We start from the raw sequence: 57003 nt of genomic DNA, 5'->3' as shown, positions 1-57003 counted from the left end.
GGTGAAGCGCGACGTGCGCATCACGCTGCTGGAAGGCGCGCCGCGCATCCTGGCGCCGCTGCCCGAACGGGTCTCGAACGCGGCCCTGAAACTGCTCGACGAGCGCGGTATCCGCGTCGTCAACAACTGCCGCGTCACGAAGATCGAAGCGGACCGGGTCACGGACGCCGACGGCAACGTCTACCCGGCCAGCCTGTGCGTGTGGGCGGCCGGTATCCGCGCGCCCGAATTCCTGGGCGCGCTCGGCCTGCCGGTCAACAAGGGCGGCCAGATCGAGGTCGACGGCAAGCTGCGCGTGAAAGGCGTGCCCGGCGTCTACGCGCTGGGCGACTGCGCCGCCTGCATCGACGCCTCCGGCAAGCCGGTTCCGCCGCGGGCCCAGGCCGCGCACCAGCAGGCCGATTACCTGCTCAAGGACTTCCTGCGCCGCGCCAAGGGCAAGCCGCATGACGACAGGCCCTACCAGTACCGCGACTACGGCTCGCTGGTCTCGCTCGGCAAGACCACCAGCGTCGGCAGTCTGATGGGTTCGCTGAGCGGCGCGAGCTGGTTCGTGGAGGGGATGATCGGGCGGGTGATGTACACCAGTTTGCACCTGATGCACCACCAGGCGGTGCTGGGGGCGATGCGGACTGGGGTGCTGGCGATTGCGCGGTTTTTGATTCGCAGGACGACGCCGCTCGTCAAATTGCACTGACCGCGCGGGCATGCCCGGTGAAGCCGTCATTGCGGCCATTGGCCGCAATGACCCCGTACGGTGCGCTGCTGCCTCGAGGCCAGCGCACCATACCGTATGCATCGTCCGCAGCAGTGGTGTAACGTAGGGCGGGCATGCCCGCGCGTTTACGTGCGGTCGAATGCCCGGCCTTCTGAAAAATCAGGCTCCTTGGCGCAGCCTCGGCAAAATCATGGTCAACGCAGTACCGCCCCCATCGAGCGCCGCCAGCGTCAAACTCCCACCCAGCGCCCGCGCCCGTTCGCGCAGCAGGCGCAAGCCGTGGCAGCGCAGCGACTCCGGCGCCGGCGGCTCCTGCAGCCCCACGCCATCGTCGCGCACGGTCAGCATCAGCTGCTCGCCATCGTCGTCGAGAATGACGTCCACCGCACTTGCGCGCGCGTGGTTCAAGGCATTGCGCAGCCCTTCCTCGGCGCAGCGCAGCAGCGCCACGCCCTGTTCGCGCGGATAGCCGTCGTCGTCGTCGGGCAGGCTGACGCGCGCCGTCATGGCGTGCTCCTGGCCGAACTCGGCCACCAGCTCGGTCAGCGCCGCCTTGATGCCCAAAAATTCCAGCTTGTCGTTCCAGAGCCCGAGCTGGACCTTGCGGTTGGTTTCGATGATGCCGTTCAGCAGGGTCTTCATCTGGCCCGCGCGTTCCTGTGCCTTGGGATCGCTCAGGCCCTTGGACAGCAGGCCCAGGTGCATCGTCAGCGCGGTCATCGACGAGCCCAGGCTGTCGTGGAGTTTGCGCGCAAGCAGGCGCCGCTCGTCGTCCCAGCAACTCATCAGGTGGGCGACCAGCTCGGTCAATGCGGCGGTGCGTTCTGCAACCAGCCGTTCCAGGTCCGGGTCGTGGTGTTGCGGGTCCGGTGCGGTCATCGTGGGCTCGGTTGAATGTTTCCCAAATCATACAACACCTCGCTCGGGGAAGTGCGCACACTGAGGTGTCTGCGTGCGCTGCCGTACAGTAAAAGGAGGCGTTTGCGACGATGCTGGAGTCCTGGAAGCCTTATGAAAACCATCACACCTTCAAGGAGTTCTCATGCCTGATACCAACAAGCCAATCGACGCCGTCGAACTGCTGACGCAGCAGCACCGTGAAGTCGAAGAGATGTTCGAGCGCTTCGAGAAGATGACCGACCGCGCCAAGGTCAGCAAGAAAAAGCTGGCCGACGAGATCTGCAAGGCCCTGATCATGCACACCACGATCGAGGAGGAGATCTTCTATCCGGCCACGCGCGAAGCGAGCGAGGACACCGAGGACATGGTCGACGAAGCCGTCGTCGAGCACGCATCGGCCAAGGACCTGATCGCCCAGATCATGGAAATGGACCCGGACGACGACCTGTACGACGCGAAGGTCAAGGTGCTGTCGGAAATGATCGACCACCACGTCGAGGAAGAAGAGAAGGAAATGTTCCCGAAGACGAAACAGCTGAAGCTCGACCTCAAGGCCCTGGGCCAGGAGATGCAGGCGCGCCAGCAAGAAATCGAAGCCTCGCAGTAAGCTTGCGAGCAAGAAAAAAAGCCGCACAGTCACTGTGCGGCTTTTTTATTTGGCGGTGTTCCCGATCAGCCGGCCGATGCCGGCAGCGGCGACGGTTCGCCCAGCGCGCCGAGCAGCTGGGCGATGTCGACCGGTTTTACGAGGTGCATGTCGAAACCGGCTTCCAGCACGCGGCGCTGGTCTTCCGCCAGGCCGTAGCCGGTAAGGGCGATCAGGCGCATGGCGCCGGTGGCCGGATTGGCGCGCAGGCGGCGCGCCACCTCGTAGCCGTCGATGCCAGGCAGGCCGATGTCGACCAGGGCCACGTTCGGCAGGTGGGCGGTGGCCAGGTCCACGCCGTCCAGGCCGTCGGCCGACTGCAGTACCGGGTAGCCGTACACGTCGAGCATGGTGGCCATCATTTCGCGGCCATCCTCGTTGTCTTCGATCAGCAGCACGGCCGGCTTGCCGGCCGTGGTGACAGGCTGGGCGGCCTGGGGCGCGGCCGCGGCTTGCGGCGCGTCCGCGCGCGGCAGGCGGATCGCGAAGGCGCTGCCTTCGCCGGCGCCGTCGCTGGTGGCGCTGACGCTGCCGCCGTGCAGTTCGACCAGGCGCCTTACCAGCGACAGGCCGATGCCCAGGCCCCCTTGCGCGCGGTCGAGGCTGATCGAGCCCTGCACGAAGACGTCGAACACGTGCGGCAGCAGGTCGGGGGCGATGCCGACGCCGGTATCGCGTACGCACAGGAGCACCTCGTCGCCCTCGGCGCCGATCGTGATGTCGATGGTGCCGCCGGCCGGCGTGTACTTGATCGCATTGTCGATCAGGTTGGTCGCGATCTGCTCGAGGCGGGTCGGGTCGCCGTCGACCCAGTTCGGCGCCAGGTCGACGTTGATGCGGTAGCCGCCGGTGCGGCCGGTGGCGCGGAAGGTGTCGAGGCAGGCGCCCACCAGGCTCGCCATGTCCACCGGCTTGCGGGCCAGCAGGATCTTGCCCGACATCGCACGCGACAGGTCGAGCAGGTCGTCGACGATGCGCGACAGGTGCTGGGTCTGGCGCTGGATGATCTGGCGCGCGCGCGAGCCCATTTCGGCGTGGGCGCCCGGCATGTCGATCAGGGCCGCGGCGCTGGAAATCGCCGACAGGGGATTACGCAGTTCGTGGCCCAGCATGGCAAGGAACTCGTCCTTCGCATGGCTCTTGCGTTCAGCCGCCTGGCGCTCCTCGATCTCGCTCATCAGGCGTTCGTTGGTCGCGGTCAGCTCGAGGGTGCGCTGCGACAGCTTCTCGGTCTGGCGCCGCAATTGCTCGTTCTTGTTGGCCAGGGCGACGAAGACCGAGACCTTGGCGTGCAGGATCTGCGGGATCACCGGCGTGAACAGGAAGTCGGCGGCGCCGCGCTGGTAGGCCTTCAGGCGGTCGATCTCGTCGGCCAGGAAGGCGGTCACGAAGATGATCGGGATGTCGGCGGAACGGGCGCGCTGGTGGATCGCCTCGGCCGTCTCGAAGCCGTCCATGCCGGGCATGTTGACGTCGAGGATGATCACGGCGAAATCGTGCAGCAGCACCTGGCGCAAGGCTTCCTGGCCGGAACGCGCGGCCAGCACGGTGTAGCCCGTCTCGGTTGCCCATTGGTCCAGCAGGCTGGTCAGGGCCAGCAGGCTGGCAGCATCGTCATTAACGACCAGAATCTTTGGTTTGTCGGTAGTTGGCACGTCGTTCCTGCTGCGTTGGTCGTAAAAGGCCAGAATTGTCGCGGTCTGAAAGGATAGCAGAGCGCACCGTGTTTTCCAAAGTAAAGACACAATTGGCGCGTGCGAATGATAGCACGGCAATTTCTCGTGTTTGGGGGCAATCGTGCGCTATTCCCTCACGATGTTGCATGTACGCCAGCGCACATACTCTTGCAAGCGTCCATGCGATAGTGGAAGCGACTCCCCCGCGACGCATCGACCCTGGGGGATAGGCTGCTTACTTGAAAGGACAAAAAATGAATATCGATTCGATTGTTACCGAGCAGTACCATGGCAAATCGCCACGCGAACTGGTGGATTGTCCGCTGACGGCCCTGAGCGGCATCGGCGAGCAGGAGGCGCAGGCGCTGCAGAATGCATTCAAGGTGAGCACCATCGGCGAACTGGCCCGGCACCAGGCCATCGCCAACGCCTTCGCCATCGAAATGATGGCCGCCCCCGGATCCCAGGGATCGCACTCGGCCAAGGAAACCCTGCTCGACGACGCCGTCGAAATGACCTTCCCGGCCAGCGATCCGATCTCGGTCGACGCCGGCATCACCCGCATCGAAGTCGCGCCGGACAAGGTCGAAGCCGCGCGCGACCACCAGAATGCATCGGCGATCGCCGCGCACAACGAGGAAGCGTGCGGACAGACGAATGTCGGCAGCCCGCAGACGCAGTCGAAGGATATCGGTTCGGCCTGATCAAACAGTCGATAGCGCCTCACGGGCGCTTTGATGAGGCGGCATATGCTTGCAGCAATGCGGGCATGTGCCGTTATCGTTTGCGAACCGTAAGGTGGGCAATTTTGCCCACGCGGTCGTGCTTGCGCACACCGTACGGTTTCCACGGTGACGCGGCAGTAGATAAGAAATCGGGGTATTGGCGGCTCAAGCGCCGTACCGCGTGGACACAGGTGCCCGGTGACCCGTCATCGTGGGCCATTGGCCACGATGACCCCGTACGGTGCGCATCGGCTTACCGGTGCGGCGCCAGCTCCGGCACGGCTTGCTTGCCGGGCGTCTTGATCGCCTGCTGCGGCTTGCTGCCCGTCGAGCAGTAGCGGTTCTTGCCCGCGCGCTTGGCCTCGTACAGGGCGTAGTCGGCAATGCTGATCAGGGCGTCGACCGATTCGGCGTCGTCCGGATAGATGCTGATGCCGATCGAGGTCGACAGGCGCAGCGTGAGATCGTTGATGAAGAAGGGCTCGCACAGGGCCTCGACCAGCTTGGCGGCCGGACCCTGGGCGTCGGCCAGGCTGTGGATGTCGCCCAGCACGACCATGAATTCGTCGCCACCGAGGCGCGCGACCGTGTCTTCCTTGCGCGACGAGGCCAGCAGGCGCTGCGAGACCATCTTCAGGATCTCGTCGCCGTAGGCGTGGCCATAGGTATCGTTGATCGCCTTGAAGCCGTCCAGGTCCAGGTACATGATCGCGGCCTTGGCATGGCTGCGGTTGGCGTGCTGGAGGGCCGTTTCGATGCGGTCTTCCAGCAGGCGGCGGTTCGGCAGGCCGGTGAGGGCGTCGTGCAAGGCCAGCTCCTGCTGGGCGCGGCTGTACTGGGCCAGCTCCTTATAAAGCAGGCGTACCTCGAGCATGTTGTGGATGCGCTTGTGCACTTCCAGCAAGTCGAAAGGCTTGCTGATGAAGTCGCGCGCGCCCGCTTCGAGCGCCGCGATCTTGAAACTGGGTTGCGCCGTGAGAGCCAGGACCGGCAGGTAGCCGCCTTTTTCGATTTCCTTCAGGCTTTTCATCACCTGGAAACCGTTCAGGCCCGGCATTTGCAGGTCGAGCAGGATCAGGTCGTAGTTGTGCTCGCGATGCAGCGGGCAGACCTGTTCGGGCTCCATGGTCGAGCTGACGTTGCTGTAGCCTTCCTCGCGCAATATCTCTTCCATCAATTCGATATTGTCTGGCGAGTCGTCCACGACCAGGATTTTGGCGTTCAAAATTTCTTGTCTGCTCGGCATGCTTCTTCTCGTCGAAATAGGTACTGGAAGGAAACTAATTTCACTTCAGAAATCCAACTTTCCCACTTCAAGTAGTCTAACAAAGGCCCAAGAATTTCTTGTAGGACAGCGCCGCGTCCGATAGTAGGAACATCAAGTGCGCTTTCTACTCATTGGCGGACGCACCAGCGACCCCACCGCATCGATCAATTCGCTCGGTTCGACCGGCTTCGAAATATGCGAGCTGAAGCCCGCTTCCAGGGCCCGCAGACGGTCTTCGGAACGGGCAAACGCGGTCAGGGCCACGGCCGGCAGCAGCCCGCCGCGGTCGCGCGGCAGAGCCCGTACCCACGACAATAACTCAAAACCATCGACTTCGGGCATGCCGAGGTCGCTGATCAGGAGATCCGGCAGCTCGGCCTGCAGGGCGGCAAAGGCCTCGCGCGCGCTGGCCGCGATGCGCACCTTGGCATGGCAGTCGGTCAGGATGCGCAAGATCAGTTCGCGCGCGTCGCGGTCGTCGTCGACCACCAGGATCGAGGCGCCGGTCAAGTCGCGCAGGGTGAGGTCGGGCGCCGCCGGCGGCGGGGTACTGCCGAGGATCATGCTGGCGCGGCGTTCGGCCTTGGTCTGGGCCTTGGCCTGCGGCAGTTCGAAGGAGAAGCTGGAACCGAGTCCTTCGCCCGGGCTCTCCACGCGCACGGTGCCGCCGTGCTGCTCGATCAGGTGCTTCACGATCGCCAGGCCGAGGCCGAGGCCGCCGTGGCGCCGCGTCATCGAGGCGTCGGCCTGGCGGAAGCGCTCGAAGACGTGGGTGATGAATTCCGGCTTGATGCCGGAACCGGTGTCGCGCACGGTGACGGCCACCGAACCGTCGCGCCGGCCGAGTTCGACCGTGACCAGGCCATCGCGCGGGGTGAACTTGATCGCGTTCGACAGCAGGTTCCACACCACCTGCTGCAGGCGCGCCGGGTCGCCCGCGACCATGCCGGGGTCCGGCTCGTAGCGCTTCTCGATGCGGATGTTCTTGGCGTCGGCCGCCGGGCGCACGGTTTCGATGGCGGCGTCGAGGAAGCCTTGCGGGTTCAGGGTCTGCATGTCGAGCAGCACCTTGCCCGAGGTGATCCGGCTCATGTCGAGCAAGTCCTCGATCAACTGGGCCTGGGCGCGCGCATTGCGCTCGATGGTTTGCAGGCCGCGCTGCAGGTCGTTTTCGTCCTTGCCGCCGCGGCGCAGCACCTGGGCCCAGCCGAGGATGGCCGAGAGCGGGGTGCGCAGCTCGTGCGAGAGGGTGGCCAGGAACTCGTCCTTCATCTGGCTCGAGCGTTCGGCTTCGGCGCGCGCCTCGCGTTCGCTTTCCAGCAGCACCTTGCGCTCCTCGGCCGCTTGCTGGGCCGCCTCGTACAGGCGCGTGTTGTCGAGGGCAACCGCGGCCTGGGCCGCGATGCCGCGCACGATGCGTTCGGTGCGCTCGGTGAACACGCCCGGCTCCGGATGGCCGAAGAACATGGTGCCCAGCACCTCGCCCGAGCCGGCCGTGACCGGCACCGACAGGTAGCTGCGCACGGTCGGCTGGCCGGACAGCAGGCTGAACTGCGTAGGGCTGGGGCCGTAGCGCGGGTCGTCGGTGATGTCGGCGGACCGGATCAGGCCGGCGCCGCGGAAGCTGGGCCCGAACAGGGCGCTGGCCTGCGGCTCGCCGAAGCTCTGGAATTCGTTGGCGACCCCGCCGGACAGGGTGTACAGCGAGAATTGGGGCAACAGTGCCGATCCGTCGCTTTCCTTGCCGTGATAGAAGAAGGCGCCGAAGCGGGCGCCGGCGATGCCGCTGGCGGCGTCGGTCGCCACCTGCAACAGCGAGCGCAGGTCGCGCGTGGAAGCCAGGGCGCCGCCGGTGCTGTTGAGCAGTTCGAGCACCTTGGATTCTTCGCGCAGGGCCTGCTCGACGCGCTTGACCTGGTCGACGTCGGTATTCGTGCCGAACCAGCGCACGACTTTACCGTTGCGGTCGCGCACGGCGTTCACGCGGGTCAGGTACCAGCGGTACTGGCCGTCGGCGCCGCGGATCGGGTATTCCATCTCGAAGGGGGCGCCGCTGCGGATCGAGGCGCGCCAGTGCTCGAGCATGGCGGGCAGGGCGTCGGGTTCGACCGTATCTTGCCAGCCCCAGCCCGTCGCATTGTCGGGCGTGGTGCCGGTGTACTCGTACCAGCGCTCGTTGAACCAGACGATGGCGCCGTCGGCCTGGGCCATCCAGGCCAGCTGCGGGATCGTGTTGGCCAGCGCGCGCAGCACCTCTTCGCTCTGGCGCAGGCTGTCTTCCGCGTTCTTGCGCGAGGAAATGTCCTGCATCACGCCGGTCATGCCGGTGACGCTGTCGCGCAGGGCCGGATTGGCATAGTCGGCGCGACCCACCAGGGCGATCCAGCGCGCCTGGCCGCCGTCGGGCAGCAGTCGGCATTCGATGTTCAGGTCGCTGTGCGAGGCAAAGGCATGCAGCACCTCGCGGCGCACGGTTTCGCGGTCGGGCTCGTCGAGGCGGGCGCGCAGCTCGGGCCAGGCCAGCGGCGTGTCGGGGGCCAGGCCGAGGATCTCGGCGGCGCGTTCGCCCAGGCTGACGCGGTCGCTCGCGGCATCCCAGCGCCAGTCGCCCAGGCGGCCGGCGGCCAGGGCTACCTGCAGGCGGCTGTTGCCGTCGATCAGGGCTTGCTGGTCGGCGCGGCGCCGCGTGACGTCGTGGAAATACAGGGTCAGCCCGTCCGGCGAGGGATACATGCGCGCCTCGATCCAGACGGCCAGGCGCGGGTAGAAGAATTCTCGGCTGCCGGTCTCGCGCGTGCGCATCGAGCGCTCGAGTTCGGTGGCCAGGTTGCTGCCGTTGAGCTCCTCGAACTCGTCCCACAGGCGTTTTCCCAGCAAGCCTTCGCGGGTCTTGTTCAGGGGCGCCAGGAGTTGCAGGGCGCGGCCGTTGACGTAGGTGATGCGCCAGTCGAAGTCGACGGCGCAGAAGGCGTCGGTCAGGCTCTCCAGCATGTTTTCCATGCGCGCGTTGGCCTGGCGCAGGGCCTCCTTGGCCGCCATCAGCTCGGCTTCGGCCTGGCGGCGCGCGGCCAGGACGTTGGTCGCGTTGCGCAGCGCCGCCGAGCGCATCAGTTCGATGTCGTCGCGGTTCTCGCTCACGCGGCGCCTCCGCGGCAGGGGAGAGACTTAACAGGAATCATGGAAAACGTCAGGCTGGGCAGGACGAGAACGAGGCGCACGGGCGCCCGCCGCCGCCCGGCACCTGGCCATTCTAGCCCGGCCGCATCGATCGCCCGCACACGGCTGGCAGCCACTCAGGCGCCCGCCCGCAGCTGGCTCGCGACTTTTCCGAGCGCGTCCTGCAGCTGATCCAGCTCGTAGGGCTTCTGCAGCGACTGGTAAGGGAAGTCGAGGTGGCGCAGCAGCATGTCGCCGTAGCCGGAGGCGAAGATGACTTTCAGGTGCGGATACTGCTCGCGCGCCTGGCGCGCCAGGTCGACCCCGGACATGCCGGGCAGGCTGACGTCGGTAAACAGCACGTGGTAGTGCTGCGCGGCCAGGCGCGCCAGCGCGTCGTCCGGATGGGCCACGCCGTCGGCCTCGTAGCCGAAGGCCTTGAGCATCTCGCACACCAGGTATTGCGAATCCATGTTGTCCTCGACCACCAGGATGGACAGCGTGCCCGGCTCTTCCGCGGCCTGCGGCAGCTCGAGCGCCGTTCCCAGCGCGCACAGCACGCCGCCGACGTCCGTGCCGGTGCCGATCGGCGTGAAATACAGGTCGAAACGTTCGCTGCCGGCGCCGAAATTCACCGTCGCGCCGGGCACGCAGCCCGCCTCGCCGCGCCGGGCATTCGCCAGTGCCTCGCGCGCCGCGGCAAAGGGCGGCGGCAGCACCGCCGGCACCGATCCGCCCGGCACCCGGCTGAAACCGGGACCGGCGAGGGCGCCGTAGGCTTCGTTGCACAGGACCAGCTGTTGGTCGCCCCAGGCAAGCAGCATCGGCAAGGGTGTATTGAACATCAGGTCGGCCGCCACGCGCAGCGGCTGCGGCCAGAGCCCGGGATCGCCGAGGCTGGTTGCGCTCCAGTCATAGGAAGAAGCAGTGCGGGAAGCGGTGCGTGCGGAATTACCGGAAGCGAGCATGGGAGACGGCCTGTTGTATATTCGAAAACATGGCGGAATCCTACACTAAATGGCTGGCGCCTGTCGGCACGCTGCGGCGCAGGCGATCGCGTCCTCCAGCCGGTCATTGCCCCAGAACATTTCATCACCGACGAAAAAAGTGGGTGCGCCGAAGATGCCGCGGCTGCCGGCCTGTTCGGTCTGGGCGCGCAGGCGCAACTTGTTGTTTGGTTCCAACGCGGCAGCGATGAGGGCATCCGGATCGGGCACCAAACCAGAGAGGGCCTCGCGCACGGCCTCAGGCGTGTCGATCTCGCGGTCCTCGACCCAGTTCTGGCGCATCACGCGGCGGCAGAACGCGCCCATCCATGCTTCTTCCGTACCCAGCACGGCGACGCGCATCGGCAACACGGCCGCGCGCGGAAAGGCGGACGGGCGGCGCCAGGCGAGGCCATACTTGGTGGCCTGGCGCTCCATGTCGCGGCACATGTAACGGCCCTTGGCGGCCTGCAGCACGAAGGGGGACGTGCTCCAGCCCAGTTCGCGGAAGACCGGGCCCAGCAGGAAAGGGCGCCACAGCAGGGGCACGCCGGCCGCCTCGGCCAGTTCCTCGATACGCATGAGGGAAAGGTAGCTGTAGTTGCTGCCGAATTCGAACCAGAATTCGATGGGCGTAGATGCTGATCGGGTCATCGCAAGCGCTCCTTCCGTCGGGTATTGCAATGATAGCAAGGCCGGGCTGTGCAAGCGCAAAAAAAAAGCCCGCTCAAGAGAGCGGGCTGAATCTATTTCCGAGGAGGAGAATAGAGGAGACAAGAAGGATTATGCTGCAAGGCAACATCTATTGCCAATTTAAATTACTGATGACAGTCATTAATGTTGCATATGGCGATGCGTGGTAGCGACACGGTATGCACTTGCTTGGTGCAATAGAGAAAATGTTTTACCATGATGTATGTCACGAAACAATTTAGGGCTTCGGCGTGCGGCAGTGTTCCGCCCGGCGTGCCGAGTCTGGCGAACCGGGTGTGCGTCAGGCATTCGAGCGCTTCCATACAAGGGCGCGACCTGCAGAATTAACCCCGGCCCATGATCCGACACCGCTTTGCCCGAACCCCGCAGCCGTCTCCTCCTTCGCCCCGGCGCCGGCAGGCGGTCGGCCGTCTGGCGGGCTGGTCGCTGGCCGCGGTCTGCGGGGGACTTGGCCTGGCGCCGGCCACGGCGCATGCGGAAGCCGGCGGCAGCCAGGCCCTGGAGCGCCGGGTCAAGGCCGCCTTTCTCTACAAGTTTCTCGGCTATGCCGATTTCCCGGCCTCGGCCTTCGCCGACAGCGCGGCCCCGGTGACGATCGGCGTGATCGGTTCCGACGAGATGGCGGCCGAGCTGGGGCGGGTCGTGGCCGGGCGCCAGGTGCGCGGCCGCCAGATCGTCGTGCGCACGCTGCGCGAAGGCGATCCGGCCCAGGTTCACCTGCTGTTCATTGCCGGCAGCGACAGTGCGCGCGCGGCGCGCATTTTGCGCAGCGCGTCCGGAGCCCTGTTGCCGGTCACCGAGTGCGAGCTCGGCCTGCAGAACGGCAGCGTCATCAATTTCAGGATTATCGAGGAGCGGGTGCGTTTCGACGTCTCGCTCGACTCCGCAGAGAGGAATAACGTGAAACTCAGTTCGCGCCTGCTTACGGTCGCCAACCGCGTAGTCAAGGGAAACAGCTGATGCAATCCCGCCAGCATCTCAACGACGGCGGTTCCGTCCGCAGCAAGCTGATCAAGATGGCCGTGTTCACGACGCTGGCAGCGCTGCTGTCGGCCTCGATCGCCATGCTGCTGCTCGACCTGCGCACCTTCCAGCGCTACTGGGTCGACGACCTGACCACGCAAGCCGATATCATGGCCAGCGTCACCGCCCCGGCCCTGGCCTTCAACGACGCCTCCACGGCAGGGCAGCAGCTGGCCGTGCTGCGCGCCCGCCCGCAGATCCTGGCCGGCGCCGTCTACGCGAATACTGGCGCGCGTTTCGCCACCTATACCAAGGCGGGCCTCGAGCAGTCGCTGCCGCCGCGCGCGCAGCCGGCCGGCTACCGCATCGACAATGGCGAACTCGAGGTCTGGCACAACGTCGTCGAGAACGGCGAGCTGGTAGGCACCGTCTTCCTGCGCTCGCGCTACGGACTGGTCGAGCGCCTGCTGAACTATGGCGCCATCCTCGGCGGCGTGATGCTGGGCGCGCTGGTGATCGCGGCCCTGGTCGCCTCGCGCCTGCAGGCCGCGATTACCCGTCCCCTGGAGGCGGTGACCAATGTGGCGCGCCAGGTGATGCAGCAGCGCGACTTCACCCTGCGCGTGCCGGGCAATAACAGCGGCGAGATCGGGGTGCTGGTCGAAGCCTTCAACGACATGCTGGCCGAGATCGGACGCCGCGCGGAAGCCCTGCAGGCGGCCAACCGCACCCTCGAACACGAGATGGACGTGCGCCAGAAGGCCGAGGGCGCCCTGATCGTGGCCGACCGCAGGAAAGACGAATTTCTCGCGACCCTGGCCCACGAGCTGCGCAATCCGCTGGCGCCGATCCGCACGGGCCTGGACATCCTGCGCATCCGCAGCGGCGATGCCCAGGCGACCCAGCGCGCCACCGACATCATGGAACGCCAGCTGCGCCAGATGGTGCGCCTGGTGGACGACCTGCTCGACGTGTCGCGCATCAATACCGGCAAGTTCGCGATCAAGATGGGGCGCGTGGAACTGAAGGCGGTCGTCAACGACGCGCTGGAAGTGGTCCGCTCCTACATCGAGCTGCATGGCCACGAACTGGCGATCGACTTGCCGGACCGCCCGGTCTTCCTGCATGGCGACGCCACGCGCCTGGCGCAGATCCTGTCGAACCTGCTGAACAACGCGGCCAAGTACACCAACCGCGGCGGCAAGGTTACGCTCGGCGCCCGTGTCGAGGACAAGACCCTGGTGCTGGAAGTGAGCGATACCGGCATCGGCCTGGCGCCGGAGATGCTCGACTCCGTGTTCGAGATGTTCGTGCAGGTCGATTCGACGCTGGAACGCACGAACGCGGGCCTGGGCGTGGGCCTGTCGCTGGCGCGCAAGCTGGTGGAACTGCATGGCGGGACGATCGCGGCTTCGAGCGAGGGCCTGGGGCGCGGCAGCCGCTTCACGGTGCGCCTGCCGATCGTGGTCGATCCGGAACCTTTGAGCAAACCGACCCCGGCCGCCTTCATCAGCACCGAGACCTACCGCATCCTGCTGGCCGACGACAACGTCGACTTCGTCAACAGCATCGGCGCCTTGCTGACCGCCATGGGCCACAGCGTGGTGATCACCCACAATGGCCCGGACGCGCTGGCGGCCGCGGCGCGCTTCTGCCCGGACTATGCCTTCCTCGACATCGGCCTGCCGCAGATGTCGGGCTACGACCTGGCGCGCGGCATCCGCAAACTGAGCTGCGGTCCGATGACGGTGCTGATCGCCGTGACCGGCTGGGGCCAGGAAAAGGACCGCCAGCTCGCCTTCGAGGCCGGCTTCGACCATCACATGGTGAAACCGGTGCGCTTCGAGCAGATCGAGGAAATCCTGGGCAACCGCAGCATCATCAAGAAGTTACGCACCTGAGTGCGTACCTAGGGAACAACGGAAGCGCTTGCGCGCTCCCGTTGTGCAGGCCAAGTGCTGTTATTTGGCCTTGCGGCGCCGCGCCAGGAAGCCCAGGATCCCCAGGCCGCCCAGCATCATGCCGTAGGTGCCGGGCTCGGGCACAGGCATGAGCATCATCGCCCCGCCGAAGGACGCGCCGTCGTCCGAGACCAGGTTGCCGTTCACGCGGATGTAGTAATCGCCCGCGCTCAGGTTGCCCCCGGCCACCGTCCATACATCGGTCGCCCCCGTCTGCAGGGACGAGCCCTGGCTCAGCAGGGTATCGTTGCCGTCGAATAGCCAGACGCCCGTGATGTCGAGCCCGACGTCGGTGCTACGGCTGACCGACGCGACGATGGCATCCAGGTTCTGGCCCACGGTGCCCGTCACGGTGAACGTGAAGCGGTCGGCGAAGGTATTCCCGCTATTGCCCGCCTCGAAGCTGTCGCCGAAAAAGGCCGAATTGTCCACCAGGTCGAGTGCCTGCGGCGAATTGCCGATCTGCGCCCACGCGCTCGGTGCCGCGAGCGAAGCGCTCGCCAGCACCGCTGCTGCAAGTAGTGATTTCTTCATAGCATCCTCTCGCAAAATCAGCCGCGTCCTGCGGCCGGGTTATGGCAATCGGGGACTTCATGCTAGCAAAGGGATACGCCGATTTGCGCCATTTGCAATGCTTGTGACGCTGCGGCGACATTCGATGATGTTTGGAATGTTTTCAGGATAGGCAGCCATTCGTCCCGCTCTTCATAGGAGGCCGCACGAAAGGCAATTGTTGAGCGGAAAAGCGGAACGAGTTGCTCAGATAACGTCGGCGCCGTCCTACAAAAACAGAGGAGACATTCCTGTGCTGAGCTAAGCCTCGTTTAAGACTCGTGTCGATACGGCCGTGCTGGCGGGAGTAAGGAAAGGAAAAAGCACGAGGGAAAAGAAAAATGGCCCAGAATCGCTTCTGAGCCATTTTCTTGAAACTGATGGTGCGGCTGGCAGGAATCGAACCCACGACCCCTTGGTTCGTAGCCAAGTACTCTATCCAGCTGAGCTACAGCCGCCCGAAGCACGCATTATAACAGGGTGTTGGCATTATTGGAAGGGCGGGTGGCTTCACCTTACATGATGATATTCGTTGGCGCGTGCGCCGCCCGCCGTGAACTTTGCTCAGCACGCTCCCCAGCCGAAGTAGGCGCCATACAATCCAAACGAAAAAGGCCAGATCTTGCGATCTGGCCTTCCTATTCGTTGGTGCGGCTGGCAGGAATCGAACCCACGACCCCTTGGTTCGTAGCCAAGTACTCTATCCAGCTGAGCTACAGCCGCCCGAGGCACGCATTATAACGAGGCATTCGCGAAATGGGAAGGATAAGATTGCGATCCCGAAACATTCGGCGAAACCGCCTGAGCAGAAACGAAAAAGGCCAGATCTCGCGATCTGGCCTTCCTATTCGTTGGTGCGGCTGGCAGGAATCGAACCCACGACCCCTTGGTTCGTAGCCAAGTACTCTATCCAGCTGAGCTACAGCCGCCCGAGGCACGCATTATAACGAGGTGTCGGCAAATTGGGAAGGGCGGGTGGCTATACCCTTTTGCTCATGTACCTCGACGCCTGCGCCGCCCGCCGTCAACGCCGTTCAGCCTGTGCCGGAGCCTTCGGCACGCAGACCCAAAACGAAAAAGGCCAGATCTCGCGATCTGGCCTTCGTATTGGTTGGTGCGGCTGGCAGGAATCGAACCCACGACCCCTTGGTTCGTAGCCAAGTACTCTATCCAGCTGAGCTACAGCCGCCCCGTGGAACGCATTATAGCAGCCGCTTCCGCATTGCGGAAGTCTTAATTTATTACAACTATCCGGGTTCCTCTGGTAGATTGGAGCTTCTGTATCCGATTCCGAGACACTATGTTGGGCACTACCTTGCGCGCGCGGCGCGGCGCGGCGTGCTGCTTGCTGGCGGCGATGCTGGGCATGCTGGCTCCAGGCGGCACCGCCGGCGCGGCCACGCCGCGCAACCTGCGTTTCGAGCACGTGTCGATCGAACACGGCCTGTCCCAGGAATCCGTCCTCACCATCCTGCAGGACCGCCAGGGCTTCATGTGGTTCGGCACCCAGGCGGGCCTGAACCGCTACGACGGCTACAAGATGACCGTCTACCGGACCGACCCGCAGGATCCAGACTCGCTGCCCGACAGTTTCATCAATGCTTCCTTCGAAGATGCCGAAGGGCGCCTGTGGTTCGGCACCAAGGGCGGCCTGGCGCGCTTCGACGCGGCGGCCGGCAAGTTCGTGCGCTATGCGCTGGCCGACGCCGGCACCCCGGGCGATGGCAACCGCAGCGTGAATGCGATCGTCGCCGACCGCGACGGCATTCTCTGGCTCGGCACCAACGATGGCCTGAAGCGCTTCGATCCTGCCAGCGGCGCCTTCACCACGATCCGCCATCCGGCCCATGACGGCGCGCCGGGCGGCGACAACGTCAGCTCGCTGTCCTTCGACGGCCACGGCACGCTGTGGGCCGGCACCGCGCGCGGGGTAGGGCGCCTGGCCCCCGGCGCAAACCGGCTCGAACATTTCGCCCCGCTCGACACCGATCCGCGCCGCGCGCGCGTCAACACGCTGTCGATGGGGCCGCGCGACACGCTCTGGGTCGGCACCGACGCCGGCCTGGAGGCCTGGAACCTGGCCCAGGGTACGCCCCGTCCGCGTGCGCTGCGTGCCGACGAGGGCATCGGCGAGGTGCGCGTGCTGGCGCTGTACCACGACGCCGGCGGCACGCTCTGGGTCGGCACCGACGGCGAGGGCGTGAAGTGGCGCGATCCGACGGATGGCCGTTTCGTCTCCTACGCCAACCGGCCGCTCGACGTCCACAGCCTGTCCGACAACCAGGTCGGCTCGATCCGCATCGACCGCAGCGGCACGCTCTGGGTCGGCACGCGCTTTCGCGGCGTCTCGCGCACCGATCTTGCCAGCGGCGGCTTTTCCAATTTCAGCTTCCGTCCCGACGGCGGCTACCGGATCGGCTTCGAAAAGGCGCGCGACGTCGCCGTGCGCCCCGACGGCAAGCTCTGGATCGGCACCACCGGCGGCGGCCTGGTGCTGCTCGATCCCGAGACCGGGCGCACGGAGCAGTTGCGCCACCAGGAGGGACGGGGCGGCACGATCCCGAACGACGTCGTGCACAGCCTCTCGATCGAAGGCGGACGCCTGTGGGTCGGTACGGCCGGCGCGCTGGCCTGGAGCGACGTGCTCGGCGGACCCTTCCACCCGGTCGCGCTGCCCGGCCTGGGAACGGCCACGGTGCAGCAGGTGCTGCGCACGCGTGACGGCGCACTGTGGGCCGCCACGCGGGCCGGCCTCTACCGACTGGATGCGGACCTGCGCGTGCGCGAGGTCTGGCGCCACGACCCGCAGCGCCTCGACAGCCTGGGCGACAACACCTTGTTCCAGGTGGTCGAAGACGCGCAAGGCGCGCTCTGGATCGGCACCGATAATGGCCTGGACCGTTTCGACCGGGCACGCGGCGTGTTCACCCATTACCGCCACGACCCGCGCGATCCCGCCAGCCTGCGCCACAACCGCATCTACGCCCTGACCCTGAGCAGCAGCGGCCAGCTCTGGGTCGGCACCGCCGGCGGCCTGCACCGGGCGGTCCCCCAGGCCGGCGGCAGGCTGGCCTTCGAGCTCGTGAAGCTGGTCGACGCGCGCGAGCCGCTGCCGATCGGCGCCGTCCTGGAAGATGCGCGCGGCCGCATCTGGGCCAGCATGACCGACGGGATCAGCCGCTACGATCCCGCTACCCGCCAGTACAAGCACTACACGGCCAAGGACGGCCTGATCGACGGCACCTTCTTCGTCGGTTCCAGCGCGCGCGGACCCGACGGGCAGCTGCATTTCGGCGGCGCCAACGGCCTGAGTTCCTTCATGCCCGACGCGATCCGCGACAATCCCTATCCGCCGCTGGTGCGGATCACCGATTTCCTCGTCTTTAACAAGCCGCAGCGGCTGTCCACGCCGATCGAACGTGCGCGCGAGCTCACGCTGTCCTGGCGCGAATCCGTGTTCTCGCTCGAATTCGCGGGCCTGCACTACGCGGCCCCCGCCAGCAACCGCTATTCGTACCGGCTCGAGGGCTTCGACCAGGGCTGGGTCGAGACCGATGCCGGCAAGCGCTTCGCGACCTATACGAACCTGGATCCGGGCAGCTATGTGTTCCGGGTCCGCGCCAGCAACAAGGACGGGGTCTGGAGCGAGGCGCCGGCGGCGCTGACCATCACGATCACGCCGCCCTGGTGGGGGAGCTGGTGGTTCCGCCTGTCCGCGCTGGCCCTGTTGGCCGCGGCAGCGGTGGGCGCGTACCGCCTGCGCATCCGCGCGCTGGTGCAGCAGAAGGGCATGCTCGAACGCCAGGTCAACGCGCGCACGGCCGAACTGGTGCTGCAGAAGGACGCGGCCGAGCGGAGGAAGCGCGAAGCCGAGGAGCAGGGCGAGGCGGCCGACAGTGCGCGCCGCAATATCGCGCTGCTGTCCGACATCGGGCGCCGCCTGACGGCCAACCTCGACACCGAGGCGATCATGACCACGCTGCACCAGCACGTGCAGGTGCTGATGGACGCGCCCGTGTTCGCGGTGGCGGTGGCGCGCGGCGGCGGTGGCGGCGTACTGTTCGACGTGCCCTTCGCCGTCATCGACGGCCGGCGCTGCACGGCGCCGGTGCGCGCGCTCGGCGATCCGCTGCATCTGGGCGCCTGGTGCGTCGAGCACGAACGCGAAGTCTTCATCAACGATCTGGCCGCCGACGTCCCGCGCTACCTGCCGGACGCCGACCCGCTGGCGGTCGCGGCGGCCGCGCTGCCTTGCGTGCCCGAGCAGCGACCGCTGTTCGGCCTGCCGCAGTCGCTGCTGTATGTGCCGGTGCTGGTCGGCCAGCGCGTGCTGGGCGCGCTGACGGTGCACAGCTTCGCGCCGCGCGCCTACCAGCGCGTGCACCTGGACATGCTGCGCACCCTGGCCGCCTACGTCGGCGTCGCGCTCGACAATGCCCAGGCCTACCGCCGCCTGAAGGACGTGCAGGGCCAGCTCGCGGCCCAGGAAAAACTGGCCTCGCTCGGCTCGCTGGTGGCCGGCGTGGCCCACGAACTGAACACCCCCATCGGCAACAGCCTCCTGATGGCCAGCACCCTGCACGACAAGACGCTCGACCTGTCTGCCGCGCTCGATACGGCGGCGCTGCGGCGCTCGGAACTCTCCAGCTACATCGGCTCGGCGCGCGAGGCCTCGGAGCTGATCATGCGCAGCCTGAACCAGGCGGCGGAACTGGTGAACAGCTTCCGCCAGGTCTCGGTCGACCAGGCCAGCGCCCAGCGCCGCCGCTTCGACCTGGCGCGCGCCTGCCAGGAAATCGTCGCCACCCTGATGAACAAGGTGCGCCTGGCCGGCCACGTGCTGGAGCTCGACGTGCCCGACGGGATCGTCATGGACAGCTATCCGGGGCCGCTGGGCCAGGTGCTGATCAACTTCGTCAACAACGCGCTGCTGCACGGCTTCGAGGGGCCGGGCGGCCACATGACGCTGTCGGCTCGCCCGATGGAGGGCGACTGGGTGCGCATCGCCTTCCGCGACGACGGGCGCGGCATCGCGCCGGCCCACCTGCCGCGCGTCTTCGATCCGTTTTTCACGACGCGCATGGGGCAGGGGGGCACCGGCCTGGGCCTGAACATCGCGCACACCATCGCCACGTCGCTGCTGGGAGGCGCGATCCGCGCCGAGAGCACCCCGGGCAAAGGCACCGTTTTCATCCTCGAGCTGCCGCTCAGAGCAGCCGAGGCGCGACATCCCACACCAACCGAGGAGAGGAAACTGCACGCATGAGCATCATCACGACGATCGAGGATCTGCGCGTCCTGGCAAAAAGGCGCGTGCCACGCATGTTCTACGACTACGCCGACGCCGGTTCCTGGACCGAATCGACCTACCGCGCCAACGAGGCCGATTTCGCCAGGATCAAGTTCCGCCAGCGCGTGGCCGTGAACCTGGAAAACCGCAGCCTGAAATCCACCATGATCGGGCAGGAAGTGGCGATGCCGGTGGCGCTGGCGCCGACCGGCCTGACCGGCATGCAGCACGCCGACGGCGAGATCCTGGCCGCGCGCGCGGCCGAGAAGCTCGGCGTGCCGTTTACGCTCTCGACGATGAGCATCTGCTCGATCGAGGACGTCGCAAGCCGGACCAGCAAGCCGTTCTGGTTCCAGCTCTACGTGATGAAGGACCGCGATTTCATCAATCGCCTGATCGACCGCGCCAAGGCCGCGCGCTGCTCGGCCCTGGTGCTGACGCTGGACCTGCAGGTGCTGGGCCAGCGCCACAAGGACCTGCGCAACGGCATGACGGCGCCGCCGAAGCTGACGATTCCGAACATGATCAACCTGGCGACCAAGCCGCGCTGGTGCTGGAACATCCTGCGCACCCCGCGCCGCCAGTTCGGCAACATCGTCGGCCATGCGTCCAGCGTCTCGGACATGAGCTCGCTCTCGTCCTGGACCTCGCAGCAGTTCGATCCCCGCCTGTCCTGGGACGACGTCGCCTGGATCAAGGACCGCTGGGGCGGCAAGCTGATCATCAAGGGCATCATGGACGCGGAAGACGCGCACCTGGCCGTGAAGAGCGGCGCCGACGCGCTGATCGTTTCGAACCACGGCGGGCGCCAGCTGGACGGCGCGCAGTCGAGCATCGGCGCGCTGCCGGGCATCGTCGACGAAGTCGGCAGCCGGATCGAGGTGCACATGGACGGGGGAGTGCGCTCCGGCCAGGACGTGATCCGCGCGCTGGCGCTGGGCGCGAAGGGCGTCTACATCGGCCGGCCCTTCCTGTATGGCCTGGGCGCGATGGGCGAGGCGGGCGTGGCGCGCTGCCTGGAGATCATTCGCAACGAGCTCGACCTGACGATGGCCTTCTGCGGGCTGCGCGACGTGCGCGACGTCGACCGTAACATCCTGCTGCCGGGAACCTGGTAAGCCGCCTTCCCAAGTTTGCTGTACGGAACGATGTGTTTGGTCAACCCTGTGATAGCATCGCCGGGTTACTTGCCTCTTCGGCATCTTTGCATCGATTACATGGCCACATCGTTCCGTTTCGCCCAGCCAGCCAGGAAAGCGCTCGCGCATGGCTGAGTTTTCGCCAGCCCAGCCCATGTTCGATTGGCGGGAAGCGCTGTTCGCCTGGCGCCAGTCTCCGCGCCTGAACACGGCCTTTGTCCTTTCTACCGCTTTCCACGTTTTGTTGCTGTGCCTGGCCGTGGGCGGCGAGGCGCTCGGCCTGCCGGGCTTCCATTTTCCGTGGGAAGAGCGGCGCATGGGGCCGAACGAATTGCGCATCCAGCTGGCGCCCGTACCTGCGCCTGCGCCGCCGGTGGCCACGCCACCCGTGCCGGTCGAGGTGCCCAAGCCGGTACCGGCAGCGGCGCCCTCCGCGCCCATCCCCAAGGCGGCACCGGTGCCTGCACCCCTGCCGGCGCCGAGCCGGCCGCAGCCAGTTGCTGCCGCGCCTGAATTGCCTGCACCCGCTCCCGCTCCCGCTCCGGTCGAGCCGGCCCCGGTGATCGCAGCACCTGTGCCGCCTGAACCGGCGCCGCCGGCAAAGGCTGCGCTCGCATTAGCGCCCACCCGGGAGGAGACGGCCCCTTCATCGGCACAAGCCGAGGCCGCCGCCAGGGAGAACGCCGAGGCCCAGGTGCGCGCGGAAGCACGTGCAAAGGAAGAGGCAGCCGAACAGCACCTGCGCCAGCTGGCCCTCGAGGCGGACGCCCGGCGCGAGGCGGCGCGCCTGATCGCCGAGCAGGAAGAGAACGCGCGCCAGGAGGCTGCACGCCGCCAGGCGCAACGCGAGGAAGCGGAGCGCCAGGCCCGGGCGGAAGCAATACGCCAGGAACAGCAGAAGGCGGCGGCCGCGCGTGAGGAAGCGGCGCGTCAGGAACTGGCCCGTCAGGAGGCGCAGCGCCAGGACGCCGTCCGCGAGGAAGCAGCGCGCCAGGAACAGGCAAGGCAGGCCCAGCTCGAAACGGCGCGCAGGGAAGCGGCACAACAGGAGCAGGCGCGCCTGGCGCAGCTTGAAACAGCGCGGCAGGAAGCGAGCCGGCAGGAGCAGCAGCGTCAGGAAGCAGCCCGTCAGGAGGCAGCCCGTCAGGAAGTGGTACGTCAGGAAGCTGCACGTCAGGAAGCAGCCCGTCAGGAGGCAGCCCGTCAGGAAGTGGTACGTCAGGAAGCTGCACGTCAGGAAGCAGCCCGTCAGGAAGCGGCACGTCAGGAAGCGGCCCGTCAGGAAGCGGCCCGTCAGGAAGCGGCCCGTCAGGAAGCGGCACGCGAGGAAGCGGCTCGTCAGGAAGCAGCCCGTCAGGAAGCGGCCCGTCAGGAGGCAGCCCGCCAGGAAGCAGCCCGTCAGGAGGCAGCACGCCAGGAAGCGGCCCGTCAGGAAGCCGGTCGTCAGGAAGCCGGTCGTCAGGACGCCGCCCGACAGGCGGCGGAACAACAGGCCCGGGCACAGCGTGAAAAAGCCGAACAGGAAGCCCAGCGCGAGGAACGCCTGCGCGCGATCGGCAAGCAGCTCGACGCGGAAAAGGCGCAGCGCGACGCCGCCGCCAAACTGCCGCCCACGGTGAGCAGCCTGCGCCGCGGCTGGCTGTTCGGCCGCGCCGACGCCAACGCCGACCTGGTCGCCTACGCGCAGGCCATGAGCCGCAAGATCGAGATGAACATGACCTTCGACACCGTGCGCGAGCTGGCGAAGGGGGCGCGCGTGCAGCCGGTGGTGACGGTGGCGGTGCGCGCCGACGGCTCGGTCGAGAAGGTCAGCTTCGAACTGTCGAGCGGCGTGCCCGCGCTGGACGAGGCCATCCGCAAGGTGATCGCCGGCCAGGCGCCCTACGGACGCTTCCCGCCGGCGCTGGCCCAGCAGTATGACGTGGTCGAGATTCGCCGCACCTGGATCTTCGACGTGGCGATCCGCCTGGAGTAGATTTGCTTGTAGGGGGGGAGCCATGCCATTGGCCTGGCTCCCCCTACATCATCCGACCAGGTTGGTCGCCCGTCCCGCTTCCCACGCCTCGATATTATCGACCAGCATATCCGCCAGCGTCTGCATCGCGCCGCCGCTGGCCCAGGCCACATGCGGCGTCAGGATGAAGTTCGGCAGGCGCAGGCCCAGCAGCGGGTTGTCCTGCGACGGCGGCTCCTGGCTCAGCACGTCGAAGCCGGCGCCGCCGATCGTGCGCCGCATCAGGGCTTCGGCCAGCGCGGCCTCGTCGACCAGGCCGCCGCGCGCGGTATTGATCAGCAGGGCGGTCGGCTTCATCAGGCCCAGCTCGCGCGCGCCGATCATGTGGCGCGTGGCCTCGGTCAGCGGCAGGTGCAGGCTGAGCACGTCGGACGTGGCGAGCAGCTCGTCCAGTCCCAGGTTCTCGACGCCCGGCTCGTTCACGGGCGAGCGAGAAGTCGTGGCGATCCGCATGCCGAAGGCCTGGCCGATCTGGGCCACGCGGCGGCCGAGCGCGCCATAGCCGACGATGCCGAGGCGGCTGCCGGCCAGGTCGCCGATCGGGTGGTCGAGCAGGCAGAAGCGGCTCGAATGCTCCCAGCGGCCCGCTTCCACATCGGCGACGTAGGCGCGCAGGTTGCGGCGCAAGGCCAGCATCAGGGTGAAGCAGTGCTCGGGCACCGAGACGCCGGAATAATTCCGGATGTTGGCGACCGGTATGCCGCGCGCGCGGCAGGCGGCCAGGTCGACGTTGTCGGTGCCGGTGGCGGCCACCGCGACCATGCGCAGTTCCGGCAGCTGCTCGATGACCTCGGCGCGCAGCGGCACCTTGTTGGTGACAGCGACCGTGGCCCCGCGCAGGCGTTCGAGCACCTGGTCGGGCGCGGTGGCGGGATAGTCCAGCCAGTCATGGGCGAAAGCGGGACGGCGTAGCTTGGCAAGCAGGCTGTCGCGGTCGAGGAAGACGATCTTGTGCATGGCGCGCTCCAGGGGAGGGGAGCGCATATTGTAGAGCATGCGCCCGGTTGGCGAAGGAAAGGCGCAGGGAAAACGCCAGGACGAAAAAAAGACAGGGCGAACCCTGTCTTTTTGGGGGGCTATGGTGGGGCCCGAGCGGCGCGTTTTGCGCTTCGTTATTTGGTGGTGGCGGTCGTGGTGGTGGTGTGCGTCGTGTGCGCAGTGGTATCCGCCTTGTGTTCGGCCTTTGCTTCCGCAGCGTCGGCCTTGGCTTCCGCTTTCTTCTTGCTGGCCTTTTTCTGGGCCTTGGCCTGGTCTTTCGCAGCGTCCGCTTTCGCTTCGGCGACGTCGGCCTTCGCTTCGGCCTTGGCCTTCTCTACCTTCGCGTCGGCTTTTGCGACTTCCTTGGCTTCCTTGGCCTCTGCCTTGGTGGCTGGCGTGGTCGCGTGGGTGGCGGTCTGGGCGAATGCCGAGGTGGCGAACAGGCCGGCGATCAGGGTAGCGACGATTTTGCTCATGGTCTTTCCTTCAGGATGGGGAAAAGAGAGGAACCTGGACTGCGTTCCGGTGCTGCTGTGCCGATAACGCGGCCCGCCGCGACGGCGTTGACGCGCTTTTACACCCTGTTACAACCTTGCCCCGGTTCCCGTGCAAGCGCGACGGTTAGCTGCCGTACAGTCCTTGCGCGCCTTCCCGCCTACACTGGGCCCAATGGAATAGAGCAGGAGTCCGCCATGCCCGACAAGCTCGCGCTATACAAATCGAAACGCGATTTTTCGATCACCTCCGAACCCGCCGAGGGAGGCACCCCGGGAAAGGATGCGCTGACCTTCGTGATCCAGAAGCACTGGGCCAGCCGCCTGCACTACGATTTCCGGATCGAGCTCGACGGCACCATGAAAAGCTGGGCCGTCCCGAAAGGCCCCAGCTACGACACCCATGACAAGCGCATGGCCGTGCACGTCGAGGACCACCCGATTTCCTACTCGGATTTCGAAGGGACCATTCCCGAGAAGCAGTATGGCGCCGGCAAGGTCATCGTCTGGGACAAGGGCACCTGGGAACCGGAAGGCAATCCGCACGAGGGCTACCGCAAGGGCAACCTGAAATTCCGGCTGCATGGGCACAAGATGCACGGTAACTGGGTGCTGGTGCGCATGAAGGGCCGCGGCGACGAGAAGCAGGAGCCCTGGCTCCTGATCAAGGAAAAGGACGATTACGCGCGCCCGGCCGAGGAATTCTCGGTGGTCGACGAAATGCCTGACAGCGTCAAGGCGCTGCCGATGCCGGGCACAAGCGAGAAGCCGCCGGCGAAAGTGAAGGAGAAGGCGCCTGCGAAGAAAGCAGCGGCCAAGGGCAAGCCTGCCGCCAAGACCGCACGCACTACTAAAGCCAAGGCCGATGCCGCCGCGGTGAAAGCGGCGGAGCAGGTGCGCGACGCCAGCCTGCCGGAGGGCGTGGTTGGCGCGCAGCTGCCGAAGGAGTTCGCCCCGGAACTGGCGACCCTCGTCGATGCGCCGCCGGCGAATCCCGAGGAATGGGTGTTCGAGGTCAAGTTCGACGGCTACCGCATGCTGACCCGCATCGAGAACGGCGAGGTGCGCCTGATCACCCGCAACAACAACAACTGGACGGATAAACTGCGGCCGCTGCAGAAGGAACTCGAAGCGATGGGCTTGCCGGATGGCTGGTATGACGGCGAAATCGTCGTCCACGACGCCAACGGCCGCCCCAACTTCGGCCTGCTGCAGCTGGCTTTCGACGGCAGCAACCGCGCCGAGATCATGTATTTCATCTTCGACGCGCCTTACCTCGGCGGCTACGACCTGCGCAAGGTGGCCCTGGTCGAGCGCCGCGCGCTCTTGGCGGCGGCGCTGGAGCAAGCGAAGAAATCGAAGCGCGTGCGTTTTTCGGACGAATTCGGCGACGACCCCGAAGGCCTGGTGGCGGCCGCCTGCAAGATCGGGCTGGAAGGCGTGATCGGCAAGCGGCGCGACTCGCATTACGTCTCGCGCCGCTCGCCCGACTGGATCAAGCTCAAATGCGGCCAGCGCCAGGAATTCGTGATCGTCGGCTATACCGACCCCAAGGGCTCGCGCAAGGGCGTCGGCTCGCTGCTGCTGGCCACCCATGACAAGGACGGCGTGCTGCGCTACGCCGGCAACGTCGGCAGCGGCTTCAATGCCGAGAGCCTGCGCGACGTCACGGCCAGGCTGAAGGCGCTCGATACCGACGCCAGTCCCTTCCCGCCACGCACGGTCCCGGGACGCAAACACCACTGGGTGAAGCCGGAACTGATCGCCGAAGTCAGCTTTTCCGAATGGACCGAGGCCGGCGCCGTGCGCCACCCGGTGTTCCAGGGCCTGCGCAGCGACAAACCGGCCGCCGGCATCACGCGCGAACTTCCTGTACACGTGAAGGATATCGAGATGAGCGACGAGGACGCACCCGGAACCGAAAGCGAGGCACCTGCCATGGTCGAGGGCACGCTGCCCGCGACCCTGAAGATCACCAACGGCGACCGCGTCGTCGACGAGAAGAGCGGCGCCACCAAGATGGACGTGATCCGCTACTACGCCCTGATCGGCAATCTGATGATGGAGCACCTGAAGAACCGCCCGGTCTCGCTGGTGCGCGCGCCGAGCGGCATCAAAGGCGACCTCGTCTTCCAGAAGCATGCCGACATCAAGAAGCTGCCCGGCATGAAGAACATGGACCAGGCGCTCGATCCCGACCACCCGCCGATGCTCGAAGTCGGCAACATCGCCGGCATCCTGTCGGCGGCGCAGTGGAATGCACTCGAATTCCACACCCAGAACGCAACAAGCAAGGCCTACGACAAGCCGGACTGCATGGTGTTCGACCTCGACCCGGGCGAGGGCGTGGAATGGCCGGCGATGCAGGAAGCGGGGCAGGTGATGCGCGCCTTCCTTGAGGAGCTCGGACTGACCCCCTTCCTGAAGACCAGCGGCGGCAAGGGCCTGCACGTGGTGGTGCCGGTCAAGGGCGGCAAGGACTGGGACACGGTCAAGGGTTTCTCGCAGGCGATCGTGAACCACCTGGCCAGGACCTTGCCGGATCGTTTTTCGGCCAAGAGCGGCGCCAAGAACCGGGTCGGCAAGATCTTCATCGACTACCTGCGCAACGGCCAGGGTGCGACCACGGTCTGCGCCTGGTCCGCGAGGGCGCGCCCCGGGCTGGGCATCTCGGTGCCGCTGGCCTGGGACGAACTGAAGACGCTTAAATCCAGCGACCAGTGGAACGTGCTGAATGCCCACACCCGGCTGGACGTGGGCAACGATCCCTGGGAGGGCTATGCGAAGGCGGCCAGGACCCTGACGGCGGCGATGAAGCAGCTGGGGTACAAACCCGATTGACAAGCGCGCCGAAGATGCGCATCCTTCGCGCCGGACAAACGAGGAGGAGAGCGCAATGCAGGTAGTCATCGTGCACGGATATACGGCCAGGCCGGCGGATCACTGGTTCCCATGGCTGCGGGAACGCCTGGCAGCCGATGGCATCGACGTCGCGGTCTTGCCGATGCCGGATCCCGACCAGCCGGTGGCGCAAGAATGGGATGCCTTCCTGGGCACCCATGCCGCATGCCGCGACGCCGAACCTTTCTTCGTCGCGCACAGCCTCGGTTGCATCGCTGTCGTGCGTCACCTGTTGAAGACAGGCGCTGCCTGCGGGGGCATGGTGCTGGTGGCCGGCTTCGCCGAGCCCGTGCCCGGTCTGGAAGAACTGGACGGCTTCGTTGCCGGCGTGGACGGCATCGAAGGCTTGCGGGAGAGGGTAGGCCAGCGCGTCGTCATCGCTGCGCGCGACGACGAGGCGGTGCCGTTTGAGGCGACCCGGCGGCTCGCCGAACGGCTTGATGCGCGCTTCATCGCGCTGGAGCGGGGCGGGCATTTCCTTGGACGCGAAGGGTTCACGGAATTCCCGCTCGTATACGACCAGCTGGCGGCGATGCTGAGATAAAAGCAGGGTGGACGGCTCCGCCGTCCACGCGTCACGCTGCCTCAACCGACCGTACGGCCCAAACGCTCCAGCGCCGCACGCACGCCGCGTCCATACGCCGGATCGGCCTTGTCGAACTGGCGCAGCTGGCGCTCCAGGATCTCGTCCGTCACCTGCGACAGCGGCCCCGCCAGGTTGTCGCACAGGTTCTGCTTTTCTTCGGCCGTCATCAGGCGGAACAAGTTGCCCGGCTGCGTATAGTCGTCTTCCTGGCCGCGGAAGTCGAAGCGGCCCGCATTCCCGGTCAAGGGCAGTTCCTGCTCGCCATGGCCCATCCCGGTCGCGCCTTTGCCCACCGCATCGACGGCCGCGTAGTTCGGCGCCGCGCCGCCGTTCGCGATCGCCATCGCGCCGTCGCGCTGCTGGTTGTGGAAGGGGCAGCGCGGCGCGTTCACCGGCAGGTGCTGATGGTTGGTACCGACGCGGTAGAGCTGGGCGTCGTGGTAGGCGAACAGGCGGCCCTGCAGCATCTTGTCGGGCGAGTAGCCCATGCCCGGCGGGACGTTGGCCGGCGAGAACGCGGCCTGTTCGACTTCGGCGTGGTAGTTCGCCGGATTGCGGTTCAGTTCCAGCACGCCCACCGGCAGCAGCGGGAAGTCGCCATGCGGCCACACCTTGGTCAGGTCGAACGGGTTCCAGCCGGTGCGCGCTTCCCACTCAAGCAGCTGCTGGGGCGTCGCCACCTGCACCTTGACGTCCCACTGCGGGAAGTCGCCGGCGGCGATGGCATTGAACAGGTCGCGCTGGGCGTGGTCCGGGTCCGAGCCGGCGATGCGGGTCGCATCAAGGGCGCTCAGGTTCTTGATGCCCTGGCGGGTCTTGAAGTGCCATTTCACGTAGACGCGCTCGCCCGCATCATCGATCAGGCTATACGTGTGGCTGCCGAAGCCGTCCATGTGGCGGTAGCCGTCCGGGGTGCCGCGGCTTGAAAACAGGATCGTCACCTGGTGCAGGCTTTCCGGGGCGCGGCTCCAGAAGTCGAACATCATGTTCGCCGATTTCAGGTTGCTGTCGGGGAGGCGCTTCTGGGTGTGGATGAAGTCGGGGAACTTGATCGGGTCCTTGATGAAGAACACCGGCGTGTTATTCCCAACCAGGTCCCAGTTGCCTTCTTCCGTATAGAAGCGCAGGGCGAAGCCGCGTGGATCGCGTTCGGTGTCGGCGCTGCCTTTTTCGCCGCCGACGGTCGAGAAGCGCAGGAAAGTCTCGGTCTGCTTGCCGACCTGGCTGAACAGTTTCGCGCTCGTGTAGCGGCTGATGTCGTGGGTGACGGTGAAGGTGCCGTAGGCGCCCGAACCCTTGGCGTGCACCACGCGCTCGGGAATGCGTTCGCGGTTGAAGTGCTGCAGTTTCTCGATCAGGTGGAAGTCCTGCAGCAGGAGCGGGCCGCGCGGGCCGGCGCTGAGGGAATTCTGGTTGTCGGCAACGGGGATGCCGGAAGCGGTGGTCAGGCGGCGGTCGGGTACATTCATGCGTTCTCCTCAGTGCAATTGATGAAATTGATGAGGAGATTCTACGTATGGCTGAGCGAAAGATAAATTTGATTGATTTGATTGAATCGATAGGCAATTCCTAATCGACCTTGCAAGGAAACGCCGCGGCCTTGCACCGCGGCGCTACCTGGCAAGGTCGAGGAACCGCGATCAATAGCGGCGCGGCGCGCTGGTCGTGCCGTTGTAGGTCTGCTTGTTCATCTTGGCCTGGATTTTCTTCCAGATGAAGCCGGCGATTGCCATCATGATCATCTTGCGCATAAAAATCTCCTTGTAGGGTGACGGCGTCCTGCCGTCGGTTGGATGTGTGCTGCTCCTGCTGGCCGCCGCGCTGTCAATCGACATCAGCCCGGCGACTCGTTCTTGAAAATGCCCCGGATGTTCATCGCCATCAGCGCCACCTGCAGCGAGATCAGGGCCCAGGCTTCGTCGTGCACGCCCCAGACGATCCATAACAGGTTACTGAGGATGAACATCCAGAAACCGAAGATGCGTTTTTTGGCGTTCTTCGATCCGATCATGAAGGCGGCATACAGGCTGACCGCCATGGCGGGCCATTGGAGGAAGTCGAGGAATTCATCCATCCTTTACGCCGCCTTCTTGCGGCGAGCGGGCGACTTTGCAGTCGCCCCCTTCGTAGCAGTCGATTTTGCCGCGGCCTTCGCAGCAGGCTCTTTGGCAGCGGTGCGCTTTGGCGCAGCCTTGGCGGCGACCGCTTCGCGGCTGGCTGCGGCGGTCTTGCGGCGTGGCGCCGGTTCCTCGTCCTCTTCTTCCTCCGACGGCTTCCTGGCGCGTTTCGGTGGTGGCGGTTCGTCGTCGTCCTCGTCCTCGTCGACCGCGGCTTTCTTGCCGGGCTTTTTGCCCAGGCTGGCCTGCAGCAGCGAGACCAGGTCGATGACGTTGGTGGCCTTGGCCGGCTTCTCGTCCGGGTCCGGCATGGTGATGGTCTTGGTCTGCTTGGCCTTGACCTTCTTCTCGATCATGGCCATCACGTCTTCGCGGTAGGTGTCGTGGTACTGCTCCGGCTCCCAGTCCTCGCTCATGCCTTCCACCAGCGCCATCGCCATTTTCAGTTCCTTGTCGCTGACGGTGGTTTTCGCGGTCTTGCCGGGGATCTTCAGTTCGGCCGAGTCGCGGATCTCGTCGGCATAGCGCAGGGTATTCATGACGATGGTGTTGCCGACGCAGTGCAGGGCGGCCAGGTGCTGCTTGACGCGGATCACGACATTCGCGATGCCGATCTTGCCGACCTTTTTCAGCGTATCGCGCAGCAGCGCATACACCTTGTCGCCGCCCTTGCCGGGAGCGAGGTAGTAGGGCTGGTCGTAGTAGATCAGCGGGACTTCCGAGGCGTCGACAAAGGCGAGGATGTCGATCGTCTGGGTCGCTTCCGGATTGGCGCGGCGCAGGTCCTCGTCCGACAGCACGACGTATTCGCCGTCCGTGTATTCGTAGCCCTTGATGATGTCGTCCCAGCCGACCTCCTTGCCCGTGTTCTTGTTGTAGCGCTTGAAGCCGATCGGGGAGAAGTCGCGCCGGTCCAGCATGTGCAGGTCGAGCCCATTGTTGCTGGTCGCCGGATACATATCGACCGGGATGTGCACCAGCCCGAAACTGATCGCGCCTTTCCACAAGCTACGTGCCATGGAAGTCTCCTTGTGCTTATTCGCCGACGCTGCCGGTCACCGGCAGCACGATGCCCGTGATGTAGCTCGAGCAGGCGTTAGAGGCCAGGAACACGTAGGCCGGCGACAGCTCTTCCGGCTGGGCCGCGCGGCCATAGGTCGTGCTCTCGCCGAAGTGGACGATCTTGTCCGGCGACTGGTCGGCCGGGTTCAGCGGCGTCCAGACCGGTCCCGGTGCCACGCAATTTACGCGGATGCCCTTGTCGAGCAGGTTCGCGGCCAGCGACATGGTGAAGGCGTGGATCGCGCCCTTGGTGCTCGAATAGTCGAGCAGGAGCTTCGAGCCCTTCAGGCCCGTCACCGAGCCGGTATTCACGATCGCGGCGCCGCGCTTCATGTGGGGCAGGGCGGCCTTGGCCATGTGGAAGTAGCCGTAGATGTTGGTGCGCATGGTCTCGTCGAAGCGCTCCTCGGTGATGTCGAGCAGCGAGTCGGCGTGTTCCTGGAAGGCGGCGTTATTCACCAGCACATCGAGGCGGCCCCACTGGGCGACGACGGTGTCGACGGCCTGCTGGCAGAAATCCATGTCCTTGACGTCGCCGGCGATGGTCACGCAGCGCCGGCCTTCGGCCTCGATGCAGCGCTGGGTCTCGGCGGCGTCTTCGTGTTCGTTCAGGTAGAGGACGGCGACGTCCGCGCCTTCGCGTGCGAACAGCACGGCGACCGCGCGTCCGATACCGGAATCGCCGCCGGTGACGATCGCCACCTGGCCCTCCAGCTTGCCGCTGCCCTTGTACTGTTCGGCCATGAAGCGCGGCTTGACGTCCATCTGCGCTTCCAGGCCCGGCTTGGCCAGGTGCTGCGCCGGCATCGGCGGTACCGGCTGCTCGGCGCCGATCTGGGCGGGCATCTGGCCCTCCTGCTTGTCACCGCTGGCGTCGTGCTGGTCCTGGCGGTTCTGGATCGCCTTCTGGTGGTTTGCTACATCGTCCTGGTTGGCCATCGCTTTTCCCTTTACGCGTACATGTTCATGTTCAAGCCAGTATCGGCCGCACGATTGGACGCGACGGTGCGCTGTCACACACAGGTCGCCTGTTCGGTGGCCCTCATTTATGTCAAAATTGGCATCGTTATGTAACAAATATGCATGTCGAGGAGAAAACCATGTCCCAGCAGGCCGCGCCGCAAGGCTCACGTACCGGGTTGTTCGTCAACCCGGCAGCCGCGCGCCGCGCCGAGTTCGATGCCGCATGCGGCAGTCTGTTCAGCGATTTGCAACTCGCCGACGGCGCCGACGCCGCGCTGGCACTACCCGGCTTCGAGCGCCTCGACCTGCTGGTGATCGACCTCGAACGCTTCGACCCGGAGCTCGACCATGCGGACCTGGCGCGCCTGGTGACGGCGCGCGCCGGCGCCCCGACCTTTGTCGTCTGCCCGTTCGCGAACGCGCGCTGGCTGCCGGCCCTGATGGCCTGCGGCCCGATCGAATACGCGATCGCGCCGCTGGAGGACGAGGACCTGGCCGACGCCGTGCGTGCGCGCCTGGCGAGCGGTCCGACACCGGCGGCCGTGCCCAGCCCGCGCGAACGCGAACTCGATGCCCTGCATACGCTGCGCACGCAGGTGCGGCTTGCCCTGGGCGGGGGCGAGGACCTGGCGGCGCTGTCCGAACGCCTGTGCCAGGCCCTGTGCAGCTGGCCCGGCGTCGCGCATGCGGCGCTGTTCTACCTGCAGCCGGGCGGCGACCTGCAGCTGCAGGCCCAGCATGGCGAACGCGGGCTGAACCTCGCCAAGGTGCTCGGACGCGGCGAACGCCTGCTGCAATCGCCCTTGCGGCATGCCTTTCCGGGCCTGCTGGCCGCGAGCGCGAACACCATCGCGCTCCTCGACGACCTCGATAAATCCGGCGAGCCGGCGCTGGCCGACAAGCTGCGCGAACACGGCGTCCACATGGTGCTGGCCTTGCCGATCCCCTCGAGCGGCCCGGGCGCGCCGCGTGGATCGCTGTGTTTGCTGTTTCGCGAGGCGCGCAGCTTCAGCCGCGACGAACTCGACACGCTGGCCGAACTGAGCGACCTGGCGGCCGTCGGCCTGCGCCTGGCGGACCTGAACCGCGAGAGCGAAGAGATGCTGGTGCGCGTGACCCACCTGTCCACGCTCGACGCCCTGACCGGCATCGCCAACCGGCGCCATGGCGAGACCCTGCTGGAACAGGAGATCAAGCGCGCGCGCCGCTACAAGCTGCCGCTGGCGCTGATCGCCTTCGATATCGACCGTTTTAAAGGGGTCAACGACCGCTACGGCCATCCGGTCGGCGACATGGTCCTGCGCACGCTCACCGACGCAGCCCGGAAGCTGGTGCGCGCCAGCGACGTCTTGGTGCGCGCGGGTGGCGAGGAGTTCCAGGTGATCGCACCGCACACCAGCGCGATCGACGGCCTGAAAATGGCGGAGAAGCTGCGCACGGCGATCGAGGGCACCGCGATGCCGGGTGTCGACCAGGTGACCATCAGCCTGGGCGTGGCCCAGCTCGGCGAGCACGAGAGCGCGGATTCGCTGACGGTGCGGGTGAATGCGGCCCTGGCGCGCGCGAAGCGGGCGGGGCGCAACTGCGTCGAGCTGGCGATGGGGTAGGGCTGGCGTCGGTTGGTGGGCACGGGGCGCCCACCCTACAGCGGCGCCGCCAGTAGGGTGGGCGCCCCGTGCCCACCAGATACCGAGCATTACCCCCAATTTCCGCCGTGCCCCGCCGGCCGTGCTACCCTTGCACCTTTGAAACAAAAGAACGATGCAATGCTGCACTGGTTGAGGCACTACCGGCGCGCCATGCTGCCTGGCGACATCAGCGCCGGGGTGGTGGTGGCGATGATGATGATCCCGCAAGGCATGGCCTACGCCCTGGTGGCGGGATTGCCGCCGGTGGTGGGCATCTACGCCAGCATCGTCCCGCCCGTGCTCTACGCCCTGTTCGGCACCAGCAGCACGCAGTCGGTGGGTCCGATGGCGATCATCTCGCTCATGACGGCCTCGACCCTGGCCCCGCTGGCGGCCGGCGGCACGCCTCTGTACACGACCCTGGCCGCGCAGCTGGCGCTGCTGTCCGGCCTGGTGCTGCTGGCCTGCGGCCTGCTCCGTATCGGTTTCATCGCCAACTTTTTCTCGCGCCCCGTGATGAGCGGTTTTACGATCGGCTCCTCGATCGTGATCGCCCTCGGCCAGCTGCCGGCGCTGCTCGGGGCGCGGCTGCCCGCGCTGCACCTGCCCAGCGCGCTCCTCGGCCTCGGCTCGCTGGCGCTGCTGCTGGCAGCCAAAAACTGGCTCGCGCCGCTCCTGCGCCGCCTGGGGATGAAGCCGGTCGTGGCCGACATCGGCGCCAAGCTGGCCCCGATGGTGCTGGTGCTGGGTGCGACCGCGCTGGTCCCGGCGCTCGGCCTCGAAGCGCTGGGCGTGCACACGACCGGCAAGGTGCCGGCCGGGCTGCCGATCTTCAGCATCGCGGCCTCGAACGAGCACTGGCAGGCCCTGCTGCAGCCGGCGCTGCTGATCGGCTTCATGGTCTTCCTGATCAGCATGTCCGGCGCCCAGACCCTGGCCCTGAAACGCGCCGAAAAGCTGCACAGCAACTATGAATTGATCGGCCTGGGCGCGGCCAACGTCGGCAGCGCCCTGAGCGGCGGCTTCCCCGTCACCGGCAGCATCTCGCGCTCGGCGGTGAACTTCGCGGCCGGCGCCAACACCCAGCTCGCCAGCCTGATCACGGCCAGCCTGCTGGCCCTGGCCCTGGTCGCGCCGACCGCCTGGCTGGCCTTGCTGCCGCTGCCGACCCTGGCCGCGACCATCATCGTCGCCGTGCTCGGCATGCTCGACACCACGACCCTGCGCACGGCCTGGCGCTACGACCGGGCCGATGCCGCCGCGCTGGTCGCCACCGCCGCGGGAGTGCTGGCGCTGGGCGTCGAGGCCGGCGTCGTGATCGGCGTCGCGCTGTCGATGGGCGCGCTGATCTGGCGCGCCAGCCGGCCGCACATCGCCGTGCTGGGCCGGATCGCGGGCACCGAGCACTTCCGCAACATCGAACGCTACAGCGCCGACACCGCCGCCGGCCTGCTCCTGCTGCGCGTGGATGCCCAACTGTTCTTCGGCAACGTCGAGGCCGTCAACGAGCGCATCGAGGACGAGCTGGCCACCTATCCGGCTACGCGCCACCTGGTGCTGGTGCTGTCGGCCGTGAACGCGATCGACACCTCGGCCCTGTTTGCGCTGAGCGAGCTGAACGCCATGCTGCGCGCGCGCGGAGTCGGCCTGCACTTTGCCGAGGTCAAGGGGCCGGTGATGGATCGCCTGAAGCAGAGCGCGCTGCTCGGCGAGCTGAACGGCAAGCTGTTCCTGAGCACTGCCATGGCCTGGGACGCGCTTTCGCGCCAGGACTAGCGCCGCAGTGGTGCACCCACGGCCGGGCTGCACCATCACAGTGCATTTTCGCGCCGAATACGCCGGAAAAGCAGGCACGAATCCTGCAGAGCTTCGCCTATAGCCAGAGGAGGACAGATCATGCAGGTCAGGATGTTGGACGCCGCCGGCGTGCGGCAGCATGCAGCCCAGTTGCGCGCGCTCTTGCTGGACGCGGTCGCGCATGGGGCGTCAGTCGGCTTCGTGATGCCTCTCGGAGAGGCGGCAGCGGATGCTTACTGGAGCGAGGTGGCTAACGCGGTCGAGGCCGGCTCCCGGATCGTCCTCGTCGGCTGGCGCGATCACGTGCTGGCGGGTACGGTGCAGCTCGACCTGTGCATGAAGCCGAACGGACTGAACCGCGCCGAAGTACAGAAGCTGCTGGTGCACAGCGGCGCGCGCCGCGGCGGCGTGGCCACGGCCCTGATGCAGGCGCTGGAAATGCAGGCGCTGGCCCTGCGGCGCGGCCTGCTGTTCCTCGATACCGAGGCCGGCTCGGGGGCCGAAGCGCTGTACGAGCGGCTCGGCTATCTGCGGGTAGGGGAATTGCCGGAATACTGCGCCACCCCAAGCGGGGCCTGGCGCCCCACCGCGATCTGGTACAAGACCCTGTTCCTGCGCGAACGCAAAGCCGTCCGCGCAAGCTAGGACGGGAGCGGGCTCAGGCCTTGCGGCGGTCCGGGCCGATGTGCGGCGGCGCCAGCTTGATCGGCGCCGCATCCTGCGGACGCAGGGCCTGACGGTCCTTGTAGACGGCGGCGATCTGCGCCATGTCGGCATCCTGGTCGCCGCTCAGGTTGACGATGTCGACCACGCCCAGTTCCTTCCTGCCGTAGTCGATATACACGAGCACGAGCGGCACCTTGGCGGCTATCGCCAGGTGGTAGAAGCCGCTCTTCCAGTGCGGACGGTAGCTGCGCGTGCCTTCCGGCGTGATGGCGACCCAGCACCATGGCTCGGCGTGCATGCGTTCGGCCAGCAGGCGCGTCGCGCCCATCGGCGCGCGCCGGTCGACGGCCACGCCGCCCCAGTAGCGCATGATCGCGCCCATCGGCCCGCGGAACAGCGAATCCTTGGCCAGCCAGCGGAACGGCAGTCCAAGCGCCCACTTGCCGAGCAGGCCGATCAGGAAGTCCCAGTTCGAGGTGTGCGGGTAGACGACGGCAATGCCGTGCGGGCCGGGCAGGGGCCGGTAGTGCAGCTTCCAGCCGATCATGTTCAGCAGGCGCAGGGAGGTGCGCTGGCCCCAGGTAGGCAGGGCGGCCGGTCGCATCAGGGTGTCGCTCATTATTTCTCCGCTTATTTCTTCGTCCAACCGCCGGGAGGCGGCCGTTTTATTTTCTTATGACTCCGGCAGGGCGCATAAAGCATTACCTTGCGGAAAACGAAGCGGAGGATTCTATAGCGCTACGGCAAGAGCGACAAGCAAAAAAACTGGTCTGTTGTAAGGACGGCCCGTATCATGGCGGCCTCTTTGTCAGAATGATCATCATGGACATCACGATTTACCACAATCCCCGATGCAGCAACTCGCGCAACGCGCTGGCAGCCATCCGCGAGGCCGGCCACGAGCCGCGCATCGTCGACTACCTCGCTACACCGCCTTCGCGCGAGGAGCTGGTACGCATGCTGGCGGCCAGCGGCTTGCGTGCACGCGACGCCGTCCGCAGCAAGGAAAGCCTGTACACGGAACTCGGACTCGGGGCCGAGGGCGTGAGCGAGGACGCCCTGATCGACGCGATGCTGGCGCATCCGGTGCTGCTGAACCGCCCCTTCGTGGTGACGCCGAAGGGCGTGCGCCTGTGCCGGCCGCCAGAAACGGTACACGAAATCATTTGATTCTGCGCTAGCCCCGGGCATTGCCCGGGCTAGCGCACCGCTTCGAAGCCCTGGCTGTCCATGCCCCCGTCCGGCAAGCGCTCGTGCTGGTAGGCCCCGATGTCGAAGCCGGTCGCCGGGCTGCGCTGCTTGCCGTCGAAGTCGGGCTCGGCCGCCTCGACCGGCATGCCGCGCCCGATCGCGGGCGACCTGGCGCTGAGCCGGAAATCCGGCGTACCGGTGCGGCTGTATTCGAGGAAGGCCGGCTCGGCCGCGACCGTCCCGACGTGCTGGCGCCCGGCGGCGAGGCGCCAGTCGGTCGCCCCGTTCTGGAACACCAGGTTATGCATGTAGCGGTTGTTGCGCCCGGTGGCACCCTGTTCGAGGATGCCTTGCCCGTTGTCGAAGACGATGTTGTTGGCCACGAAGGTATGGTCGTTCGGTCCCTGCGAGGTATAGAAGTCGCCGCCGCCGACCACGATGCCGGAGCCCGAGGAGGAGACGGTATTGCCGGTGATCTCCACGTGGTGGGCGTCGTTCCAGAGCTGGATGCCGGCGCCGGAAACGCGGTAGACCACGTTGCTGACGATGCGCGCCTGGGTGCCGACGTAGATGCCGCGGTGGTGCGGGCAGTCGACGGGGCCGATGTCGTGCACGTTGTTGCCGACGACGTCGGCCTGCTTGCCCTTGTAGTAGCTGTCCACCCGGATGCCGGCGCCGCCGGCCGGCTCGCAGGGAATGTCGAGCGAAACGTGGTGGACATGGTTGTGGCGGATGCTGTTGAAGGAGCCGCTGTTGTAGATACCGTTGAGCCACTTGGTGCCGCTCTGGTACTGGAAGCCGTCGATGTCGAAGCCGATGATGTCGACGTAGCTGCCGCGGTTGTCCCAGCCGCTGGTGCTGCCCGAGTCGAGCGGCGGGACGATCTTCGCGCCCCAGCGTTCCGACGAGACGAAGATGATGCGCGCCTCCGCGCTGCCGCTGACCCTGGTCTGGAAACCGCCCATGTACTGGCCCGGCGCGACGTAGACCGTGGTGCCCGGCGTAACGACCTGGGCCGCCCGCGCGATTGTGCGGAAGGGTTCGCTCTGGGTACCCGGATTGGCATCCGATCCGCCCGGCGCCACGAACAGGTTGGTGCGCACGACTTCCGGCACCACCATCTGCTCGGACGAGCCTTCGCGCAGGCGGCAGCCGCCGAGCACAAGCAGCAGCAGAAGCGGGAGCAGATGCGGGAGCAGAAGCGGGAGCGCGCACCACGGGACTGCGAACAGCCGACTGGCTCGCAGGGGAACTGGAGAGGCGGGCGGACCGGACATGGCAAGACCTCGTGGGGGCGGACACTACGCAGTGTCGCCCGGCGCGAACGTCGCCCGGCCCGGTTTGCTCAAGTTTGTCCTTGAGCGGGCGCAACGTGAATCACGCAAGCCCATGCATGGCCCGGCCCGGCTCGACGGAGTTCAGCCGGCGCTCACCACCTGTGGCATATAGGCCTCGATAAACTCCGGCGGCATGCGGCGCGGCCGGCCGCCGCTGATGTCGATGCACACCAGTTCCCAGCGTCCGCGCAATACGGTCGCCCCGTCGCGTGCCCGTACCAGCTGGAAGCGGCGTTCCATCGACAGCTTGCCGTCGCCACCGACGAGCCAGGTGGCAAGCAGGAGCTCTTCGCCGAGCAGGGTGGGCAGGATGTAGTCGTATTCGCCGCGCCGGATCGCCATCGCCCGGTCCAGGCGCCGGTAGTCCTCGATGCCGAGGCCGAGCGACTCGGAATGCGCCCAGCCGACTTGCTCGCACCAGCGCACGTAGACGGCATTGTTCGTGTGGTTCAGTCCATCGATGTCCTCCGGTCCGGGAGCCAGGGAAAGGGTGTACGGTTGCGGATAATCCCAGTTCATGCAGGTCCTTCGAAGCGCGGCCCGTAGCCGCCGGCACAGGCCGCCGGCGCAGGCAAAGCGCCATTCTAGCCGGAGCGCGCATTTGCCGCCGGGCCGGCCAAAGACGCCGCCCTCGGCCGCCCTTCAGGTGTCCTGCCCGAGGTCGAGTTCCAGCAGCAGGGGCTGGTGCGCCGAACCGGTATCCAGCGCGTCCACATGAACCCGCCGCAGGCGTGGGGCGAGCTCGGCGCTGACAAACGCATAGTCGAAGGTGAACGGCGGCCCGGCGTTCGGCGCAGCGTCATGCAAGCCTACCGTCGGCGCATGCGGCTGTGCGGCGCGCGTGCACGCCCAAGCGTCAAGCAGCCGGGGCGTGCCATCGTCGAAAGGCGCAAGCAGGCGCAGGTATTCGGGCGAACCGGGCAGCATGTTGAAATCGCCGAGCAGGAGGGCCGGCGCGGCGCGTGGCTGGGCGGTGAACGGGCCGCCGCCCGGCAGGCCCGGGTGCGGATGGCGCGCATGCGCCACCGCTTCGCGCTGCAGCGCGCGCAGGCCCTCGACCTGGGCCGTGCGTTGCGCCAGCGAGAAATACTCGAGGTGCGCCGACAGCACGCGCAGCAAGCCGCCCGGCGCATCGAGCGTGACTTCCAATGCGCCGCGCGGCAGCGAAGGCTGGTCGGCATCGAGCGGCCAGGGCAGGGAATGGCGCAGTACCTGCAGTACCGGATAGCGCGAACAGATGACGGTGCCGAGGCGCTGGCGCGTACCGTCGGGCCCGCTTCGATCGAGCGGCGCGAACGCGGCCAGGCGGTGCTCCGGCAAGAGCGCCGCTACGGCTGCGAAGGCGTCCTCGATCGGTTTGCCGTCCTGTGCGGGAAAGCCGGACGCGACTTCCTGCAGGCAGACCACGTGCGCATCGGCCAGGCGTGCCAGCGCGGCGGCACGCAGCGCGCGATCTGCGCCGCCGGTGGCGGCGGCCGCCTGCATGTTCCAGGTGACGAACGTAGGCATGGTACTCCTCTGTCTGATTTATCAAGACTAGGGAAGGACAGCACGCGGGGTCTGATCCAGGTCAGCCGTGCGCGCCGAACCGGTGGGGCGCAGGCAGCGTCCAACGGAACGATGCGGACCTGGAGCGCGGCGTGTTCACGATCATCCTGCTGTTGTACGTGCAGCTGCACCTCGAGGTGACGCTCGAGAGCAGCAGCCTGCGCGGCGTCTACATCACGCGCGCCGAATGCGAGGCCGCAGCCGTGCGCCTGCGCGGACCGCTGCCCACGCCGCAGGGCTATGCCGCCGCCTGGCACGACGCCGCCTGCCTGCCGATCAACCGCGACGTCAAGGTGAACGAGCTGGCGCCGCTCGACCTGCGCCATCTGTTCGAGCGGCCGCCCTCCGGATGCGCGGCCGAGGGCGCCTGGCGCCGGCTGGCGCAGATGTGCGTGCCGGGTTCAAGAGGCGATGCGGAGAAGGGAGGTGCGGAGAAAGGAGGTGCGGAGAAAGGAGGTGCGGAGAAAGGAGGTGCGGCGGCCAACTAGTGACGGGTCCAGCGCACGCCGCTCGGGCAGTTCGTCCTGCCGGCGCCCTGGCCGTCCTGCGGGCCGAAGCCGGTGACCAGGCCGCCGACGCTGCCGCTGCGGTAGCAGGCCACCTTGTCGCCCACGGTCTTGCGGTAGACGGTCACACCGTCCGGCGCCGTGTAGCTCTCCAGGGTGACGGTGCGTGGCGCGCTGGTGCGTGCGGCGGCAAAGGCATCGGCGAAGCGTTCCCACTTGCGGTCGGGCTCCGCCGTGATGGGACTGGCGCCCTTGCGCAGCTCGCTGTCGACCCGTCCCGCCATCGCTTTCGAGCTGGCGAGCAGATCGCCCGGCAAGGCCGTGGGCGCAGGGTCTTGCGGCAGGCTGGAGGCTTCGGGATCGGCATCCGGGTCGGCCGCTGCCTGCACGGTGATGGAAGGAGTGCCGAGAGCAGGCAGCGCAGGTGCGCTGATGGCGGGGCGGCGCACCGGCCTGGATGCGGGTGGTGGCGTGCCTGGCGCAGCTTGCGGCCGCACCGGGGGGGATACCGGAACGAAGACGGACACGCGCGGCGGCGGCTCGCGCCGCAGCTCGCCGTGCGTGCCGCCGAACCAGGCCAGCACCAGCAGCAGGTGCAGGCCCAGGGTCAGCGCGAGCGGCGTCCATGGGCGCGCAGCCGGGCCGGCTGCGTGCCAGGTCAGGACGTCGCCACGCGCCACGGTTTACTTTGGCGCCGTCATGGCCTGTTTGATGGTCACGCAGCGCTGGTCTTCCTGCTGGGCGTCGATCAGGGCGCGGCGGGTGCCGGCCGACAGGTCCTTCATGCTGTCCACGGCCTTGCTTAGGCGCTTGACGCTGGCCGGGGTGCAGCCGACCGGAATCATCGAGGTCGCATAGCTGCGCATGTAGACCGGGCCGGCGGCCTTGTCGATCGCCGGCAGCTGCGCCAGGCGACGGTCGGCGGTCTGCTCGGCCAGCGCGGTCTGCTCGGCCGGATACAGGCTGTACATCGCGGTGCGGATCTTCGAGAACGGCAACTCCGTCTTCAGGTTTTCGACGGTGCCGAGCCATTCGGCCTTGAGCTTCGGATCCGGACGGAGGATCGTGGCGGCCAGCGCCGCGGCCTGGCCGCTGTCCGAATTGTCGCGCTTGGCTTCCTGCTCGACCAGCGCAGGCGCGCCGGCGACGTTGTAGCGGTTCAGGCGGCCGATGATGTCCCAACGCAGGTCCTGGTTGATCGTCAAGCCTTCGACCGTCACCGTGCCCGCCAGGATGCCGTTCAGGCGCTCGAGGGCGGCCGGGGTGCTGGCCATGCCCAGGTAGGTGTTGAACCAGCGGCGCTGGAAGTTCTCGTTGCCCTTGTTGGCCAGGGTAGCGTTCCAGGCCATCTCCTCGAGCGCCGCACGGGTCTGTTGCGCCCAGGCCGTCTGCAGGCCCATGGCGTCGATGTAGCGCTTGGCCGCGGCGACCTTGCCCAGCACGTCGCCCAGCAAGGTGTAATCCTTTTCCTGGGGCGCGTTCGCCAGTGCGGTCTTGATGAACTCGTTCAGTGGCAGCTTGCCGTCACGCACGCCATCCCACAGGCTCTGCCACAGCATGGTGCGCAGCAGCGCGTCGTCCACGTTGGCCAGGCTGGTGCGCGCGGTCTCGAAGGAGCGCTTGTCGAGCTGCACCTTCACGAAGCCCCAGTCCTGGTAGTTCGGGTAGACCAGGTCCGGGCAGGCGGTTCCCGCCAGCGCAGGAACCTTGGTCGTGGCGCCGGCGTAGGTGACCGGCACGGTCTGCAGCGCCACCAGCTTGCCGCCCTCGCGCTTGAAGCTTGCCACCTGCACGCGCTGTTCGCGCAGTGTCGGCAGTTCCTTGCTCGGCGCCGTCTGCTGCAGCGTGAAGTTCTTCACTTTGCCGTTGGCGCATGTGAAATTCGCGGCGATCGTGTTCACGCCCGGCTCGTACAGCCACTGTTTGGTCCAGCCGGACAGGTCGCGGCCGGCCGCGGCACCCAGGCTGCCGATGAAGTCGTCGAGCTTCGCGTTCTGGAACGAGTACTTGACCAGGTAGTTGTGCACGCCCTTGCGGAAGACTTCCGCGCCCAGCAGGTGGCGCAGCTGCATCAGTGTCGAGGCGCCCTTCGAATAGGTGATCGCATCGATGTTGTCGAAGGCGTTCGCGGTCGACGGCACCGGCACCTCGATCGGGTGCGTGTTCGACTTCTGGTCCTGCACGTAGGCGGCCTGCTTGCCGGTCGAATAGAAGTGCTGCCAGGCGTCCTTGAACTCGGTCGCCTCGGCGGTGGCCAGCGTGCCCATGAAGGATGCGAAGCTTTCGTTCAGCCACAGGCCGTTCCACCACTGCATGGTGACCAGGTCGCCGAACCACTGGTGTGCCATCTCGTGCATGATCACCGACGCCAGCGACTGCCGCTGGGCGTCGGTCATCTTGGCCTTGTGCAGGAAGCCGCCTTCGGCGAAGGTGATCGCGCCGGCGTTTTCCATCGCGCCATAGAGGAAGTCGGGCACCAGCAGCTGGTCGTACTTCTCGAACTGGTAAGGGATGCCGAAGTAGTTGTCGAAGAAGGCCAGGCCATCCTTGGTGTAGCGGAACCAGTCTTCCGGCGTCACCTGGCTTGCGACCGACTGGCGTGCGAACAGGCGCATCGGGTACTTGCCGCTCTTGTCTTCCCACACCTTGTACGGGCCGGCGTGCAGCGAGAAGTTATACGGACTCAGTTTCTTCGTCTTCGGGAAGATCCAGCGCTTGTTGGCGCCGGCCTCTTCGATGCGGGTCTCGCGCGTGGTCGAGACGACTTGCCAGTCGGCCGGCGCGGTGGCCGTGACCTGGTAAGTAGCCTTCAGGTCGGGCTGGTCGAAGACGGCGAACATCTGGTGCGCGGCGGCCGGCTCGAAGTGGGAATAGGTGTAGACCCGCTTGTCGACCGGATCGACCATGCGGTGCAGGCCTTCGCCATTGGTGCTGTGCAGGCGCTCATAGGCGATGACGACGGTATTGCGGCCCTTGACCAGGTCGGCGGCGGCTATCGTCACGAACCAGTTGTTGTACTTGGCGTCCACCTTCTTGCCGTTGACGACCACCGATTGCACGGTCGCCTTGTCGAGGTCGATGGTCAGCGGAGTCGCATTGTCGTTCAGGTCGAAGCTGGCGGTGGTGACGCCACTGAAGCTCGGGTTGCCGGTCAGCGTGAATTCGAGCGCGTAGTCGACGTTGGACACGCGCGCCGAACGGGCGGCGGCATCCTGCTGCGACAGGAAAGCGTTCTCGGCACGCGGCGCGGGTGCGGCGTGGACGCTGGAGGCGGCAATGGCCGAAGCGGCGAAGACGGATGCGATGGCGAGTGCGATGGGCGATGCGGCGCGAGGTGCAAAGATGCTCAAGATGTGTCCCTGTTTCTGTGGTACGCCGCCAGCCGGCGCACCTTATGAATCGCGCAAGAATAGCATGGGTGACAGGGCAATCACAGGGGCAAATGACTGCATCGGCGAGACATGCATATGTCGTACATATCCCGTCAATACAGGCGCTATTCGTTTTGACGGCCAATAAAAAGGCCGGCGCAAAGGCCGGCCAGTATGCGGTCGTGCGGGCGCCTGTCAGGCCTGCAGGAAGCCGTAGTCCGTATAGCCTTCCGCGCCGCTGCCGTAGATCACCTCGGAACGCAGCGGGTTCAGCGGCGCACCCTGCTGCAGGCGCTGCGGCAGGTCCGGATTGGCGATGAACCAGAGGCCGAAGGCGATCGCGTCGGCGCTGCCTTCGGTGAGCAGGCGCTCGGCCGTCTCGACCGTCATCTTTTCGTTGGCGATGAAGGCGCCGCCGAATTCCTTCTTCAGCAGCGGGCCGAGGCTGTCTTCGCCCACGGCTTCGCGCGCGAAGATGAAGGCGATGCCGCGCTTGCCCAGTTCGCGCGCGACGTAGCCGAAGGTGTCGACTGGGGTCGAATCGCCCATGTCGTGCGCATCGCGGCGCGGCGCCAGGTGCATGCCGACGCGGTCGGCGCCCCAGACGGCGATGCAGGCGTCCGCCACTTCCAGCATCAGGCGCGCGCGGTTCTCGATCGAGCCGCCGTACTGATCGGTGCGCAGGTTGGTGCTGTCTTGCAAGAACTGGTCGAGCAGGTAGCCGTTGGCGCCGTGGATCTCGACGCCGTCGAAGCCCGCCTTCTTCGCATTCTCCGCGCCCTTGCGGTAGGCGGCGACGATGCCGGCGATTTCATCGAGTTCGAGCGCGCGCGGGGTCGCGTATTCGCGCTTCGGACGCACCAGGCTCACGGTGCCGGCCGGCTTGACGGCGCTCGGCGCGACCGGGGCGGCGCCCTCCAGGAAGACCGGATCGGAAATCCGGCCCACGTGCCACAGCTGCATCACGATGCGCCCGCCCGCCGCGTGCACGGCCTCGGTGACCTGCTTCCAGCCCGCCACCTGCTCGTCGGACCAGATGCCGGGCGTATCGGCATAGCCGACGCCCATCGGCGTGACCGAGGTCGCTTCCGACAGGATCAGGCCGGCGCTGGCGCGCTGGACATAGTATTCGGCCATCAGGGCATTCGGCACGCGGCCGGGACCGATGGCGCGGGCGCGGGTCAGCGGCGCCATGATGATGCGGTTCGGCAGCTCGAAGGCGCCGATCTTGATCGGGTCAAACAGGGTGGTCATCTCGATTCCTCATGCAGGGTGTCGGCGCATCTTACGGTATGCGCAAAATTCCTGCCGAGGCCGCCTCATTTTTGCCGGGTGCTATACTGCCGGCCACTTTTTTGTCAGCCGGGCAGGGCCCGCGGGAGTCGGAATGAGCTGGATTTATCTGGTGGTGGCGGGATTGCTGGAAGTGGCCTGGGCCGTGGGCCTGAAGTACACGGAAGGTTTTACACGCCCCGTCGCCTCCGTCCTCACCCTGCTGGCCATGGCGGCCAGCGTCGGCATGCTTGGCCTGGCCCTGCGTCACTTGCCGCTTGGCACGGCCTACGCGGTCTGGACCGGCATCGGCACCATCGGCACCGCCGTGTTCGGCATGCTCATCCTGAACGAACCGGCCGGCGCCCTGCGCATCGGCTCGATCGGCCTGATCGCGCTCGGCATCGCGGGCCTGAAGCTGCTCACGCCGGCCTGAGGACGAAAAAAAAGCAGGCCGGCGGCCTGCTTTCCCTTCAAACGCACACGATCAGAAACGGTAGCTGACGCCCACGCGAATCACCGGGTAGAGCTTGAAGTCCTTCACTTCCTCGGCCAGGTCCTTGTTCTCGGCCGCGACGTCGCTCGCCAGCTGCTGGCAGATGAGCGCAGGCGCGGTGCAGTTGTTCGATGCCAGCTGCGTCTTCGGCGAACCCTGGAACGTCACGCCCAGGTCGGCGCCGACGCTCCAGCCTTCCGTCTTGACCGCATTGCCCCAGCCGATGCCGAGGTAAGGAGCCGCCTTGCGGAAGTCGATCTTGCCGCTCAGGTCGCCCACAGCGGCTGCATCGTAGGCGCGGCCGTTGACGGTGTAGGTGCCGCCGTTCGGCTTGGCACGCGCGTCGATCTTGTTGCCGTTGTAGACCACGCCGCCGGTGATGCGGAACACGCCATCGAAGGGGTGATAGTCGAGTAGGGCGTCGACGGTCTTCAGCTTCAGCTTGAAGTCGTATTCCATGTCCGAGGTATTGCCGTCGTAGGAATAGTTGGCGACGTTCAGGCCGACGCGCGCGTTCAGCTTGGCGCTCAGCGGCGTGCTCAGGTGCAGGCCGAGGCCGGTGGTGCCGAGGTCCAGGCTCGTGGCGAGTTCGGCGGCATGGACGCTGCCGGCCGCGAACGCGGCGAGCAGGATCGAAACAATCTTCGTGGCTTTCATCTGTCTTCCAATAGGTCAGCGAGGCGATGCAATTGCCGTGCGGCAACTACAGGGCCGCAATGATATGGTCCTGGATCGGGCAGGGCAAGCGCTGGTGCGCAGTGGAGACGGATGTGTTGTGGGAGGACGACAGCAGGCGCGACGCGAGAAGCACCGCAACCCGGCGGCAGAAAACGTGGATGGACGACCCGGCCGCAGGCCAGGCCGACGAGTCGATCAGCGGTAGAACGCCTCGACCTTGCCCTTCAGCTTGATCAGCATCGGCTTGCCCTTGCGGTCCAGGGTCTTGCCGGCGGCGACTTTGATCCAGCCTTCGCTCAGGCAATACTCTTCGACGTCATGGCGGTCCTTGTCGTTAAAGCGGATGCCGACTTCGTGCTGGAACACGTCGCGGTTGTGGAAAGGGCTGCTCGGATCGATCGAGAGCCGGTCTGGGAGTGGGGGGAGGGTTGCGGTATCAGTCATGGTGGCGAATTATCCACTAGAACCGCGACGGGGACAACGGCGCACGCGTGCAGCCCTGTCCCCGACATGCCATCAGTTGCGTCCGAACTCCGGATTCGCCCGCGTCAGGTAATACCACTCCGAATTCGCCCCCGCCTTCGCATCCGGGAACAGGATGCGGCCGCTGAATTCGGCCAGCACCGGCGTGCCGTCGGCGCGCGTGCCGATCTGCTCGCCTTCCTGTACCGGGTCGAAACTGGCCCACGCGCGCGAGAAACTGTCGTTCGCATCGAGCTTGTCGTACACGGCCACCATGTGCAGCGCTTCCATTTCCTCGAAGGGGACCGGTTCCGGTTCCGGCGCCTCGATCAGCTTCAGGAAGGCCAGCGTGTTGACGATGGCGTCGTAGGCAACCTGCGGCGCTTTCGGGTCGACGTGCTGGCCGCATTCCAGGGTCAGCGCGTAGCCGCCCGTGGTGCGCATGTATTCGGTGGTGCCGACGCCGTAGCGCAGCACGGTTTCCAGCTCGGCCGCATTCCCGCGCGAGCGGCGCTGGACGCCGCCGCCGTAGGCCGCCATCCAGCCGGTGACGAAGCGGCGCACGCCCAGGCGGCGGGCCAGGGCGCGTTCCTGTTCGGCGTGCTTGAAGGCTTCGAGCGGGCCGTCGTTGTCGACCGGGCCGACCATCACGAAGGGCTCGCCGTGCGCGGCATTGAAGGAGTGCAGGTCGAGCAGGACGTCGTGTTGGGCCAGCAGCGGGCACAGCCAGTTGGCGATGCGGTCCTCGAAGTCCTGCGGATCGTCTTTCGGGAACAGGTTGCGGTTCAGGTTGCGGTCGCCGTTGCGCTCGTTCTTGAAGTAGGCGAGGGGATTCACGACCGGGACGAAGGTCACGCTGCCGGCCGCGATCTTGCGCTCGCCGCTGTCGAGTTCAAGCATGATGCGGCGGATCGCTTCGGTGCCGCAGGTTTCGTTACCGTGGGTCGCACCCATGATGATGACGCTCGGACCTTCTTCCAGGCCGGTATAGTTGACAAACTTGAACTGCAGATTCGGTGCGGAAGCCATGCAAGATGATCCAAAGAAATATCGGTGCCGACATTTTATCGGGAAAAGGTGGCATCCGCGAAAAGCCCATGGCATGATCCGGCACCTTTATCTTTTGCCAATCCGATGAGTTCTCCCCGCAGCGCCCGCCTGCACGGCCTCGATACCCTGCGCGCGCTCGCCGTCACGCTGGTCGTCCTGCACCATTACACCCTGTTCGTGTCGAACGACGACCATACTTTCGGCTGGGTCGGGCAGATCGGCTGGGCCGGGGTCGACCTGTTCTTCGCGCTCTCGGGCTACCTGATCGGCAACCAGATCTTCGCGGCCTTGAAGACGGAAGCGGGCCTGTCGCTGAAATCCTTCTACGCGCGGCGCCTGCTGCGCACACTGCCGAACTACCTGGCGGTGCTGGCGATCTATGTGATGTGGCCCGCCGTGGGCGAGGATGCGCCGCTGGCGCCGCTGTGGCGCTATCTGACGTTCACCCAGAACGTCGGCCTGGCGCCGGGCACCGCCTTCTCGCACAGCTGGTCGCTCGCGGTCGAGGAACAGTTCTATCTGCTGCTGCCGGCGATCGCTCTGCTCGGTGCCGCGTTGCGCCTGCGCGTCAAGTACGCATGGGCCTTCATCGCCTGCGTGATCGCAGGCGGCATGCTGCTGCGCTTCCAACTCTGGAGCGCCCACGTCGATGCGCACAAGTATGGGATTTACTTCTATTACAAGCTGATTTATTACTCAAGCTTATGCCGTCTCGACGAGCTGGTGGCCGGCGTCGGGCTGGCGCTGCTGCGCAGCCACCATCCCGGCCTGTGGACGCGCATCACGGCGCACGGCAACCGCACGCTGCTGGCGGGACTGGCCATCCTCGGCGCGACCTTCTGGCTCTTCCTCGACAACCACTACGGCGTGGCCGCGACCGTGTTCGGCTATCCGCTGCTCGGCGTCGGCTTCGGCCTGCTGATCCTGGCCGCGCTGTCGCAGCGCTCGCTGTTGCGCGATGGGCGGGTGCCGGGCGCCGGCGCGCTGGCCGTGTGGTCGTATGCGATCTACCTGACTCACCGCGCCGTGGGCGAGATCGCGGCGGGTCCCCTGCAGGACCTTGGCTACGGACCGCAGAGCGCTGTCGCGATTGCCGCCTTGCTGGCCTTGTCGGTGCTGGTGGGCTGGCTGCTGTACCGGCTGGTGGAAACGCCCTTCATGCTGCTGCGCGAACGCTATGTGCCGAGCAACCTGGCGCGGCCGATGTTCAGCGCGGCCTCTAGTTGAGGTCGATGACGTCGAAAGCCGCCGGCATCGCCCCGAGAAAGGCGAGCGTCGCGTGGATGCGCTCGCGCATGTCCCGCTCGCGCGTCGCCTCGATCGCCGCGCGCAGGCCGGGCCGCGCCTCGATCGTGTACGGGCTGCGATAGGCCTCGATCAGCAGCGCCACCAGGTCCAGCGGCGGCGCGCCCGGCGAACGGCGCAGGCGGGTGTCGATCACGCCCAGCAGGGTGCGCTGCATGGCCGGCGTCGGATTGGCGATGTGGGCGAAGACGGAAGGGGTGTTCGCGATCGAGGCGCACAGCGCGCGCTCGATGGCCTCGGGCTTCAGGTCGGAAGCGATGTCGAAATACGCGCGGTCCCAGTGGGTGCGCGCATACGCGTGATTCGGCGGGAAACGGTCGATCGTCTCGAAGCCGAGCGCATGGCTGGCTTTCGACAGCAGATCGAGGAAGACGGGTAGCAGGGGCATGCCCGGCAGTGTAACGCAAGCGCGCCCGGGTCATCGAATGATGGCCCGTGGCGCGCATTAACTTCACCTTCAAGCGGCGAACCGGCCCGCCCGGAAATCCTCCACAGCCTGGTGCAGCTCGGCCTGGGTATTCATCACGAAGGGACCGTACTGCGCGATCGGCTCCTTCAAGGGACGGCCCGCGATCAGCAGCAGGCGGGTCGGCGTCGCGGCTTTGACGACGACGCCGTCGGCGCCTTCGGCATTGTCCAGGATCGCCATCTTCGTCTGCGGTATGCCCTTGCCGGCAACCACCGCCTCGCCGCGGAACACGTAGAGGAAGGCATTGTGCCCACTTGGCAGCGGCTGCTCGAAGGTCGCGCCCGCAGGCAGCTCGATGTCGAGATACAGCGGCGCGGTGCCTTCGCGCTGCACCGCGCCCGCGACGCCATGCGAACTGCCGGCGATCACCTGCACCGTCGCGCCGGATTCAAGCGTGAAGCGCGGCACTTCGGCATTCGGGATGTCGCGGTACCAGGGCGCGCACAGCTTGTCCTTCGCCGGCAGGTTCAGCCAGAGCTGGAAGCCTTCCATCAGGCCTTCGTTCTGCTCGGGCATCTCGGAGTGGATCACCCCGCGTCCCGCCGTCATCCACTGCACGCCGCCGTCCGTGATCAGGCCCTCGTTGCCGCCGCTGTCGCGGTGGCGCATGCGTCCGGCCAGCATGTAGGTGATGGTCTCGAAACCGCGGTGCGGGTGCTCCGGGAAGCCGGCGATGTAGTCGCCGGCCTTGTCGCTCCCGAACGCATCGAGCATCAGGAAGGGATCGAGGCGGCGCTGCAAGGTGTTGGTGAGAACGCGGTTGATCTTGACGCCGGCGCCGTCCATGACGAACTGGCCGCTGATCACGCGTTCCACGCCGCGTGGCCGCGCCACGCGCTCTTCAAGTACTGCGTTCATTCTCATCTCCTTGGTTACGCCGCCTGGCGAATCAGGCCAGTGCGGCTTCGATGGTGGCGTCGGCTTCCGCACGGCCCTTGGCCGATGCCTCAGGACCCATGGACTGGGCTGCCGAGTGGATGAAGGTGTGATCCGTCATGCCGAGGAAGTTCAGCAGCATGCGCACGAAGGGCACTTGCGGATCGGCGTCCGCCGGGTAGATGCCGCCGCGCGCCGTGGCCACGTAGACTTTTTTACCCTTCAGCAGGCCTTCCGGACCGGTCTCGGTATAGCGGAAGGTCACGCCGGCACGGGCGATGGCGTCGAACCAGGCCTTCAGCTGCACCGGGATGCCGAAGTTGTACATCGGGGCGCCGATCACGACCACGTCGGCCGCCTGCACTTGCGCGATCAGGGCGTCGTCCAGGGCCACGCGGGCAGCCTGTTCGGCGCTACGCGATTCGGCCGGCGTGAACAGCGCGCCCAGAGCCGCTTCGTCCAGTTGCGGGTGCGGATCGCGGGCCAGGTCGCGGGTGACGACGGTGGCGCCGGGATTGGCGGCGACCAGTTTGGCCACGACGCTGTTGGTGACGCGGGTCGATTCGGATTCGGCGCCACGCAGGCTGGAAGTGATCTGGAGGATGTTCATGTTCGTGTCCCTTGTTTAAATGGTGTTTCGATGAGAGACACTTTAGCAGTTCCAAAATCAATCCAGAAGACGCTAGAATGGATAACATTATTCAGTCAGTGGAACAATCATGGAAGTCGAACCGAACGACCTGCTGCTCTTCGCCCGCATCGTCGAGGCCGGCAGTTTCAGCGCCGCGGCGACCCGCGTGAACCTGCCGAAATCGACGGTCTCGCGGCGCATCTCATTGCTCGAGGCGCGCCTGGGCGAACGCCTGCTGCAACGCACGACACGCAAGCTGATGGTGACCGAATTCGGCGCCAGCCTGCTGGAGCATGCGCGCAAGGTGGTCGAGGAATCGGAGGCGGCCGGCGCGCTGGCCCAGCACCGCCAGGCCGAACCCAGCGGACGCCTGCGCATTTCCCTGCCGGCCGATTTCGCCAACCTCGGCATGAGCGCCATGATCGGGCGCTTCCTCGAACGCTACCCGGCGGTGAGCGTGGAACTGGATTTGTCGCCGCGCCGGGTCGACCTGGTCGCGGAAAACTTCGACATCGCGATCCGCATGGGCGACCTGCCCGACGACGCCAGCTTGGCCGCGCGCCGCGTCACCCTCCAGCGCTTCGGCCTGTACGCGTCTCCCTGCTACACGGCCGTGCGCGGCCTGCCCGAGCACCCGGACGACCTGCTCGGCCATGATTTGCTGTGCCTGCTCAGCCGCGGTGGCGGACCCGTGACCTGGGTACTCTCGCGCGGCAAGGTGCGCTGGGACCGCGAACTGCCGGCGCGCCTGACGGCCAATTCGCCGGACCTGCTGGCGCGTATCGCCTGCAGCGGCGCGGGCATCGCCGCCAGCTCCGAACTGTTCGCGCTGCCGCTGGTGAAGAAGGGGGAGTTGGTGCGGGTGCTGCCGGAGTGGGATCTGCCGGCGGCGACCGGCTGGGCGGTGTTTCCGGGACGGCGGCTGATGCCGGCCAAGACCCGGGCCTTTCTCGACATGATGGATGCGGCCTTGTGTACGGAGGTCGAGCAGAGCATCCTGAAAGGCGGTGCCTGAGGCCGCACCGCGGACCGGTCAGGCCGGCCGGTTACCCATCATCTCGCCGAGCCGCACCTTGCGCTCCGGCGCCCACTCCGGATTGAAAGCGATGGTCTTCTCCTTGAACAGCATGACCACCGTCGAACCCAGCAGGAAGCGTCCCATTTCTTCGCCCTTTTTCAGCACGACCGGCGAAGTTTCATAAGTCCATTCCGAGATGCGGCCGTGGCGCTGCGGGTTGACCACGCCATGCCAGGGCGTGGCCATGCTGCCGACGATCGTGGCGCCGACCAGCACCATGACGAAGGTACCGAACTCCTCGGACTCGAATACGCAGACCACGCGCTCGTTGCGTGCGAACAGGCCGGGCACGCCGCGCGCCGTGGTCGGGTTCACCGAGAACAGGGCGCCCGGCACGTAGATCATGCGCGTCAGGCGGCCGTCGCAGGGCATGTGCAGGCGGTGGTAATCCTTCGGGCTCAGGTAGAGATTCGCAAAGGAGCCGTGCTGGAACAGGGCGCCCAGCTGGGAGTCGCCGCCGACCAGCTGGGTGGTGGTGAACTTGTGGCCCTTGGCTTGCAGGATGTGGTGGTCGTCGATCGCGCCGAACTGGCTGATCGCGCCGTCCACCGGGCAAACGAAGTCGGCCTGGGCCAGCGGACGCACGCCGTCCTTCAGCGGACGGGTGAAGAATTCGTTGAAGCTCGGGTAGCTGGCGATGTCGGAGTTGGCCGCTTCGTCCATGTTGACGCCGTACTTGGCCACGAACCAGCGGATCAGGCGGGTGGTGACCTTGCCGCCGCGGTGGCCGGCGACGCGTCCGGCAAACGAGGTCAGCGCCTGCTTCGGCAGGACATATTGCGGCAGTACTTTGAAACGGTCGGACACGGTGGCAGCCCTTTATTGCTTGTGGTGATGGCGAATTATAAATAAGGGGCGTGCTCGTGCATATCTTTGTTTGCGTGCTCATGCCCCGTGGCCAGTGTAGCGCATCGCCCGAAAACAGCCTTTTCCCTGGCTGTCGCGCACATGCATATCGAAAATATATTCCGCAGGGCATCTAAAAGTGCAGGAACTAATGGACAATACATTCTCATAAACTTGGCTTTCTGATATGTATATCCTCTCACCGATTCGCATGACCGTACTGGCCGCCGCGCTGGCATCCGTTTTCCCGGCCTCCGCCCAGCAGGGCACGACCAAGGCCGACCCCCAGCCCGCCGGCGACCAGAAGATGCAGAAGGTCGAGGTGCGCGGCACGGCCGACAGCTACGATGCGCGGCGCGACGACACGGCGACCAAGATCGTGGTCACCCAGGAAGAGATCGCCAAGTATGGCGACACCAGCGTGGTCGACGTGATGAAACGCGTGCCCGGCATTACGGTCAGCAGCCCGAACGGACGCGGCGGAGAAATCCGCATGCGCGGCCTGGGCGCGGGCTACACGCAAATCCTGATCAACGGCGAGCGCGCCCCTGCCGGCTTCAGCATCGACTCGCTCTCGCCCGACGTGATCGAGCGCATCGAGGTGCTGCGCGCGGCCAGCGCCGAGTTCTCGACCCAGTCGGTGGCCGGCACCGTCAACATCGTGCTGAAGAAGGTGGTGCGCGCGGGCCAGCGCGAATTCAAGATCGGCGCCCGTACCGGCAGCGGCTTCAACGGACCGACGGCCAGCCTGCAGCTGTCCGACAAGCTGGGCAAGATGTCGTATTCGGTCGCCGCCAGCGTGATGGCCGAACAGTTCAGCCGCGACGTCCTCAGCGACGAGAATGCCTTCGACGCGGCCGGCGTCCCGGTCCAGATGCGCGACATCGCCGGCGCCGAGGACGGCCGCCTCAAATTGTTCAACCTGGCGCCGCGCCTGAACTGGGCGCTGGACAACGGCGACAGCCTGACCTCGCAGAGCTTCGTGAACTCGGCGCGCTTCCGCCTGCACAACCGGCAGGTCACCACGACGACGCTGGGCGCGCCGGCCCCGTATCCGGTACTGGACAGTTCCGTCCGCAGCGACAACGACGTCGTGCGCACCGAAGTGAACTGGGTGCACAAGATGGCCGACGGCGCCAAGCTGGACGTCAAGGCCAGCCTGATCGGCGGCTGGAACACGACCGACAACCGGCGCTGGACGCCGGCAGGTAGCCCACGTGCGGTCGACAACCTGGTGCACCTGGAGGCGGACGAGCAGGGCGCGACCACCGTCGGCAAGTACAGCAAGACCATCATGCAGGGCCATCAGCTCGGCATGGGCTGGGACGGCGGCTACTCGGTACGCAACGACAGCCGCGAGGAATTCGAGGCCGGCGAGCGCGTCTTCCCGGCGCTGCCGAAAGGCGAGGAGTCGACTTCGCGCGTCGCGCGCCTGGCCCTGTACGCGCAGGACGAATGGAGCCTCACGCAGCGCCTGTCGGTGTATCTCGGCGCGCGCTGGGAAGGCATCCGCACCACGACCGAGGGCAATACCTTCGACACCGGCCGCTCGAGATCAAACGTCTGGAGCCCGGTGTTGCAGACTCTGTGGAAGATCCCGGATACCAAGGGCGACCAGATCCGCTTCGCCGTCACCCGCACCTACAAGGCGCCGAGCTTCCAGCAGCTGATCCCGCGCCGCCAGACGGCGATCGACAACCGCTCGACCGACCCCGACTTTGCCGGCAACCCGGACCTGCAGCCGGAACTCGCGCTCGGCTTCGACGCCTCCTACGAGCACTACTGGGCCGAGGGCGCGCTGTTCTCGATCAGCGGCTCGATGCGCCGTATCGACGGCTACACCCGCTCGCAGGTGTTTTTCGACGGCGCGCGCTGGGTGGCGATGCCGATGAACGCGGGCGAAGCCACGACGCGCGGCCTGGAACTGGAAACCAAGTTCCCCTTGAAAGCGCTGATCAAGGATGCGCCGGCGATCGACCTGCGCGCCAGCGTCTCGGCCAACTGGTCGCGCGTGGACGGCGTACCGGGCCCGGACAACCGCATCGACGGCCAGACGCCGCTCTCGAGCACCCTCGGCGTCGACTACAAGACCGGCAAGCTGACCATGGGGGGCAGCTTCGTCTGGAAGGAAGGCGGCCTGGTGCGCATCTCGGAGCGCCAGACCTCGACGCTGCAGACGCGGCGCGATCTCGAAGCGACCGCGCTCTACAAGTTCAATCCGCAGCAGCAGCTGCGCGTGGCGCTGTCGAACCTCTTGGGCCAGGACTTCGTGAACCGCAACAGCTTCCTCGAAGAAGGACGGGGACTGGTGGTGCGCGAGACGCGCTTCAAGGCAGGCCCGAGCGTGCGCGCCACGTTCGAGCAGAAATTCTGATGGCCTGATCAGGCCAGGCGCATCGCCACCGCGCCGCAGGCGATCAAGACGACCGCCAGCAGGCGCGCGCGTCCGATACGTTCGCGCAGCACCAGGGCGGCGATCGCCGCCGCGAACAGGATCGAGGTTTCGCGCAGGGCCGCCACCAGCGCGACCGGCGCCAGCGTCATCGCCCACAGCGCGATCCCGTACGAACCCGCCGACAGCGCGCCGCCGCCCAGCAGCAGGCCGAGCCGGCGCCGTGCCGCGTCCAACAGCGCGCGGCGCTCGCTTGCGGCGCCCTGGACCACCAGCGCCAGCGCGGTGGCCACGAAAATCCACATCGTGTAGCCCGCCGGCGCGCCGGAGCGGCGCACGCCGGCGCCGTCGATCAGGGTGTAGGACGCAATCACGCAGGCGGTAGCCAGTGCCAGCAACGTGGTGCGGCGCGCGGCGCGCGCCTGCCGCTGGGCGTCGAGGAAGATCGCCAGTACGCCGCCGCAGACCAGGGCAAGGGCCAGCCATTGGCCGGGACGCAGTTGTTCGCCCAGTACCAGGCCGGCCAGGGCCACGATGGGCGGCGCGCAGCCGCGCATCAGCGGATAGGCGTGGCTCAGGTCGCCGTCGCGGTAGGTGGCGGCGAGCAGCCGGTAGTAGCAGGTTTGCACAAGCGCCGAGGCGCCGATGAAGGGCCAGCTGGCCGCTGCGGGGGCGGCCACGAAAGGCAGGCAGGCGGCGCACAGCAGGCCGGAGCCGGCGACGATCGCCATCGTCGGCACGCCGCCCGCAGCCTGTCCTGCATGGCGTTTCAGCAGGACGTTCCAGCCTGCGTGCATGAGAGCCGCGCAGAGGACGGCGGCGATGACGAAACCGTTCATTCGATCGGATGAATAAAAAAAGGCCCGGCAGAGCCGGGCCAATTCTATTGCAGCGGTGCGTAACCCGGATTACTTCACGCGGCGACGCAGTGCGCCCAGGCCGAACAGGGCGATGCCGAACAGGGCGACCGAACCTGGCTCCGGCACGTCATTGAACTTGAACTGGCCGTTGTTGCTGACGAAGAAGTACTTGCCTGGAGCATTGGCGTAAGCGGTGCCGTTGCAGCCGGCGCCGGTGAAGCCTGCGTACTGGCAGGCCACTTCGCTGACCAGGACGCTTTCTGGCTTGCCGACGGTATTGGCGTTCGTGAAGGCGAACGCGGTGGTCATGATGGTCGACATGTCGACGCCGTTTTCGGCGAAGAAGTAATTTGGAGCCAGGTCGCCCGCCTTGGCCATCGCATTGATGCTGACGTTGCCGTTCTTGATCGGGTTGCCCGTCGCATCGACGACGCCGCCGCCGCCAGCCAGGACCGTGAACTGGGCGATCTGGTTGCCCAGGTTGGCGCCGTAGATGTCTGCGGTGGTGCCGTACTGACCCGGTGTCGGGTTCTGGTACATGCGGATGGTGCCGCCGGTGAAGGTGAAGGCGCCGCTGAAGTTGCCGGTGCCGGTCGCTTCGAAGGTCGCGGTGATGGTGCCGGTCGGATAGGTGATCGGGAACAGCTTACCGTTGCTGTCAGCCTGCGAAATATTGAAAACTGCGTGCTCGGTGAACTTGAAGCTGGTGCCGCCGGTCGGGCTGATCTGGATGAAG

48 protein-coding genes and 4 tRNA genes (2 of these 52 only partly in view) are annotated in these 57003 nt (G+C 66.5%); 19 read left to right on the top strand and 33 right to left on the bottom strand.

The annotated features are described in order from the left end of the window. On the top strand, window positions 1-697 hold the 3' portion of the coding sequence (locus C2862_RS15905; protein WP_136221115.1) for an NAD(P)/FAD-dependent oxidoreductase. 608 nt of this gene lie to the left of the window's left edge; only the last 697 of its 1305 coding nucleotides appear in the window; the start codon falls outside the window, past its left edge; the stop codon is at window positions 695-697. Between the two features lie 180 nt (window positions 698-877). On the opposite strand, the gene C2862_RS15900 is transcribed toward C2862_RS15905, so the two are convergent. Then, window positions 878-1597 (bottom strand): sensor histidine kinase, encoded by a 720-nt coding sequence (locus C2862_RS15900; RefSeq protein WP_136221114.1) that lies wholly within the window; start codon window positions 1595-1597, stop codon window positions 878-880. A gap of 163 nt (window positions 1598-1760) precedes the next feature. On the opposite strand from C2862_RS15900, the gene C2862_RS15895 reads away from it, so the two are divergent. Beyond that, a complete protein-coding gene (locus tag C2862_RS15895) occupies window positions 1761-2225 on the top strand; it encodes a hemerythrin domain-containing protein (RefSeq protein WP_136221113.1) in 465 nt (154 codons plus the stop codon). A gap of 65 nt (window positions 2226-2290) precedes the next feature. Here C2862_RS15895 and C2862_RS15890 read toward each other — a convergent pair whose 3' ends face one another. Further along, window positions 2291-3919, bottom strand: coding sequence for a response regulator (locus C2862_RS15890; RefSeq protein ID WP_136221112.1), 1629 nt, complete (start codon window positions 3917-3919; stop codon window positions 2291-2293). 275 nt (window positions 3920-4194) lie between these two features. On the opposite strand from C2862_RS15890, the gene C2862_RS15885 reads away from it, so the two are divergent. Further along, complete coding sequence (locus tag C2862_RS15885) at window positions 4195-4644, top strand: hypothetical protein (RefSeq protein ID WP_229467467.1); 450 nt, start codon at window positions 4195-4197, stop codon at window positions 4642-4644. 274 nt (window positions 4645-4918) lie between these two features. On the opposite strand, the gene C2862_RS15880 is transcribed toward C2862_RS15885, so the two are convergent. The 4 genes from C2862_RS15880 to C2862_RS15865 all read right to left on the bottom strand — a co-directional run bounded on the left by C2862_RS15880 (window position 4919) and on the right by C2862_RS15865 (window position 10728). Next, window positions 4919-5911 carry a diguanylate cyclase domain-containing protein gene (locus C2862_RS15880; RefSeq protein ID WP_229467466.1) on the bottom strand — a complete coding sequence of 331 codons (993 nt, stop codon included), beginning with the start codon at window positions 5909-5911 and terminating at the stop codon, window positions 4919-4921. 132 nt (window positions 5912-6043) lie between these two features. After that, window positions 6044-9070: an ATP-binding protein gene (locus C2862_RS15875; RefSeq protein ID WP_229467465.1), complete on the bottom strand. Its 3027-nt coding sequence runs from the start codon at window positions 9068-9070 to the stop codon at window positions 6044-6046. A gap of 155 nt (window positions 9071-9225) precedes the next feature. Beyond that, window positions 9226-10056, bottom strand: a complete 831-nt coding sequence (locus C2862_RS15870) for a response regulator (RefSeq protein ID WP_229467464.1) — start codon at window positions 10054-10056, stop codon at window positions 9226-9228. 45 nt (window positions 10057-10101) lie between these two features. Beyond that, on the bottom strand, window positions 10102-10728 hold the full coding sequence (locus tag C2862_RS15865) for a 2-hydroxychromene-2-carboxylate isomerase (protein WP_136221111.1): 627 nt from the start codon (window positions 10726-10728) through the stop codon (window positions 10102-10104). Between the two features lie 396 nt (window positions 10729-11124). Here C2862_RS15865 and C2862_RS15860 point away from each other — a divergent pair, with 396 nt between their 5' ends. Together C2862_RS15860 and C2862_RS15855 are read left to right on the top strand one after the other, a co-directional pair. Continuing rightward, window positions 11125-11748, top strand: a complete 624-nt coding sequence (locus C2862_RS15860) for a YfiR family protein (RefSeq protein ID WP_136221110.1) — start codon at window positions 11125-11127, stop codon at window positions 11746-11748. Next, a complete protein-coding gene (locus tag C2862_RS15855) occupies window positions 11748-13652 on the top strand; it encodes an ATP-binding protein (RefSeq protein ID WP_136221109.1) in 1905 nt (634 codons plus the stop codon). Before C2862_RS15860 ends, C2862_RS15855 begins: the two co-directional genes overlap by 1 nt. 60 nt (window positions 13653-13712) lie before the next feature. On the opposite strand, the gene C2862_RS15850 is transcribed toward C2862_RS15855, so the two are convergent. The 5 genes from C2862_RS15850 to C2862_RS15830 form a co-directional block, all read right to left on the bottom strand. Beyond that, entirely contained in the window at window positions 13713-14246 is a 534-nt protein-coding gene (locus C2862_RS15850) for an FxDxF family PEP-CTERM protein (RefSeq protein WP_136221108.1), read from the bottom strand. A 399-nt stretch (window positions 14247-14645) separates the two neighbouring features. Then, window positions 14646-14722: transfer RNA gene (locus tag C2862_RS15845), tRNA-Arg, on the bottom strand. A 188-nt stretch (window positions 14723-14910) separates the two neighbouring features. Then, window positions 14911-14987 (bottom strand) — tRNA-Arg (locus C2862_RS15840). A gap of 129 nt (window positions 14988-15116) precedes the next feature. After that, window positions 15117-15193, bottom strand: a tRNA-Arg gene (locus tag C2862_RS15835). Window positions 15194-15376: 183 nt separating this feature from the next. Next, window positions 15377-15453: transfer RNA gene (locus tag C2862_RS15830), tRNA-Arg, on the bottom strand. A 111-nt stretch (window positions 15454-15564) separates the two neighbouring features. On the opposite strand from C2862_RS15830, the gene C2862_RS15825 reads away from it, so the two are divergent. From C2862_RS15825 to C2862_RS15815, 3 genes are all read left to right on the top strand, one after another. Next, window positions 15565-19530 (top strand): two-component regulator propeller domain-containing protein, encoded by a 3966-nt coding sequence (locus C2862_RS15825; RefSeq protein ID WP_229467463.1) that lies wholly within the window; start codon window positions 15565-15567, stop codon window positions 19528-19530. Continuing rightward, complete coding sequence (locus tag C2862_RS15820) at window positions 19527-20672, top strand: alpha-hydroxy acid oxidase (protein WP_136221107.1); 1146 nt, start codon at window positions 19527-19529, stop codon at window positions 20670-20672. Before C2862_RS15825 ends, C2862_RS15820 begins: the two co-directional genes overlap by 4 nt. Window positions 20673-20820: 148 nt before the next feature. Next, on the top strand, window positions 20821-22668 hold the full coding sequence (locus C2862_RS15815; RefSeq protein WP_136221106.1) for an energy transducer TonB: 1848 nt from the start codon (window positions 20821-20823) through the stop codon (window positions 22666-22668). A gap of 48 nt (window positions 22669-22716) precedes the next feature. Here C2862_RS15815 and C2862_RS15810 read toward each other — a convergent pair whose 3' ends face one another. After that, window positions 22717-23664 carry a D-2-hydroxyacid dehydrogenase gene (locus tag C2862_RS15810; protein ID WP_136221105.1) on the bottom strand — a complete coding sequence of 316 codons (948 nt, stop codon included), beginning with the start codon at window positions 23662-23664 and terminating at the stop codon, window positions 22717-22719. A gap of 155 nt (window positions 23665-23819) precedes the next feature. Next, window positions 23820-24161 carry a hypothetical protein gene (locus C2862_RS15805; protein ID WP_136221104.1) on the bottom strand — a complete coding sequence of 114 codons (342 nt, stop codon included), beginning with the start codon at window positions 24159-24161 and terminating at the stop codon, window positions 23820-23822. 216 nt (window positions 24162-24377) lie between these two features. Here C2862_RS15805 and ligD point away from each other — a divergent pair, with 216 nt between their 5' ends. Together ligD and C2862_RS15795 are read left to right on the top strand one after the other, a co-directional pair. Then, window positions 24378-27020, top strand: coding sequence for a DNA ligase D (gene ligD, locus C2862_RS15800; protein WP_136221103.1), 2643 nt, complete (start codon window positions 24378-24380; stop codon window positions 27018-27020). Window positions 27021-27075: 55 nt separating this feature from the next. Further along, window positions 27076-27624: an alpha/beta hydrolase gene (locus C2862_RS15795; RefSeq protein ID WP_136221102.1), complete on the top strand. Its 549-nt coding sequence runs from the start codon at window positions 27076-27078 to the stop codon at window positions 27622-27624. Between the two features lie 41 nt (window positions 27625-27665). Here the strand turns inward: C2862_RS15795 and C2862_RS15790 are convergent, their stop codons facing one another. From C2862_RS15790 to C2862_RS15775, 4 genes are all read right to left on the bottom strand, one after another. Beyond that, window positions 27666-29135: a catalase gene (locus C2862_RS15790; protein WP_136221101.1), complete on the bottom strand. Its 1470-nt coding sequence runs from the start codon at window positions 29133-29135 to the stop codon at window positions 27666-27668. Between the two features lie 365 nt (window positions 29136-29500). Continuing rightward, the gene (locus tag C2862_RS15785; protein ID WP_136221100.1) at window positions 29501-29740 is read right to left on the bottom strand and encodes a hypothetical protein; all 240 of its coding nucleotides are present in this window, start codon (window positions 29738-29740) and stop codon (window positions 29501-29503) included. Between the two features lie 3 nt (window positions 29741-29743). Beyond that, window positions 29744-30802, bottom strand: a complete 1059-nt coding sequence (locus C2862_RS15780) for a Ku protein (protein ID WP_136221099.1) — start codon at window positions 30800-30802, stop codon at window positions 29744-29746. 16 nt (window positions 30803-30818) lie between these two features. Beyond that, the gene (locus C2862_RS15775) at window positions 30819-31784 is read right to left on the bottom strand and encodes an SDR family oxidoreductase (protein ID WP_136221098.1); all 966 of its coding nucleotides are present in this window, start codon (window positions 31782-31784) and stop codon (window positions 30819-30821) included. 161 nt (window positions 31785-31945) lie between these two features. Between C2862_RS15775 and C2862_RS15770 the strand changes: the two genes are divergently transcribed. From C2862_RS15770 to C2862_RS15760, 3 genes are all read left to right on the top strand, one after another. After that, window positions 31946-33415 carry a diguanylate cyclase gene (locus C2862_RS15770; protein WP_136221097.1) on the top strand — a complete coding sequence of 490 codons (1470 nt, stop codon included), beginning with the start codon at window positions 31946-31948 and terminating at the stop codon, window positions 33413-33415. 159 nt (window positions 33416-33574) lie between these two features. Next, window positions 33575-35212: a SulP family inorganic anion transporter gene (locus C2862_RS15765; protein WP_136221096.1), complete on the top strand. Its 1638-nt coding sequence runs from the start codon at window positions 33575-33577 to the stop codon at window positions 35210-35212. Between the two features lie 120 nt (window positions 35213-35332). Continuing rightward, on the top strand, window positions 35333-35878 hold the full coding sequence (locus C2862_RS15760) for a GNAT family N-acetyltransferase (protein WP_136221095.1): 546 nt from the start codon (window positions 35333-35335) through the stop codon (window positions 35876-35878). Window positions 35879-35891: 13 nt separating this feature from the next. Here C2862_RS15760 and C2862_RS15755 read toward each other — a convergent pair whose 3' ends face one another. Continuing rightward, complete coding sequence (locus C2862_RS15755; RefSeq protein ID WP_136221094.1) at window positions 35892-36518, bottom strand: 1-acyl-sn-glycerol-3-phosphate acyltransferase; 627 nt, start codon at window positions 36516-36518, stop codon at window positions 35892-35894. Between the two features lie 203 nt (window positions 36519-36721). On the opposite strand from C2862_RS15755, the gene arsC reads away from it, so the two are divergent. Next, a complete protein-coding gene (gene arsC, locus C2862_RS15750; protein WP_136221093.1) occupies window positions 36722-37069 on the top strand; it encodes an arsenate reductase (glutaredoxin) in 348 nt (115 codons plus the stop codon). 29 nt (window positions 37070-37098) lie between these two features. Here the strand turns inward: arsC and C2862_RS15745 are convergent, their stop codons facing one another. The 3 genes from C2862_RS15745 to C2862_RS15735 all read right to left on the bottom strand — a co-directional run bounded on the left by C2862_RS15745 (window position 37099) and on the right by C2862_RS15735 (window position 39936). After that, window positions 37099-38253 (bottom strand): right-handed parallel beta-helix repeat-containing protein, encoded by a 1155-nt coding sequence (locus C2862_RS15745; protein WP_229467462.1) that lies wholly within the window; start codon window positions 38251-38253, stop codon window positions 37099-37101. Between the two features lie 255 nt (window positions 38254-38508). Further along, entirely contained in the window at window positions 38509-38946 is a 438-nt protein-coding gene (locus C2862_RS15740; RefSeq protein ID WP_136221091.1) for a thioesterase family protein, read from the bottom strand. Between the two features lie 123 nt (window positions 38947-39069). Beyond that, complete coding sequence (locus C2862_RS15735; RefSeq protein WP_136221090.1) at window positions 39070-39936, bottom strand: endonuclease/exonuclease/phosphatase family protein; 867 nt, start codon at window positions 39934-39936, stop codon at window positions 39070-39072. Between the two features lie 131 nt (window positions 39937-40067). Here C2862_RS15735 and C2862_RS15730 point away from each other — a divergent pair, with 131 nt between their 5' ends. Further along, window positions 40068-40463, top strand: coding sequence for a hypothetical protein (locus C2862_RS15730; RefSeq protein ID WP_210736008.1), 396 nt, complete (start codon window positions 40068-40070; stop codon window positions 40461-40463). Here C2862_RS15730 and C2862_RS15725 read toward each other — a convergent pair. The 3 genes from C2862_RS15725 to C2862_RS15715 form a co-directional block, all read right to left on the bottom strand. After that, window positions 40460-41161 carry a hypothetical protein gene (locus C2862_RS15725; RefSeq protein WP_136221089.1) on the bottom strand — a complete coding sequence of 234 codons (702 nt, stop codon included), beginning with the start codon at window positions 41159-41161 and terminating at the stop codon, window positions 40460-40462. The two genes, C2862_RS15730 and C2862_RS15725, sit on opposite strands and share 4 nt — an antisense overlap. Before the next feature lie 3 nt (window positions 41162-41164). Beyond that, window positions 41165-43831, bottom strand: coding sequence for an aminopeptidase N (gene pepN / locus C2862_RS15720; RefSeq protein WP_136221088.1), 2667 nt, complete (start codon window positions 43829-43831; stop codon window positions 41165-41167). Between the two features lie 216 nt (window positions 43832-44047). After that, a complete protein-coding gene (locus C2862_RS15715) occupies window positions 44048-45106 on the bottom strand; it encodes an alkene reductase (protein ID WP_136221087.1) in 1059 nt (352 codons plus the stop codon). A 133-nt stretch (window positions 45107-45239) separates the two neighbouring features. Between C2862_RS15715 and sugE the strand changes: the two genes are divergently transcribed. Next, window positions 45240-45560, top strand: coding sequence for a quaternary ammonium compound efflux SMR transporter SugE (gene sugE / locus C2862_RS15710; protein ID WP_136221086.1), 321 nt, complete (start codon window positions 45240-45242; stop codon window positions 45558-45560). A 51-nt stretch (window positions 45561-45611) separates the two neighbouring features. Here the strand turns inward: sugE and C2862_RS15705 are convergent, their stop codons facing one another. The 3 genes from C2862_RS15705 to C2862_RS15695 form a co-directional block, all read right to left on the bottom strand. Next, window positions 45612-46277 (bottom strand): hypothetical protein, encoded by a 666-nt coding sequence (locus C2862_RS15705; protein ID WP_210736006.1) that lies wholly within the window; start codon window positions 46275-46277, stop codon window positions 45612-45614. A 216-nt stretch (window positions 46278-46493) separates the two neighbouring features. Continuing rightward, window positions 46494-46742 (bottom strand): DUF3297 family protein, encoded by a 249-nt coding sequence (locus C2862_RS15700; RefSeq protein ID WP_136221085.1) that lies wholly within the window; start codon window positions 46740-46742, stop codon window positions 46494-46496. Window positions 46743-46814: 72 nt separating this feature from the next. Continuing rightward, window positions 46815-47789 carry a succinylglutamate desuccinylase/aspartoacylase family protein gene (locus C2862_RS15695; RefSeq protein ID WP_136221084.1) on the bottom strand — a complete coding sequence of 325 codons (975 nt, stop codon included), beginning with the start codon at window positions 47787-47789 and terminating at the stop codon, window positions 46815-46817. 105 nt (window positions 47790-47894) lie between these two features. On the opposite strand from C2862_RS15695, the gene C2862_RS15690 reads away from it, so the two are divergent. Further along, window positions 47895-49037 carry an acyltransferase gene (locus C2862_RS15690; protein ID WP_136221083.1) on the top strand — a complete coding sequence of 381 codons (1143 nt, stop codon included), beginning with the start codon at window positions 47895-47897 and terminating at the stop codon, window positions 49035-49037. Here C2862_RS15690 and C2862_RS15685 read toward each other — a convergent pair. The 3 genes from C2862_RS15685 to C2862_RS15675 all read right to left on the bottom strand — a co-directional run bounded on the left by C2862_RS15685 (window position 49030) and on the right by C2862_RS15675 (window position 51070). Continuing rightward, entirely contained in the window at window positions 49030-49503 is a 474-nt protein-coding gene (locus C2862_RS15685) for a hypothetical protein (protein WP_136221082.1), read from the bottom strand. The two genes, C2862_RS15690 and C2862_RS15685, sit on opposite strands and share 8 nt — an antisense overlap. Window positions 49504-49572: 69 nt before the next feature. Then, complete coding sequence (locus C2862_RS15680; RefSeq protein WP_136221081.1) at window positions 49573-50442, bottom strand: pirin family protein; 870 nt, start codon at window positions 50440-50442, stop codon at window positions 49573-49575. 31 nt (window positions 50443-50473) lie between these two features. Beyond that, window positions 50474-51070, bottom strand: a complete 597-nt coding sequence (locus C2862_RS15675) for an FMN-dependent NADH-azoreductase (protein WP_136221080.1) — start codon at window positions 51068-51070, stop codon at window positions 50474-50476. Window positions 51071-51179: 109 nt separating this feature from the next. Between C2862_RS15675 and C2862_RS15670 the strand changes: the two genes are divergently transcribed. Next, window positions 51180-52106, top strand: a complete 927-nt coding sequence (locus C2862_RS15670; protein WP_210736004.1) for a LysR family transcriptional regulator — start codon at window positions 51180-51182, stop codon at window positions 52104-52106. A gap of 18 nt (window positions 52107-52124) precedes the next feature. Here C2862_RS15670 and asd read toward each other — a convergent pair whose 3' ends face one another. Next, entirely contained in the window at window positions 52125-52976 is an 852-nt protein-coding gene (gene asd / locus C2862_RS15665; protein ID WP_136221078.1) for an archaetidylserine decarboxylase, read from the bottom strand. Between the two features lie 250 nt (window positions 52977-53226). Here asd and C2862_RS15660 point away from each other — a divergent pair, with 250 nt between their 5' ends. Further along, a complete protein-coding gene (locus C2862_RS15660) occupies window positions 53227-55389 on the top strand; it encodes a TonB-dependent siderophore receptor (protein WP_168710081.1) in 2163 nt (720 codons plus the stop codon). An 8-nt stretch (window positions 55390-55397) separates the two neighbouring features. Here the strand turns inward: C2862_RS15660 and C2862_RS15655 are convergent, their stop codons facing one another. After that, window positions 55398-56246 carry an EamA family transporter gene (locus C2862_RS15655; protein WP_136221076.1) on the bottom strand — a complete coding sequence of 283 codons (849 nt, stop codon included), beginning with the start codon at window positions 56244-56246 and terminating at the stop codon, window positions 55398-55400. Between the two features lie 69 nt (window positions 56247-56315). Beyond that, a protein-coding gene (gene pepA, locus C2862_RS15650) for a flocculation-associated PEP-CTERM protein PepA (RefSeq protein WP_136221075.1) crosses the window boundary here: on the bottom strand, window positions 56316-57003 show its 3' portion. 161 nt of this gene lie beyond the right edge of the window; the window shows 688 of its 849 coding nt (coding positions 162-849); its start codon lies off the right edge, out of view — the gene reads right to left on this strand; its stop codon occupies window positions 56316-56318.

The organism is Massilia sp. Mn16-1_5 (assembly GCF_004798585.1).
Classification (GTDB): domain Bacteria; phylum Pseudomonadota; class Gammaproteobacteria; order Burkholderiales; family Burkholderiaceae_D; genus Telluria.
The sequence above is the reverse complement of the archived record's forward strand: the minus strand, read 5'-3'. Positions and strand labels throughout refer to the sequence as shown.

Bases quoted from the DNA above. Each gene is read 5' to 3' on its own strand.
- C2862_RS15900 (WP_136221114.1), bottom strand. From the start codon at position 1,597: ATGACCGCACCGGACCCGCAACACCACGACCCGGACCTGGAACGGCTG.
- C2862_RS15895 (WP_136221113.1), top strand. From the start codon at position 1,761: ATGCCTGATACCAACAAGCCAATCGACGCCGTCGAACTGCTGACGCAG.
- C2862_RS15885 (WP_229467467.1), top strand. From the start codon at position 4,195: ATGAATATCGATTCGATTGTTACCGAGCAGTACCATGGCAAATCGCCA.
- C2862_RS15880 (WP_229467466.1), bottom strand. From the start codon at position 5,911: ATGCCGAGCAGACAAGAAATTTTGAACGCCAAAATCCTGGTCGTGGAC.
- C2862_RS15870 (WP_229467464.1), bottom strand. From the start codon at position 10,056: ATGCTCGCTTCCGGTAATTCCGCACGCACCGCTTCCCGCACTGCTTCT.
- C2862_RS15865 (WP_136221111.1), bottom strand. From the start codon at position 10,728: ATGACCCGATCAGCATCTACGCCCATCGAATTCTGGTTCGAATTCGGC.
- C2862_RS15860 (WP_136221110.1), top strand. From the start codon at position 11,125: ATGATCCGACACCGCTTTGCCCGAACCCCGCAGCCGTCTCCTCCTTCG.
- C2862_RS15855 (WP_136221109.1), top strand. From the start codon at position 11,748: ATGCAATCCCGCCAGCATCTCAACGACGGCGGTTCCGTCCGCAGCAAG.
- C2862_RS15850 (WP_136221108.1), bottom strand. From the start codon at position 14,246: ATGAAGAAATCACTACTTGCAGCAGCGGTGCTGGCGAGCGCTTCGCTC.
- C2862_RS15825 (WP_229467463.1), top strand. From the start codon at position 15,565: ATGTTGGGCACTACCTTGCGCGCGCGGCGCGGCGCGGCGTGCTGCTTG.
- C2862_RS15820 (WP_136221107.1), top strand. From the start codon at position 19,527: ATGAGCATCATCACGACGATCGAGGATCTGCGCGTCCTGGCAAAAAGG.
- C2862_RS15815 (WP_136221106.1), top strand. From the start codon at position 20,821: ATGGCTGAGTTTTCGCCAGCCCAGCCCATGTTCGATTGGCGGGAAGCG.
- C2862_RS15810 (WP_136221105.1), bottom strand. From the start codon at position 23,664: ATGCACAAGATCGTCTTCCTCGACCGCGACAGCCTGCTTGCCAAGCTA.
- C2862_RS15805 (WP_136221104.1), bottom strand. From the start codon at position 24,161: ATGAGCAAAATCGTCGCTACCCTGATCGCCGGCCTGTTCGCCACCTCG.
- ligD (WP_136221103.1), top strand. From the start codon at position 24,378: ATGCCCGACAAGCTCGCGCTATACAAATCGAAACGCGATTTTTCGATC.
- C2862_RS15795 (WP_136221102.1), top strand. From the start codon at position 27,076: ATGCAGGTAGTCATCGTGCACGGATATACGGCCAGGCCGGCGGATCAC.
- C2862_RS15790 (WP_136221101.1), bottom strand. From the start codon at position 29,135: ATGAATGTACCCGACCGCCGCCTGACCACCGCTTCCGGCATCCCCGTT.
- C2862_RS15785 (WP_136221100.1), bottom strand. From the start codon at position 29,740: ATGGATGAATTCCTCGACTTCCTCCAATGGCCCGCCATGGCGGTCAGC.
- C2862_RS15780 (WP_136221099.1), bottom strand. From the start codon at position 30,802: ATGGCACGTAGCTTGTGGAAAGGCGCGATCAGTTTCGGGCTGGTGCAC.
- C2862_RS15775 (WP_136221098.1), bottom strand. From the start codon at position 31,784: ATGGCCAACCAGGACGATGTAGCAAACCACCAGAAGGCGATCCAGAAC.
- C2862_RS15770 (WP_136221097.1), top strand. From the start codon at position 31,946: ATGTCCCAGCAGGCCGCGCCGCAAGGCTCACGTACCGGGTTGTTCGTC.
- C2862_RS15765 (WP_136221096.1), top strand. From the start codon at position 33,575: ATGCTGCACTGGTTGAGGCACTACCGGCGCGCCATGCTGCCTGGCGAC.
- C2862_RS15760 (WP_136221095.1), top strand. From the start codon at position 35,333: ATGCAGGTCAGGATGTTGGACGCCGCCGGCGTGCGGCAGCATGCAGCC.
- C2862_RS15755 (WP_136221094.1), bottom strand. From the start codon at position 36,518: ATGAGCGACACCCTGATGCGACCGGCCGCCCTGCCTACCTGGGGCCAG.
- arsC (WP_136221093.1), top strand. From the start codon at position 36,722: ATGGACATCACGATTTACCACAATCCCCGATGCAGCAACTCGCGCAAC.
- C2862_RS15740 (WP_136221091.1), bottom strand. From the start codon at position 38,946: ATGAACTGGGATTATCCGCAACCGTACACCCTTTCCCTGGCTCCCGGA.
- C2862_RS15735 (WP_136221090.1), bottom strand. From the start codon at position 39,936: ATGCCTACGTTCGTCACCTGGAACATGCAGGCGGCCGCCGCCACCGGC.
- C2862_RS15715 (WP_136221087.1), bottom strand. From the start codon at position 45,106: ATGACCACCCTGTTTGACCCGATCAAGATCGGCGCCTTCGAGCTGCCG.
- sugE (WP_136221086.1), top strand. From the start codon at position 45,240: ATGAGCTGGATTTATCTGGTGGTGGCGGGATTGCTGGAAGTGGCCTGG.
- C2862_RS15705 (WP_210736006.1), bottom strand. From the start codon at position 46,277: ATGAAAGCCACGAAGATTGTTTCGATCCTGCTCGCCGCGTTCGCGGCC.
- C2862_RS15700 (WP_136221085.1), bottom strand. From the start codon at position 46,742: ATGACTGATACCGCAACCCTCCCCCCACTCCCAGACCGGCTCTCGATC.
- C2862_RS15695 (WP_136221084.1), bottom strand. From the start codon at position 47,789: ATGGCTTCCGCACCGAATCTGCAGTTCAAGTTTGTCAACTATACCGGC.
- C2862_RS15690 (WP_136221083.1), top strand. From the start codon at position 47,895: ATGAGTTCTCCCCGCAGCGCCCGCCTGCACGGCCTCGATACCCTGCGC.
- C2862_RS15685 (WP_136221082.1), bottom strand. From the start codon at position 49,503: ATGCCCCTGCTACCCGTCTTCCTCGATCTGCTGTCGAAAGCCAGCCAT.
- C2862_RS15680 (WP_136221081.1), bottom strand. From the start codon at position 50,442: ATGAACGCAGTACTTGAAGAGCGCGTGGCGCGGCCACGCGGCGTGGAA.
- C2862_RS15675 (WP_136221080.1), bottom strand. From the start codon at position 51,070: ATGAACATCCTCCAGATCACTTCCAGCCTGCGTGGCGCCGAATCCGAA.
- C2862_RS15670 (WP_210736004.1), top strand. From the start codon at position 51,180: ATGGAAGTCGAACCGAACGACCTGCTGCTCTTCGCCCGCATCGTCGAG.
- C2862_RS15660 (WP_168710081.1), top strand. From the start codon at position 53,227: ATGACCGTACTGGCCGCCGCGCTGGCATCCGTTTTCCCGGCCTCCGCC.
- C2862_RS15655 (WP_136221076.1), bottom strand. From the start codon at position 56,246: ATGAACGGTTTCGTCATCGCCGCCGTCCTCTGCGCGGCTCTCATGCAC.